This is a genomic window from Ruminococcus sp. Marseille-P328 (assembly GCF_964249465.1).
GTDB classification, from domain to species: Bacteria; Bacillota; Clostridia; order Lachnospirales; family Lachnospiraceae; genus Blautia_A; species Blautia_A faecis.
In genome coordinates this window covers 86516-144186 of the sequence record NZ_CAXUBQ010000004.1, presented here as the reverse complement: position 1 = coordinate 144186, position 57671 = coordinate 86516, and the positions used below count along the sequence as shown (strand labels likewise).

General features: G+C 42.6%; 51 protein-coding genes, 1 tRNA gene and 1 pseudogene (2 of these 53 running past the window's edge). 43 read left to right on the top strand and 10 right to left on the bottom strand.

What is annotated here, in order from left to right; translation table 11 throughout:
• A protein-coding gene (locus tag ACESTK_RS04570) for an ATP-binding protein (protein ID WP_173735102.1) crosses the window boundary here: on the top strand, nucleotides 1-898 show its 3' portion. It extends 440 nt beyond the left edge of the window; 898 of the gene's 1338 nt are visible here — the last part of the coding sequence; its start codon lies beyond the left edge, outside the window; the stop codon is at nucleotides 896-898.
• 59 nt (nucleotides 899-957) lie between these two features.
• On the opposite strand, the gene nagB is transcribed toward ACESTK_RS04570, so the two are convergent.
• Nucleotides 958-1683 carry a glucosamine-6-phosphate deaminase gene (gene nagB, locus ACESTK_RS04565; protein ID WP_173718210.1) on the bottom strand — a complete coding sequence of 242 codons (726 nt, stop codon included), beginning with the start codon at nucleotides 1681-1683 and terminating at the stop codon, nucleotides 958-960.
• Nucleotides 1684-1942: 259 nt separating this feature from the next.
• On the opposite strand from nagB, the gene ACESTK_RS04560 reads away from it, so the two are divergent.
• The 13 genes from ACESTK_RS04560 to ACESTK_RS04500 all read left to right on the top strand — a co-directional run bounded on the left by ACESTK_RS04560 (nucleotide 1943) and on the right by ACESTK_RS04500 (nucleotide 16529).
• Nucleotides 1943-3685: a sensor histidine kinase gene (locus tag ACESTK_RS04560; protein ID WP_195589122.1), complete on the top strand. Its 1743-nt coding sequence runs from the start codon at nucleotides 1943-1945 to the stop codon at nucleotides 3683-3685.
• A complete protein-coding gene (locus ACESTK_RS04555; RefSeq protein ID WP_118582288.1) occupies nucleotides 3660-4415 on the top strand; it encodes a response regulator in 756 nt (251 codons plus the stop codon). Before ACESTK_RS04560 ends, ACESTK_RS04555 begins: the two co-directional genes overlap by 26 nt.
• On the top strand, nucleotides 4399-5658 hold the full coding sequence (locus ACESTK_RS04550; RefSeq protein ID WP_173773689.1) for an ABC transporter substrate-binding protein: 1260 nt from the start codon (nucleotides 4399-4401) through the stop codon (nucleotides 5656-5658). The genes ACESTK_RS04555 and ACESTK_RS04550 overlap by 17 nt, the downstream gene beginning before the upstream one ends.
• 178 nt (nucleotides 5659-5836) lie before the next feature.
• Nucleotides 5837-7114, top strand: a complete 1278-nt coding sequence (locus tag ACESTK_RS04545; RefSeq protein WP_173771747.1) for an ABC transporter substrate-binding protein — start codon at nucleotides 5837-5839, stop codon at nucleotides 7112-7114.
• Nucleotides 7115-7197: 83 nt separating this feature from the next.
• Nucleotides 7198-8133 carry a carbohydrate ABC transporter permease gene (locus ACESTK_RS04540; RefSeq protein WP_226815371.1) on the top strand — a complete coding sequence of 312 codons (936 nt, stop codon included), beginning with the start codon at nucleotides 7198-7200 and terminating at the stop codon, nucleotides 8131-8133.
• 19 nt (nucleotides 8134-8152) lie between these two features.
• Nucleotides 8153-9007, top strand: a complete 855-nt coding sequence (locus ACESTK_RS04535) for a carbohydrate ABC transporter permease (RefSeq protein WP_148461675.1) — start codon at nucleotides 8153-8155, stop codon at nucleotides 9005-9007.
• Nucleotides 9008-9089: 82 nt separating this feature from the next.
• Nucleotides 9090-10400, top strand: coding sequence for an alpha-L-fucosidase (locus tag ACESTK_RS04530; protein WP_118582300.1), 1311 nt, complete (start codon nucleotides 9090-9092; stop codon nucleotides 10398-10400).
• A gap of 6 nt (nucleotides 10401-10406) precedes the next feature.
• The gene (locus ACESTK_RS04525) at nucleotides 10407-11657 is read left to right on the top strand and encodes a Gfo/Idh/MocA family protein (RefSeq protein WP_226854294.1); all 1251 of its coding nucleotides are present in this window, start codon (nucleotides 10407-10409) and stop codon (nucleotides 11655-11657) included.
• A complete protein-coding gene (locus tag ACESTK_RS04520) occupies nucleotides 11644-12471 on the top strand; it encodes an acyltransferase domain-containing protein (protein WP_226854295.1) in 828 nt (275 codons plus the stop codon). Before ACESTK_RS04525 ends, ACESTK_RS04520 begins: the two co-directional genes overlap by 14 nt.
• 147 nt (nucleotides 12472-12618) lie before the next feature.
• Nucleotides 12619-13548: a sugar phosphate nucleotidyltransferase gene (locus ACESTK_RS04515; protein ID WP_173771753.1), complete on the top strand. Its 930-nt coding sequence runs from the start codon at nucleotides 12619-12621 to the stop codon at nucleotides 13546-13548.
• A 36-nt stretch (nucleotides 13549-13584) separates the two neighbouring features.
• Nucleotides 13585-14667 (top strand): phosphotransferase enzyme family protein, encoded by a 1083-nt coding sequence (locus tag ACESTK_RS04510; protein WP_173716919.1) that lies wholly within the window; start codon nucleotides 13585-13587, stop codon nucleotides 14665-14667.
• 237 nt (nucleotides 14668-14904) lie between these two features.
• On the top strand, nucleotides 14905-15921 hold the full coding sequence (galE, locus tag ACESTK_RS04505; protein WP_118582312.1) for a UDP-glucose 4-epimerase GalE: 1017 nt from the start codon (nucleotides 14905-14907) through the stop codon (nucleotides 15919-15921).
• The gene (locus tag ACESTK_RS04500) at nucleotides 15921-16529 is read left to right on the top strand and encodes an HAD family phosphatase (protein ID WP_226854296.1); all 609 of its coding nucleotides are present in this window, start codon (nucleotides 15921-15923) and stop codon (nucleotides 16527-16529) included. Before galE ends, ACESTK_RS04500 begins: the two co-directional genes overlap by 1 nt.
• Nucleotides 16530-16585: 56 nt before the next feature.
• On the opposite strand, the gene ACESTK_RS04495 is transcribed toward ACESTK_RS04500, so the two are convergent.
• Nucleotides 16586-16658: transfer RNA gene (locus ACESTK_RS04495), tRNA-Phe, on the bottom strand.
• A 175-nt stretch (nucleotides 16659-16833) separates the two neighbouring features.
• Between ACESTK_RS04495 and ACESTK_RS04490 the strand changes: the two genes are divergently transcribed.
• The 6 genes from ACESTK_RS04490 (at nucleotide 16834) to ACESTK_RS04465 (ending at nucleotide 23301) form a co-directional block, all read left to right on the top strand.
• Entirely contained in the window at nucleotides 16834-18690 is a 1857-nt protein-coding gene (locus ACESTK_RS04490; RefSeq protein WP_118582318.1) for a DUF6020 family protein, read from the top strand.
• A 166-nt stretch (nucleotides 18691-18856) separates the two neighbouring features.
• Nucleotides 18857-19855, top strand: coding sequence for an NAD(P)/FAD-dependent oxidoreductase (locus ACESTK_RS04485; protein ID WP_173716894.1), 999 nt, complete (start codon nucleotides 18857-18859; stop codon nucleotides 19853-19855).
• 55 nt (nucleotides 19856-19910) lie between these two features.
• The gene (trxA, locus tag ACESTK_RS04480; RefSeq protein WP_118582321.1) at nucleotides 19911-20213 is read left to right on the top strand and encodes a thioredoxin; all 303 of its coding nucleotides are present in this window, start codon (nucleotides 19911-19913) and stop codon (nucleotides 20211-20213) included.
• A gap of 5 nt (nucleotides 20214-20218) precedes the next feature.
• Complete coding sequence (locus tag ACESTK_RS04475; RefSeq protein ID WP_294423509.1) at nucleotides 20219-21958, top strand: B12-binding domain-containing radical SAM protein; 1740 nt, start codon at nucleotides 20219-20221, stop codon at nucleotides 21956-21958.
• Nucleotides 21959-22169: 211 nt separating this feature from the next.
• The gene (locus ACESTK_RS04470; RefSeq protein WP_173735093.1) at nucleotides 22170-22757 is read left to right on the top strand and encodes an AIR synthase-related protein; all 588 of its coding nucleotides are present in this window, start codon (nucleotides 22170-22172) and stop codon (nucleotides 22755-22757) included.
• Nucleotides 22758-22800: 43 nt separating this feature from the next.
• Nucleotides 22801-23301, top strand: coding sequence for a tRNA (cytidine(34)-2'-O)-methyltransferase (locus ACESTK_RS04465; protein WP_173718216.1), 501 nt, complete (start codon nucleotides 22801-22803; stop codon nucleotides 23299-23301).
• A gap of 67 nt (nucleotides 23302-23368) precedes the next feature.
• Here the strand turns inward: ACESTK_RS04465 and ACESTK_RS04460 are convergent, their stop codons facing one another.
• The 3 genes from ACESTK_RS04460 to ACESTK_RS04450 are packed head-to-tail and all read right to left on the bottom strand — an operon-like array spanning nucleotide 23369 to nucleotide 27976.
• Entirely contained in the window at nucleotides 23369-24874 is a 1506-nt protein-coding gene (locus tag ACESTK_RS04460; protein ID WP_173771763.1) for a HAMP domain-containing sensor histidine kinase, read from the bottom strand.
• On the bottom strand, nucleotides 24871-25572 hold the full coding sequence (locus tag ACESTK_RS04455) for a response regulator transcription factor (RefSeq protein ID WP_118582333.1): 702 nt from the start codon (nucleotides 25570-25572) through the stop codon (nucleotides 24871-24873). Before ACESTK_RS04455 ends, ACESTK_RS04460 begins: the two co-directional genes overlap by 4 nt.
• A 22-nt stretch (nucleotides 25573-25594) precedes the next feature.
• Complete coding sequence (locus tag ACESTK_RS04450) at nucleotides 25595-27976, bottom strand: endonuclease MutS2 (RefSeq protein ID WP_173716889.1); 2382 nt, start codon at nucleotides 27974-27976, stop codon at nucleotides 25595-25597.
• A gap of 800 nt (nucleotides 27977-28776) precedes the next feature.
• On the opposite strand from ACESTK_RS04450, the gene ACESTK_RS04445 reads away from it, so the two are divergent.
• From ACESTK_RS04445 to ACESTK_RS04405, 9 genes are all read left to right on the top strand, one after another.
• On the top strand, nucleotides 28777-29724 hold the full coding sequence (locus ACESTK_RS04445; protein ID WP_118581317.1) for a 3'-5' exoribonuclease YhaM family protein: 948 nt from the start codon (nucleotides 28777-28779) through the stop codon (nucleotides 29722-29724).
• 5 nt (nucleotides 29725-29729) lie between these two features.
• Nucleotides 29730-31109, top strand: a complete 1380-nt coding sequence (rlmD, locus tag ACESTK_RS04440; RefSeq protein WP_227201157.1) for a 23S rRNA (uracil(1939)-C(5))-methyltransferase RlmD — start codon at nucleotides 29730-29732, stop codon at nucleotides 31107-31109.
• Nucleotides 31110-31189: 80 nt separating this feature from the next.
• The gene (locus tag ACESTK_RS04435) at nucleotides 31190-31378 is read left to right on the top strand and encodes a tRNA (uracil-5-)-methyltransferase (RefSeq protein ID WP_202030777.1); all 189 of its coding nucleotides are present in this window, start codon (nucleotides 31190-31192) and stop codon (nucleotides 31376-31378) included.
• 20 nt (nucleotides 31379-31398) lie between these two features.
• Nucleotides 31399-32088, top strand: coding sequence for a response regulator transcription factor (locus ACESTK_RS04430; RefSeq protein WP_117494501.1), 690 nt, complete (start codon nucleotides 31399-31401; stop codon nucleotides 32086-32088).
• On the top strand, nucleotides 32064-33329 hold the full coding sequence (locus ACESTK_RS04425) for a sensor histidine kinase (protein WP_373118875.1): 1266 nt from the start codon (nucleotides 32064-32066) through the stop codon (nucleotides 33327-33329). Before ACESTK_RS04430 ends, ACESTK_RS04425 begins: the two co-directional genes overlap by 25 nt.
• A gap of 113 nt (nucleotides 33330-33442) precedes the next feature.
• The gene (locus tag ACESTK_RS04420; protein ID WP_006426335.1) at nucleotides 33443-34117 is read left to right on the top strand and encodes an ABC transporter ATP-binding protein; all 675 of its coding nucleotides are present in this window, start codon (nucleotides 33443-33445) and stop codon (nucleotides 34115-34117) included.
• Complete coding sequence (locus tag ACESTK_RS04415) at nucleotides 34114-36543, top strand: ABC transporter permease (protein ID WP_373118873.1); 2430 nt, start codon at nucleotides 34114-34116, stop codon at nucleotides 36541-36543. Before ACESTK_RS04420 ends, ACESTK_RS04415 begins: the two co-directional genes overlap by 4 nt.
• A gap of 133 nt (nucleotides 36544-36676) precedes the next feature.
• A complete protein-coding gene (locus ACESTK_RS04410; protein ID WP_173735086.1) occupies nucleotides 36677-37048 on the top strand; it encodes a TnpV protein in 372 nt (123 codons plus the stop codon).
• Between the two features lie 318 nt (nucleotides 37049-37366).
• A complete protein-coding gene (locus tag ACESTK_RS04405) occupies nucleotides 37367-38128 on the top strand; it encodes a helix-turn-helix domain-containing protein (RefSeq protein WP_118581329.1) in 762 nt (253 codons plus the stop codon).
• Nucleotides 38129-38199: 71 nt separating this feature from the next.
• On the opposite strand, the pseudogene ACESTK_RS04400 reads toward ACESTK_RS04405, so the two are convergent.
• Nucleotides 38200-38316 (bottom strand): annotated as a pseudogene (locus tag ACESTK_RS04400) (plasmid segregation actin-type ATPase ParM); the annotation flags it as partial.
• A 176-nt stretch (nucleotides 38317-38492) separates the two neighbouring features.
• On the opposite strand from ACESTK_RS04400, the gene ACESTK_RS04395 reads away from it, so the two are divergent.
• From ACESTK_RS04395 to ACESTK_RS04370, 6 genes are all read left to right on the top strand, one after another.
• Nucleotides 38493-39626, top strand: a complete 1134-nt coding sequence (locus ACESTK_RS04395; protein WP_373118939.1) for an ROK family transcriptional regulator — start codon at nucleotides 38493-38495, stop codon at nucleotides 39624-39626.
• 634 nt (nucleotides 39627-40260) lie between these two features.
• Nucleotides 40261-41655 (top strand): group II intron reverse transcriptase/maturase, encoded by a 1395-nt coding sequence (ltrA, locus tag ACESTK_RS04390; protein WP_373118870.1) that lies wholly within the window; start codon nucleotides 40261-40263, stop codon nucleotides 41653-41655.
• Nucleotides 41656-41891: 236 nt separating this feature from the next.
• Complete coding sequence (locus tag ACESTK_RS04385) at nucleotides 41892-42920, top strand: zinc-binding dehydrogenase (protein WP_118581284.1); 1029 nt, start codon at nucleotides 41892-41894, stop codon at nucleotides 42918-42920.
• 9 nt (nucleotides 42921-42929) lie between these two features.
• Nucleotides 42930-43322 carry a VOC family protein gene (locus ACESTK_RS04380; protein ID WP_373118868.1) on the top strand — a complete coding sequence of 131 codons (393 nt, stop codon included), beginning with the start codon at nucleotides 42930-42932 and terminating at the stop codon, nucleotides 43320-43322.
• 18 nt (nucleotides 43323-43340) lie between these two features.
• Nucleotides 43341-44705, top strand: a complete 1365-nt coding sequence (locus tag ACESTK_RS04375; RefSeq protein WP_226854317.1) for an MFS transporter — start codon at nucleotides 43341-43343, stop codon at nucleotides 44703-44705.
• Nucleotides 44689-44883: a hypothetical protein gene (locus ACESTK_RS04370; protein WP_330386341.1), complete on the top strand. Its 195-nt coding sequence runs from the start codon at nucleotides 44689-44691 to the stop codon at nucleotides 44881-44883. The genes ACESTK_RS04375 and ACESTK_RS04370 overlap by 17 nt, the downstream gene beginning before the upstream one ends.
• On the opposite strand, the gene ACESTK_RS04365 is transcribed toward ACESTK_RS04370, so the two are convergent.
• Nucleotides 44851-45171 carry a hypothetical protein gene (locus tag ACESTK_RS04365; protein ID WP_226854318.1) on the bottom strand — a complete coding sequence of 107 codons (321 nt, stop codon included), beginning with the start codon at nucleotides 45169-45171 and terminating at the stop codon, nucleotides 44851-44853. The two genes, ACESTK_RS04370 and ACESTK_RS04365, sit on opposite strands and share 33 nt — an antisense overlap.
• A gap of 424 nt (nucleotides 45172-45595) precedes the next feature.
• Here ACESTK_RS04365 and ACESTK_RS04360 point away from each other — a divergent pair, with 424 nt between their 5' ends.
• From ACESTK_RS04360 to ACESTK_RS04325, 8 genes are all read left to right on the top strand, one after another.
• On the top strand, nucleotides 45596-46099 hold the full coding sequence (locus ACESTK_RS04360; protein ID WP_373118866.1) for a GNAT family N-acetyltransferase: 504 nt from the start codon (nucleotides 45596-45598) through the stop codon (nucleotides 46097-46099).
• Complete coding sequence (locus ACESTK_RS04355; RefSeq protein ID WP_118581269.1) at nucleotides 46096-47103, top strand: LacI family DNA-binding transcriptional regulator; 1008 nt, start codon at nucleotides 46096-46098, stop codon at nucleotides 47101-47103. The genes ACESTK_RS04360 and ACESTK_RS04355 overlap by 4 nt, the downstream gene beginning before the upstream one ends.
• 19 nt (nucleotides 47104-47122) lie before the next feature.
• Nucleotides 47123-47317, top strand: a complete 195-nt coding sequence (locus tag ACESTK_RS04350) for a DUF6783 domain-containing protein (protein WP_373118863.1) — start codon at nucleotides 47123-47125, stop codon at nucleotides 47315-47317.
• 332 nt (nucleotides 47318-47649) lie between these two features.
• Nucleotides 47650-48915 carry an ABC transporter substrate-binding protein gene (locus tag ACESTK_RS04345; RefSeq protein ID WP_373118860.1) on the top strand — a complete coding sequence of 422 codons (1266 nt, stop codon included), beginning with the start codon at nucleotides 47650-47652 and terminating at the stop codon, nucleotides 48913-48915.
• Between the two features lie 130 nt (nucleotides 48916-49045).
• A complete protein-coding gene (locus tag ACESTK_RS04340; RefSeq protein ID WP_226836902.1) occupies nucleotides 49046-49933 on the top strand; it encodes a carbohydrate ABC transporter permease in 888 nt (295 codons plus the stop codon).
• Nucleotides 49930-50772: an ABC transporter permease subunit gene (locus ACESTK_RS04335; RefSeq protein WP_178728443.1), complete on the top strand. Its 843-nt coding sequence runs from the start codon at nucleotides 49930-49932 to the stop codon at nucleotides 50770-50772. Before ACESTK_RS04340 ends, ACESTK_RS04335 begins: the two co-directional genes overlap by 4 nt.
• A gap of 103 nt (nucleotides 50773-50875) precedes the next feature.
• Nucleotides 50876-52549, top strand: coding sequence for an alpha-glucosidase (locus ACESTK_RS04330; RefSeq protein ID WP_195409470.1), 1674 nt, complete (start codon nucleotides 50876-50878; stop codon nucleotides 52547-52549).
• 91 nt (nucleotides 52550-52640) lie between these two features.
• Nucleotides 52641-54632 carry a TIM-barrel domain-containing protein gene (locus ACESTK_RS04325; RefSeq protein ID WP_226854321.1) on the top strand — a complete coding sequence of 664 codons (1992 nt, stop codon included), beginning with the start codon at nucleotides 52641-52643 and terminating at the stop codon, nucleotides 54630-54632.
• Nucleotides 54633-54731: 99 nt separating this feature from the next.
• Here ACESTK_RS04325 and phnE read toward each other — a convergent pair whose 3' ends face one another.
• The 3 genes from phnE to ACESTK_RS04310 all read right to left on the bottom strand — a co-directional run.
• On the bottom strand, nucleotides 54732-56282 hold the full coding sequence (gene phnE / locus ACESTK_RS04320) for a phosphonate ABC transporter, permease protein PhnE (RefSeq protein WP_226854322.1): 1551 nt from the start codon (nucleotides 56280-56282) through the stop codon (nucleotides 54732-54734).
• A complete protein-coding gene (gene phnC, locus ACESTK_RS04315; protein WP_373118856.1) occupies nucleotides 56275-57054 on the bottom strand; it encodes a phosphonate ABC transporter ATP-binding protein in 780 nt (259 codons plus the stop codon). The genes phnE and phnC overlap by 8 nt, the downstream gene beginning before the upstream one ends.
• Before the next feature lie 93 nt (nucleotides 57055-57147).
• Nucleotides 57148-57671, bottom strand: the 3' portion of a protein-coding gene (locus ACESTK_RS04310; RefSeq protein ID WP_373118854.1) for a phosphate/phosphite/phosphonate ABC transporter substrate-binding protein. The gene runs 508 nt beyond the window's last position; only the last 524 of its 1032 coding nucleotides appear in the window; its start codon lies off the right edge, out of view; the stop codon is at nucleotides 57148-57150.

Below are 57671 nucleotides of genomic sequence, written 5' to 3'. Positions count from 1 at the left end.
ATTAATGGGCAGTCTTATCTGGCTTGGACTTTTGATGATCGTAATCATCCTGATAGAAATCATTTTGGTACAGAGGCAGACAAAAAAGCTGATCAAACCCATAAACAGCCTGGATCTGGAGCATCCTCTTGATAATGTGTGTTATGAGGAACTTAAGCCCCTTCTTACCCGTGTAGACCAGCAGAACCTGCAGATTGCATGTCAGCTTGAAGAACTGAAAAAAACGGAGGCTGTGCGAAGAGAGTTTTCTGCAAATGTTTCCCATGAGCTGAAAACCCCGCTGATGTCGATTTCCGGTTATGCAGAGCTGATGATGAATGGAATGGTGCGTCCGGAAAATATTGCGGATTTTTCAGGGAGAATTTACAAAGAAGCCAATCGTCTTGGTAATCTGGTGGCAGATATTATCCAGCTGTCCCGGCTGGATGAACAGCAGGATGAAGTGGTTTCCATGGAAAGTGTGGAACTGAATGAGCTTGCAGAAGATGTAGTAAACAATCTCCAGGATCAGGCCCAGAAGAAGAATATTTCCCTGAGATATTACGGTCATCCGGTTACAATTCAGGGAGTGCGTCATGTGCTTTATGAAATGCTGTACAATATAGCGGACAATGCGGTTCGTTATACGAATCCAGGTGGACATATTTATATTTACGTAGGAAAAAACAGAGAGGGAAAAGCTTATTACCGTGTGGAGGATGACGGAATCGGAATACCGAAATCTGAACAAAAAAGAATATTCGAAAGATTTTACCGTGTTGACAAAAGTCATTCACGTCAGACCGGAGGCACCGGTCTTGGACTGTCCATTGTAAAACATGGGGCGACCTTGCATCATGCTCAGATTCACGTGGACAGTGATCTTGGAAAAGGTACAAAAATGGAGCTGCGTTTCTAAGCAGCTCCATTTTTGTATAAACATAAATTTAACCGAATCAAGTAAGTCCTCTTGACAAATTACAGCTCACTCAGTGCATCCTCATCTGCCACAATAATTGCATTGGGATGGAACTGAAGGATGGAAGCCGGGCACTGTGGGGTAACAGGTCCTTTGATCGCAGCAGCGAGAGCCTTGGCTTTATTCTTGCCGTTAGCTACAAGAAGAATGGTCTTTGCGCTCATAATATTGCCGGTTCCCATAGAAATAGCCTTGCGCGGTACATCCTCCTCGCTTGCAAAAAAACGCTTATTCGCCTGGATGGTAGCCTCTGTAAGATCTACACAGTGAGTGCCAGCCTGGAAATGGTCGTCTGGTTCATTAAATCCGATGTGGCCATTAGGTCCTATTCCAAGAAGCTGAAGGTCTGCAGCTCCCATATTCTTAAGCAGTGTATTGTAAGCTTCGCAGCAGGCCTCTGTATCCGGATTGGTTCCGTCCGGAACATAGGTATTCTTAATATCTATATTGACTCTGCTGAACAGGTTCTTGTTCATGAAGTAACGGTAGCTCTGGTCATTGGATCCGTCCAGTCCTACATATTCGTCCAGGTTCACAGACTTTACATGGGAAAAATCCAGTATTCCCTCTTCATACATAGCAGCCAGCTGATCGTAGGTACCTACCGGGGAAGAACCGGTAGCAAGACCAAGGATACAATCCGGTTTGGACAAAATAACACCGGCGATAATGGTAGCTGCAGTACGGCTCAGCTCTTCATAATTCTTAACTTTAATTACTTTCATTTTACCTCTCCTTCTTTGTCAATAAGTGAGTATGATCACTTTAACAAGGTGCAAAAAAATAACGGCATTATCAGAATGCTGTCATATAAAAACCCTGCCCTTGTTCTTTCAGACAATAACAGTATACCCTATATTTAGGTGAAATGCTATAAATATTTCTGCTTTTTATTGCTTTTTTTGGTGAAAACTGATTGCAAGTTTCGAAAGCTTTTCCTATAATGAATTTATAATATAGAAATTTACCCTGGGGATAAATAAAATGAAAAAAAACTACACTCTGAAAAGGGAACTTACATTTCTGATGATACTGACCTCTGTATGTACTTTACTGTCTGTATGTGCAGCTGTTTTCTATGTCTTTTTCTCTTTCTTCTTTCAGAAAACACAGGAAGATATTGAATATGTACTTCGATATACCAGTCAGCAGTATGAGGCTCATATGCAGTTTATTGAGGATAGTGTGATCGCCATACGTCATAATACGGTACTGGATGACTTTTTTCAGAAAGAAGAATACGACCTGGAGGAAATAGAACCACAGCTTTCTTACAGCATGGAGCTTTTTTCAGAGCGGAATATGGTGGAACGTCAGCTTCCTTTTGTTACTGGAATTTATCTGTTTAATAATGGGAATGAATGTATTTATGAGCACTATTATGCCACCACACTGGCTGCCGGGAGAGAACAGAAGCGAAAATACGAAAACATGCAGCAGGAATTTAAAAGTACCAGTGACCAGTACGCCTGTTTGTCTGATAAAGATGAATTAAATATTTTTTTTAGAATTTATGATGAAAATATGAGGGAAAAAGGAATCGGAGTCGTGCAGATCAGTCAGAGTGCGGTAGCGAAAGTTCTGGAAACGGTACAGCTGTATCATAATGGAGGATGGGCTGTCCTGGATAAAAACGATCAGCTGCTTGCCTCAGAAGGAGCTCAGGAGCTGGTGAAAAAGCTGCAGACCTCTGAGAATTCATGGAATGGAACAAAAGACCTGGCGGGTACGAAGGTGATTGGTTATGGAAATTCCTGTGGATTTGGAGTACGTACAGTGATCTCAGTAGGGTATGGGAATATTTTTTCTATTTTGAAGCCCACTCTTTTTATCGTTCTTGTGGGCCTTATTGTGGTACTGGGAATTGCATTTCTGGTTGCATATGCTATCAGCTACCGTTTCACCAAACCGGTTACCAGGATGATCCAAAGTATACAGGCTTTTGGAAAACCGGATCTGAATGCCAGAATGGAAGATTCCTCTATTCAGGAATTTCATGACATGGGAATCGTGTTTAATGAGATGGCAGACAGGATTGAATATCTGATCACTCAGGTTTACGAAAAAGAAATTGTGGCAGCCAGGTCTCAGGTAAAATATCTGCAGTCCCAGATAAATCCGCATTTCCAGTTTAATATTCTGGCCATGCTGAGTCTGAAAGCGAAAATGGCTGGAAACGAAGAAGTTTACGATGGACTGAATGCTTTTTCCAGACTGATGCAGGGTAAGATATTCCGGGAAAAAGAGATTAAGATAAAGGTAAAAGAGGAACTAGAAATAGTTCAGTTTTATTTATATCTGCAGAAAAGCCGTTACCAGGATAAACTGTCTTATGAGGTGAAGCTTGAAGATGAAAAAATCGGCGAAGATCTGATTCCCCGTCTTCTTATTGAGCCACTGGTGGAAAATGCAGTTTCACATGGTTTGGAACCAAAGCGTGAAAAAGGAAATCTGCAGGTCCTTTTATATGAAAGGGAAATGCTCTACATCTGGGTAAAAGATGATGGAGTAGGCGTTTGTCGGAATCAGACGAAGGCAGAGGAAAATAAAGAAAAAACTCCTCATACCCATGTGGGCTGGGAAAATACAAAGAAAATGCTCCGGATCCTGTATGGAGATCATTACAAGTTTCAGGTCTGGAGTGAACCGGGAAAGGGAACGGAAATAGAAATTGCAGTTCCAATTGAAAGAGGTGGAAATTATGTGGAAAGTGATAGCAGCCGATGATGAAGGATACATCAGAGAGGCTTTGCAGAAACTGATAAATTGGGAAAAAATGGACTGTTCTTTGGAGAGCGTAGTCAGTGATGGACAGGAACTATTGGAGAAGATCCGGGGAGAAATGCCGGACATTGTGATCACAGATATACAGATGCCTGGTGTTGACGGATTAGAAGTATGTAAATATGTATACGAAACCTGCCCGGAAACCCAGGTGATCATCCTTACCGCATATTCAGATTTTGAGTATGCCAAACGTGCCATTAAATACAGTGTATGTGAGTATGTGCTTAAGATTTCCATTATAGACGAACTTCCACTGGCAGTGGAAAAAGCAATTGGAAAGCTATCCAGACTGAAAAAGGAGATCGAAATCCAGGAGCATACGAAGGCAGAAGAACCGGAATCACTGCTTGATCAGATTGAACAGTATCTGGAAGAAAATTTTCGCAAAAAGATCACGCTGGATGATATTGCAGATACCCTGCATGTGAACCGCAGCTATCTCAGCCGTTATTATAAGAATAAAACAGGTGTGAATCTGTTTGATGAGATTTTAATGAAAAGGGTGGAAAAGGCAAAAGAATATCTGCAGAATACAGAGATGAAGACTTATGAGATTTCAGAAGCGGTAGGAGTGGAAGATGCTGGTTATTTCTCAAAAATGTTTAAAAAGATAACCGGGGTATCACCAAAAGAATTCAGGAAAAGAGAACAACATGAAGAGAAAAATTAGAGGCCTTTTCTTTAGTATCGGAATAGCAGGGAGTCTGATCCTTGGAGGCTGCGGGAAAGAAGAAAAAGAGCCTGTAACTATCACAATGATTCATGCATGGGGTGGAACAGGTGAAGATCATGTAGCTATGAGGGATATTTACGATGGATTTCAGAAGGAGAATCCGGACATTGAGGTGCAGCTGATCTCCATGCCAGGAAGAAAGGAAATGCTGCGTAAGGTGGAGGACATGATCATGGTGGGAGATATGCCGGATGTGATTACCTTCAGCGGTATGGGACAGAATACAACCTATGATTTTATTGTAGAAAATGATATGGCGCTGGATATTATGCCCTATGTGAAAAAAGATGAAGAGTTTGCCTCCAATATTTCCCAGACCAATCTGAACTATTGGACCACAGAAGAAGGGGAGCTGTTTACAGTGTCAGATGTTTTGTCCTTAAGTGGTGGTTATTGGTATAATGAAGATATTCTGCACGCAGCTGGCGTAAAGGAAATTCCCAGGACCTGGGATGCTTTTCGCGGTATGTGCTACAAAATCTGGAAATGGTCGGAGCGTGAGAATAATGAAATTGCTTCGCTTCAGACATCTCCGGAGGGCTATCTTTATTTTATGGATCATATGCTTCTGGAAGAAGGTACAGAAAAGGACAGAAACGATATCGGTACAATTTCAGAGGTGTTGAAACGGCTGCAGGAAATTTATGTATATTCCACCTCCGAAAATGCAGAATACAGTTATTTGGATGAGACCAGATTGTTCAATGAAGGAAAGCTTGCCATATATGTGAATGGCGTATGGGGCGCTTCCCTGATTTCCGAAAACATTAATGCCAAGTATGCACTGCTTCCAACTACATCCGGGAAGAATCTGTCTTGCGAATCTGCCTGTTTTGGTTATGTGCTTGGAAAAAGTGGAAACGAACAGAAAGAGGAGGCTTCCATCCGGTTCCTGAAATATATGCTAAGCAAGAAGGTGCAGACGCGGATTTTGGAGGAAACAGAGCAGATTCCGGCGAATAAGCAGGTAGTTCTGGATTCTTACGAGAAGGAAATGCCGCGGCTGTTTCAGGCTGCTTCCCTGGTGTTAAGTGCAGAGGATAAAATTGAAGTTCCGGATAATCTGTGGACTTATGAACAGAAAGCCTATTTTACAGAAAACATTTTCAGAGAGCTTACCGGTAAAATTTCACCGGAAGCTTTTACCCGGCAGCTGGGTGAAATGAAAATAGATAAATAGGGAAAATAAAGATAAGGAAAATATTGCCGTCAGGTAAATATTTTCCTTATTTTTATTGTGAAAATGTCAATAAATACCTGTAAATTGCAAATGGGATTCATTCAAAAATACCAAAAACAAGGGTAAAATAAGGACAGTTAAAGCAAAGACGTATAATTTATGAAGGAGGATTTTTGTAATGAAGAAAAAAATGGTAAGTGTTTTACTGGCAGCAGCAATGGGGACTACTGCATTGGTTGGATTTGGAACGACTGCTTATGCAGATGATGATGTTCTGGAATTTTACCATGGATATTACCAGGATGAGAGCGAGTGGGCTGCAGCTCAGGTTATGAGGGATATCTATGATGAGTTCGCAAAGGAACATGCTGATGGATCAGTTACATTCAAACCAATCGCTGTAGAAAACAGAGATGACATTGTAAGTGCACAGGTTGCTGGCGGTTCCTTCCCGGATTTGGTAGATGTAGGCGGGGGCGGAGTTCCGCAGGCAGCACTTTCCCAGGATCTGGTATACGATCTGAAACCGTATATCGATGAAAATGGTCTGCAGGATGCAGTTGGTCTTAACTATACACAGCATGATATGGATGGTCATATTTATGCAGTGCATGATCAGATTGAGAGCCGTGGCTTATGGTATAATTCCGATATTTTTGAAAAAGCCGGAATTACAGAGGAGGCGTTTGCAGACTGGGATTCTTTTGGAGAAGCAATGGAAAAAATCCGTGCTCTGGACGAGGATGTGTACGGATACATTGCAGGACAGGGCTCCAGCTATATTGTAAACACAGTTATGGCTTCTACAGATGAAGGAAAGAAAATGCTGGAATCTGAGCTGACAGAGGACACCATCAATTCAGAGGAATTTGCAGCTGCATTTAAGACTGCTGCAAATCTGGATCAGGCAAATGGTTCTGAGCATACTACAGATGATAACGGAAATCTTATGGCAGAATTTAATACAAATGGTAAGGCTGGTGTTCTTTTCAATGGTGTATGGAATGCAAGTGGAATTGATGCGTCTTTAACAGATGCTATTGAGCCTGCTTTATTCCCTGGAAATATTGCAATCGCTTCTGCAGGCGGCGGACTTGCTGTGGCAAATAACATGAGTGATGAGAAAACAGAGCTGGCACTTGAATTTATCAAATATATGACAAGTGCTGAGGTTCAAGAAAAAATCTTCACTGGCGTACAGGCAAATCCATGTAACACAACAGTTGATTTGAACGCACTTGCAGAAGAGAGTGATGACGCAGCTACAAGAAAGCTTGCACAGGCTTGCTCTCAGGTAAATGAAGCTGATACTGTAGTGATTGACATGAACTATACCTGGGGATCTGACGTGGACAAAGCTATCATCAATGCATTGATGGAGTGTGCGGTATCAGGAACAGATATTGATGCAAGATTTGCAGCACTTCAGACAGAGCTGATCGCGTTGGTGGCTTAAAGCACACAGCTGTGATGAACAGAAACTATGAATGAAATAGAAGAGGGAGGGGAGAAATCTCTTCCCTTTTTGGAGGTATGAATTTGGAAAATCAGAATGCTGCGAAAAAAAGAAAGAATAAGCTGGGTACGCGGAGAAAAGGATTTATTATAGCGTTTCTTGCGCCTACCCTGATCGCATTTTGCGTATTTTATCTGTATCCCATTATTACGGTGTTTATCACTTCTTTCTGCAAATGGGATTATACAAATATTACTAGTCCGGAGTTTTTCGGCTGGAGCAATTTGTGGGATAATTATGATTATATTTTTAACAAGTATCCATTTTTCTGGGAAGCACTGAAAAATTCAACTACCTGGGCCATTCTTGGAGCAGTGGTACAGATTCCCATTGCTGCTTTGATCGCTCTGGCCCTGTCCAGAAAGGTAAAAGGTATTAAATTTGTACGAAATGTTTATATTATTCCGAATATGATCTCAACTGCCGCTATGGGCATTGTATTTTTACAGTTGTACAACCCTTCTTATGGAATTATCAACCCGATCATTCGTCTTTTCAACAAAGAGTTCAGGGATAATATCCTACTTCTGAAAGGACCGGCTTTTGTGGCCATGACCTGTGCCTATATTTTCTTTACAGGAACTACAACTTTAATGATTTTGGGGAATATTATGGCAGTGCCGGAAGAGGTAAGAGAAGCAGCTATGCTGGATGGGGCAAGCGGTCTGAGACAGGACTGGTATATTACAATCCCTATGATCAAAGGAACTTTAAAAACAGTATCCGTTCTTGCTGCAACCTCCGGCTTCCTTCTTTATAACGAGGTTTATTTCCTGACAAAAGGAGCTGCAGGAACCTACAGTATCAGTTACATTATCCGCGAGCTTGCCATTACCAGTCCGAGAACCCAGTTTGGACGTGCCAATGCAGTGGCAATGATCCAGATCCTGGCTGGGATGGTGATCATTCTGGTGATTAATTTTGTATACAGCATTTCTTTCAGGAAAGAGAAAGAATAAGAAGGAAAAGAGGATGAATATGAAAAAAACAAATACCCTGAAAGGTGTAAATAGTATGCCGGCGGGAACCAGGATCGTGACTTACATTTGTCTTGCGTGGGCGCTGATCGTGTCGTTGCTTCCCATTGGCTGGCTGGTTTTATCCAGCCTGAAAAAAGATCCTATGGCGAGACCTGGCTTTCAGCTTCCGGAATCCATTTGTCTGGATGGTTATATTTCCACATTTAAAGATTTACATGTGATGAGATATTTTGGAAACAGTCTTTTTGTCGCAGGTGTTTCCGTGGTGATCAGTGTGGTGATGATTTCCATGTCTGCATATGTGGTAGCGCGAATGGAATTCAAAGGAAAAGCACTGGTAAATGTACTTTTGTATTCCACCATGTTTATCCCAGCCACAGCCCTTACTTATCCGGTATATAATCTGGTAAACCGCCTGCATTTATATGATACAAGATCTGCGCTGATCCTGATTTATTCCTGCAGTGGAATTGCAGTGAGTTTTTTTGTGATCAAAAACTATTACGACAATATCCCAAGAGAGCTGGAAGAGGCGGCGAGAATTGATGGATGTGGGTATGTACAGACCTGGATGAAAGTAATTTTTCCAATTGCACGTCCGGGAATTATGACAGCAGCTGTGCTTGCGTTTTTGAATAATTGGAATGAGTATTACTGGGCCTCTCTTGTGCTGATCACAAGGGAAAAGCTGACAGTACCGGCGCTTTTGTCTACTTTCACAACAGCCTTTAACACCAATTATAACGGACTTTTTTCCGCTATGGTGATTATCATTCTTCCGCCTGTGCTTCTGTACTGTATTTTCAGCAGATTCTTTATTGAGGCACTGTCTGGCGGAGCCGTGAAAGGTTGACAGGTGAAATGAAAGTTTTTTGATAAAAATGCTGAATATACAAAATTTTCTGATATAATGAAGAAGACAGGAGAATAGAAACATGAATGAGGAAATAAGACAGCGCACCAAATGGTTTATGGAAGACAGATTCGGTATGTTTATCCATTGGGGATTATACTCCATTCCGGCATGCGGTGAATGGATGATGTCACAGAAAGAAATGACAATTGAGGAATACAGTAAGTATTTTGATCAGTTTGATCCTGTGGATTATGATCCGAAGAAATGGGTTCGTCTGGCAAAAAAAGCAGGCATGAAGTACGTGGTACTTACAGCAAAGCACCATGACGGATTTTGTCTGTTTGACTCTAAACTGACAGACTACAAGTCAACAAACACAAAAGCAGGCAGAGACCTGGTAAGAGAATTTGTAGATGCATGCCGGGAGGAAGGATTAAAGGTTGGTCTTTATTTTTCCATTATCGACTGGCATCATCCGGATTTTCCTAAATATGGAGACAGGCAGCATCCTATGCGAAACAATCCGGCATATAAAGATGAAAAAATTGATTTTGACAGATATCTTGCGTATATGCATGGCCAGATAAAGGAACTTGTAACAGGGTATGGCAAGCTGGATCTTCTATGGTTCGATTTTTCCTATGACGATATGACCGGAGAAAAATGGAAAGCCACAGAGCTGATCAAAATGGTTCGAAAGTATCAGCCGGATGTGATCATTGACAACCGTCTGGAAGGTGCGGGGGATAACCATGGCAGCATTACAACAGAGGAACCACTGATTTACAGCGGTGATTTTGCAAGTCCGGAGCAGATCATTCCGCCAAAAGGAGTATGTGATGACAAGGGAGAACCCATTCCATGGGAACTTTGTGCCACTATGAATAATCATTGGGGATATTGCAATTTCGACCATCAGTATAAGACCCCTCAGATGCTTGTAAGAAAGCTGGTGGAATGTGCCAGCAAGGGTGGAAATATGATCCTGAACGTGGGACCAGATGCCCGTGGAAATATTCCGGAGGAGAGTGTTCAGATTCTCACAGAAGTTGGAAAATGGATGAAAAAAAATGGGGAGAGCATTTACGGATGCGGAATTTCCAAATTGGAAAAGCCGGATTGGGGAAGATATACCCAGAAAGGTGACATCATTTATGCTCATGTTTATGAGACACCGCTTGGAGCACTTCCGCTGTATGGAATCGGCCCGGATAAGCTGGAATCTGTTACATATCTTGCTGACGGCAGTGAGGTGAACAGAGGGGAAGCATGGAATACGGTGCTGTATCCGGATGTGGCCTTTGTTTCCTTCGGAGATGATCCGGTATTTACCTATCCATTGCCAGATGAAAAAGATACGGTTTTAAAAATACGTTTGCGACAGGAGTAAAAGAGTATGAAAAAGGTAACGAGTATTGTAATTGGAGCAGGCCTTAGAGGAGGTCATGTTTATTCTCAGTATGCACTGGACCATCCGGATGAATTTCAGGTGGTGGCAGTTGCAGAGCCGGATAAAGAGCGCAGAGAGAGCTTTGCAAAAAGACACAATATTCCGGAAGAGCTTTGCTTCGAAAGCTATGAAGAGCTTCTTGGAAAAGAAAAGCTGGCAGATTGTGCCATGATCTGCACCATGGACAGGATGCATTATGAGCCTACGATCATGGCTCTGAAAAAGGGATATCATGTACTTTGTGAAAAGCCCATGTCTCCCGACAAGAAAGAAATCATTGAAATGGGAGAGATGGCGAAGAAATACGACCGTATTCTGTCCGTGTGCCACGTACTTCGGTATTCTCCGTTCTTTTCCAAATTAAAAGAACTTCTGGAAGAAGGCAAAATAGGAAGACTTATGACTATCCAGCATATGGAAGAGGTAGGTTACTGGCATCAGGCACATAGCTTTGTAAGAGGAAACTGGAGAAATGCAGAGGAATCCAGTCCTATGATCCTGCAGAAATGCTGTCATGATATGGATATCATGCTGTGGCTGGCAGACAGTAAATGCGAAAGCCTCAGTTCCTTTGGTGAACTGACTTATTTTACAGAGGAAAATGCACCGGAAGGAGCTCCTGCTTATTGTCTGGATGGATGCCCACATAGAGATGAATGTGCTTTCTATGCACCACGCTTTTATCTGGAGAATTTAGATGGCTATCTGGTACGTGCAGTGACCGATCAGACAGATCCGGAGCATGTATTGGAGGCTTTGAAAAAAGGACCTTACGGAAGATGTGTATTCCACTGTGACAATACAGTAGTAGATCACCAATCCGTTGACATAAAGTTTGAAAATCAGGTAACAGCGTCCTTCCTTATGACAGCCTTTACAGACCAGTGTGCTAGACGGATCCGTCTTATGGGAACAAAAGGTGAGATCAAAGGCGATATGGATGCAGGTACTATTGAAATCAGAGATTTCGTCAGTGGGAATCTGGAGACAATAGAGCTTCACACACCTGCAAACGGACATAACGGAAGTGATATGAGTATGATGCATGATTTTGTCCGTATGGTAGGAGAAGGAAGAAAAGGTAAAACAGATGCTGCTGTTTCCGTGGAGAGTCATCTGATGGCACTGGCAGCAGAGGAAGCAAGAATAACGGGACAGGTTGTAAATCTCAGAGGATTTGCCAATGAAAATAAATGAATTTTTAGCTGAAATCAACATGCTGCAGGAGGCCGTGCATCTGCTTAATGAGCTTCAGGAATCCGGACGCATTGGGGAAGAAGAATATCAGGAAAATAAGCTTTTGTATGAGAAAGACAGAGCTTTGTTTAATGAAAAAATTCTTTTGGAAAAGGATTATCGGTTAGTGTTTCTGTATTATTTATGCCGCATGGGCGCTGAAACCTATGATGCTTATGAAAAGCGGGGAATCAGCCGGGAAATTTTCAGGGACACTTTTTACGATCTGACCTTTTGGTGTGAAAACTGTTTTCTGGAATATGGAGAGTATGGAATTGATGAATACGACTGGTTTTTCCGCCATATGAAGCTTACCATCTTCAGGCTTGGAAGAATGCAATTTGAAATCATGGATTCCCGCTGGAATTTTACAGCAGGAGAAAGAATGGTAAAAAAAGGAGATCCGATCATCAGTATTCATATTCCACAGGGCGAAAAGCTCACACTGGAGAGTGTGAGGGAATCCATTATTCAGGGAATGGCTTTCTGGGGAAAAGAGATGCCGTATCTGTGTCATTCCTGGCTGCTCTATCCGGGGCTTAAAGACATTTTGCCGGAGAAAAGCAATATCATTATGTTTCAGAATCAATTTCAGATCGTAGAAACAGATTGGGACGAGCGTGAGGCTGAATGGCGTATTTGGGGGAAAGTACAGCGAAATCTGAATGTATATTCTGAGAATACTTCGCTTCAGAGGGCTGCAAAGAAATATCTGAAATCCGGAAAAGTGCTTGGGAGTGGTCTGGGAATATTAAAACCGGAGTATTTCCTGTGAAATAATTGATAAAAATTGACAAGAAGAGATTTGTCTGTTACCATCGAACCAGGGGCAATTGTTTGTCCCTGGTATCGTTATGAATAAGCAACAAAGCGGATCAGGAATCTCCGCTTTGACAAATAAAAAATGGGAGGCAGCAATAACATGAAAAAGCCGGTATTGGTAGTAATGGCAGCAGGTATGGGAAGCAGATATGGTGGCCTGAAGCAGATCGATCCTATTGATAAGGATGGGGACATTATCATTGATTTTTCTATCTATGATGCTATTCAGGCAGGGTTTGAAAAAATTGTATTTATTATAAAGAAGGAGAATGAGGCTGATTTCCGTGCTGCTATCGGAGATCGTATGAGTAAGCATATCCAGGTGGAATTTGTATTCCAGGATCTGCATAATCTTCCGGAAGGCTTTACAGTTCCGGAAGGACGTGTGAAGCCATGGGGAACCGGACATGCGATCATGAGCTGTATCGATGTGATTGATGGACCTTTTGCCGTTATTAATGCGGATGATTATTATGGACGTCATGCATTTAAGATGGCATATGATTTCCTTACAGAGAATCAGGATAAAGACGGCATTTATCAGTACATGATGGTAGGCTACAAGCTTGAGAACACATTGACAGATAATGGACATGTGGCTCGTGGTGTTTGTGTGACAGACGAAGAGGGATTTCTGAAGGATATTAATGAGCGCACCCATATTGAGAAGAGAGATGGCGGTGCTGCTTATACCGAGGATGATGGTGCTACATGGACAGAGCTTCCTATGGATGCTACGGTGTCTATGAATATGTGGGGATTTTCTGCAAGCATTCTGAAAGAACTGAAGGACAGATTCCCATTATTCCTGAAAGAAAATGTGGAAAAGAATCCTCTGAAATGCGAATATTTCCTTCCATTTGTTGTAGATGAGCTTCTTGGCGAGAAGAAAGCAACTGTCAAAGTTCTGAAATCTATGGACAAATGGTACGGAGTTACCTATAAAGAAGATAAGCCGGTAGTAGTTGCTGCAATTCAGAAGCTGAAAGATGACGGTCTTTATCCTCAGAAGCTTTGGGAGGAAAAATAAGTGGGAAAAACAAAAGATGTAAGCCATCAGGAACTGATGGAAGTAATCAACAGCTTTGATTTTGGCGGTAAACTTGAAGAGGTTGGCATATTCGGAAATGGCCACATTAATGAGACTTACTGTGCTGTATTTTCCACAGAAGCCGGACAGAAGCGCTATATTCTCCAGAAAATGAACAAGCAGATTTTCAAAGATCCTGTTGGTCTTATGGAGAATATCAGTGGTGTCACCTCCTGGCTGAAGAAGAAAATCCTGGAAAATGGCGGGGATGCAGAGCGCGAAACCCTGAATATCGTAAATGACCGTGCTGGAGCTCCTTATTTTGTAGATAAAGAGGGAGAATACTGGAGAGCGTATCTGTTTATAGAAGATGCAACCTGCTTTGATCAGGTGGAAAATGACGAGGATTTTTACCAGAGTGCTCTTGCATTTGGTAATTTCCAGCGCCTTCTTGCTGATTATCCGGCAGATACTCTTCATGAGACAATCCCGGATTTTCATAATACAGTGAAGCGATTTGCCAATTTTAAAAAGGCTGTGGAAGAGGATGCATGCGGACGGGCGGCTGATGTTCAGAAGGAGATACAGTTTGTCCTGGAAAGAGAGCAGCTGGCCCATACACTTGTGGATTTACAGGATGCAGGTAAGCTGCCTCTTCGTGTAACGCACAATGACACAAAGCTGAATAATATCATGATCGATAATGCTACACATAAGGGAATCTGTGTGATCGATCTGGACACGGTAATGCCGGGACTTTCTCTGAATGATTTTGGCGATTCCATCCGTTTCGGCGCAAGCACGGCAGCAGAGGATGAGCAGGATATTTCCAAAGTGTCCTGTGACCTTCATCTGTTTGAGGTGTATGTAAAAGGATTTCTGGAAGGCTGCGGCGGTGCCCTCACAGATCTGGAGGTGGAAATGCTTCCGATGGGTGCAATCCTGATGACCTTTGAGTGTGGAATGCGTTTCCTGGCAGACCATCTGGAGGGAGATCATTACTTCCGCATTCATCGAGAAAATCAGAATCTGGATCGTGCAAGAACCCAGTTCAAGCTGGTGTGGGATATGGAACAGAAATTATCTGAGATGAAATCTATTGTAGAAAAATATAAATAGTGGTATTCTAAAACTGGCAGGCATAAAACAGTTACTGTTCACTCCGTTCACGGTAACATAAAACATGTCTTCCAGGTTACGAATAAAGATTGCAAAGAATGGACATAAACCATCACAGTTGCTGTTTGCAGATAACATTCCGTGTAGTGCTGTGAAAAGAGAAAACAGCAGAAGGTTATTTGTTTATTGATTGTGATGAGTGGTGGGAACTTTGCAGCAAACGAGGAGGAAAATATCATGGCAATTTTAGTAACAGGCGGTGCAGGATACATTGGAAGCCATACAGTTGTAGAACTTCAGAATTCCGGTTATGACGTAGTAGTTCTGGATAATCTGTCTAATTCCAGCGAGAAGGCCCTTGACAGAGTTTCCAAGATCACAGGCAAGCCGGTTAAATTTTATAAAGCAGATATCCTGGACAGGGAAGCCCTTGACCAGATTTTTGACAAAGAAGACATTGACTCCTGTATTCATTTTGCCGGACTGAAGGCTGTTGGAGAGTCCGTTGTAAAGCCTTGGGAATATTATGAGAATAATATTGCAGGAACCCTGACTCTTGTAGATGTAATGAGAAAACATGGTGTTAAGAATATTATTTTCTCTTCCTCTGCAACTGTATATGGAGATCCGGCACAGATCCCGATCACAGAAGAATGTCCGAAAGGACAGTGTACCAATCCATATGGCTGGACCAAATCCATGCTGGAGCAGGTTCTTACAGACATCCAGAAAGCAGATCCGGAGTGGAACGTAATGCTGCTTCGTTATTTTAATCCGATCGGTGCTCACAAGAGCGGAACCATCGGCGAGAACCCAAATGGTATCCCGAACAACCTTATGCCATACATCACACAGGTTGCTGTTGGCAAGCTGAAAGAGCTTGGCGTATTCGGTAATGACTATGACACTCCGGATGGAACCGGCGTGAGAGATTATATCCATGTAGTAGATCTTGCCAAAGGTCATGTAAAAGCGCTTAAAAAGATCGAGGAGAATCCTGGACTTGCAATCTATAACCTTGGCACAGGAAAAGGCTACAGTGTTCTTGATATTGTGAAGAATTTCGAAGCTGCAACAGGCGTTAAGATCCCATATGCGATCAAACCACGTCGTGCAGGCGATATTGCTACCTGCTACTGCGATGCTTCCAAGGCAGCGAAAGAGCTTGGCTGGACAGCTGAGAATGGCATCCGTGAGATGTGCGAGGATTCCTGGAGATGGCAGAGCAATAACCCGAATGGTTATGAAGACTAATGATTCGGAATTTAATTTTTGATGTTGGAGATGTACTGGTGGAGTATCGCTGGTTTGAGATGCTGACCAGGGACTACGGCCTTTCTGAAGCTGAGGCGAAGAGAATTGGCGAGGAAATGTTTGACAATGAGATCTGGGTACAGGGACTTGACGGAGGAAGGCTGAGCCTTGAGGAAGCCATTCATCAGTATGAACTGAAGTACCCGGACGATGTGGATGTGATGGGCTGGTTCCTTCGAAACGGAGAGCAGATGGCTGTAAAGCGCCCGGAGGTCTGGGACAAGGTTGCAGCGCTGAAGGAAAAGGGTTATAAGATTTACCTGCTTTCCAATTACTCAGAAGAGCTGTTCCATGTGCACACCAAGGGAGCGAAATTCCTGAATGTACTTGATGGGGGAGTTGTTTCCTATCAGGTTCATGCCCTGAAGCCAGACAGGAAAATTTATGAAATCCTTCTGGAGAAATATAGCCTGAAAGCAGAAGAGTGTCTGTTTTTCGATGACCGCATGGATAATGTGGAAGGTGCGAAGAAGGTAGGAATTCAGGCGATACAGGTGACATCCAGAGAGATGCTGAACGAAACATTAGATAAAATGCTTACAAAATAAATGAGGCCGCCCCTTCGGGGGCGGCTTTTTCCAGAGCGTGTTTGAAAAATAAAAAATGCCCAGAGCCGGAATCGAACCAGCGACACGAGGATTTTCAGTCCTCTGCTCTACCAACTGAGCTATCTGGGCATTTATAAGTTCTCTGAACTTACAGTGCATATAATAGCATAGAAACTGCTTTGACGCAACAAAAATTTCAAAAAATCTGTAAATTCCAAAAATTTACCTTGTAAAAACCACGCCTTGCTTTTCATATATAGTAATGTTAGAATGGCAGTGTGATAAAAGTCGGGAGGATTTATTGGTGGAAAAAAAATTAAAAAAATATACTTTGCCGTTTATTGCCGCCATTTTAACAGTGTTTGCTCTTTCCATGACGGGCTTGTATGCTGGTTCGGCAGATAATCCGGGAGAAACATTTCTTTCTTTATGCAAGAAAGAGATGACAGGAATCGGAATCGACAAACTGGTGGTTCTCATTGCAATCATTGCATTGTACATGAAATGCTGGAAGAATTTTTGCAGAAGCTGTAAATGGATCACGCATCTGATCGCCGCCATGTTTTCTGTTTTTATGCTGATCGGAATGTCCTTTTCCGTGCAGGGAAACTGGACCTTCTTTACAGCTGGGAGAAATCAGATTCTGATCGCATTGCTTACATGGGCAGGATTCTTTTTTCTGTTTGATATAGTGATCAGTCTTTTATATGCATATGGAGAGAAGCATCCTTTTCTGCACAGCAGGAATATAAAGAAATTTCCGGAATTTATGGAAAAACACTACCTTCTGGTAGCATTTTTGCTGATTTTGGCAGGATGGCTTCCCTATATCCTGATCTTCTGGCCAGGAAGTGTTCCCTATGATGGCTTCCGGCAGCTGAATATGTTTGCCGGAAATCAGAGATTTACAAACAAGCATCCATGGGAATTAAGCCTTATAATGGGAGCCTTGATGACAATTGGAAATGTGATCAGTGATAACTGGGGCATTTTCATGGTGGTTGGCGTGCTGGCACTGATTTATGCGGTATGTTATGCCACTGTTTGTTATAAACTGAAATCATGGGGAGCACCAAGATGGTTCAATATCTGCTGTATTGCATTTTTCAGTCTTGTGCCTGTATTTGGAGCTTATTCCCAGACGATCATTAAGGATGGAAGTTTCAGCGCTCTGTTTTCCCTTTTCATGGTAATCTATGTGGAATGCTGCATTCCCACCCTTCGGGAAAAAAGCGGTCAGTCTTTAAGACAGCAGCTGACAGTGCTGTTTCTGGTTGGCTTTGGCATGTGCATTACCAGAAATAATGGACTTTACATGGTGCTTCCTGCATTTATCCTGTTATTCTTTTTCCTTGGAAAAAAACGCAGACTGTATGCAGTTGGAATGGTGATCCTTGTGACAGTGGGCTACATGGGGCTTCAGAAAGAAGTGGCACCGAGACTATACATTGGTAATTTCCCATCCAGAGTATTTTTCTCAATTCCAATGCAGCAGACAGCCAGATATCTGAAGGAATATCCGGATGATGTGACAAAGGAAGAAGCTAAAGCAATTGACGGGGTGATGAAGTATGATGAGATTGCGGATTTGTATAATCCGGAACTGTCTGATCCGGTAAAGGCAACTTATCGCGGCGGACATATTACCATGGCGAAGCTGAAACGCTACTTTAATGCCTGGTTCAGCATGTTTCTGAGGCATCCGGGGGTGTATATAGAAGCCACACTTCATAACAGCTATGGATATTATTACCCATTTCATAATTGCACCGCGCAGAGCTCCTACCGCTTCTATACAGTAAATGAGCCGCTGATTGAAGAGTCAGATTATCATCAGATCTTTTCCGCAGAGACAAGGAATCAGTTGAAACGTTATGCCGATCTGTGGAGTCAGATTCCAGGTCTTGCGCAGATCTGCAATGCGGGAACCTACACATGGATCGTGATTCTGCTCCTTGGATATCTGATCTACAGGAAGCGATGGAAAGGAATCCTGGTATTGGCTGCCCCGGCGCTGAATGTGGCAATCTGTATAGCTTCTCCGGTAAACGGTCTTCTGCGTTATGCGTTTCCGTTGATGGCGTGTATGCCAGCTGTGATATTCTGGGGACTGGCTTATGCAGAGAAGGCTATAGACGAAAAAAGAACCGACGAAAAATGAAAAGTCTGAATTTCTTTTATGGAAAGTATATTGTCAGGTAACTATTTAACAGGTACTATTCCGGGAAGGGTATAACTGTGAAGATACTGAACCGTGAAATTGTAAGAAAAATAACAATATATGGGAAAGATTGGAATCATGAGAAAGGCAGGTGATTCTGAAGTATATGGAAAAAATAATCATTATCGGTGCCGGACCGGCAGGAATTTCCGCAGCTTTGTATGCTGCCCGGGCAAATATGAATCCACTGGTGATCAATAACGGCATTGGTGCTTTGGAAAAAGCAGAAAAAATAGAGAATTATTATGGTATGGAACATCCTGTTTCCGGGAAAGAATTATTTGAGACAGGACTTGCACAGGCAAAAGCATTAGGCGTGCGGATCCTGGAGGCACAGGTGCTGGGGATTGGCGGGTTTGATACTTTTACAGTAAAGACAACAGCAGGTGATTTTGACACCATCAGCGTGATCCTTGCCACAGGAAGCAAACGAAAGGCTCCTGCAATTCCGGGGATTAAGGAACTTGAGGGAAGAGGTGTCAGCTACTGTGCTGTGTGCGACGCATTTTTCTACAGGGGAAAGGATGTTGCAGTGCTTGGAAACAGCGACTTCGCTCTTCATGAGGCAGAAGAACTGGCACCTATGGCTGGTTCTGTTACCATTTACACAGATGGGAAAGAACCGGAGTTTTCCAGGAAATCTTCTTTTGCGGTGAATACAATGAAAATCCAGTCTGTAGAGGGAGACGAGAAGGTGTCCGGACTGCGTCTGATCTCTCAGTCTGAGACGGATGCAAAATCAGATACTGACGGAGAGAAGAACTTTCAGCTTTTGCCAGAAGGAAAGGAAGCTGAAATGGAAGCTTCAGAGCTCCATAACCCGGAGAGTCCGGTAAGGGATTCCACGGAGACATTTGTCCCGGCAGACGGCGTTTTTGTAGCTCTTGGAACTGCAGGAAGTGCAGAGATGGCAAGACAGATGGGCGCGGCACTTACTGAGAAAGGTAACATCAAGGTAAACGAAAAGATGGAGAGCACCATTCCGGGGCTTTTTGCAGCAGGTGACTGTACCGGCGGTCTTTTGCAGGTGGCAAAGGCAGTTTACGATGGTGCCCAGGCAGGACTCAGTGCAAACCAGTATGTGAGAAACAGACAAAAAAAGTAGAATTTCGGCATGAAATCAGAGAGAAGAATAGACCGATAGAAAGGATGGATCAATTATGGCAAAAGTAATCACAACACAGAATTTTGAAGAGGAAGTATTAAAATCCGAGAAACCGTTTCTTCTTGATTTCTGGGCAACCTGGTGCGGACCATGCATGCGTCAGGGGCCAATCGTGGAGGAACTGGGAGAGGAAGGTTATGCAGTAGGAAAGCTTGATGTGGATCAGAACATGGAGCTTGCACAGCAGTTCCGGGTTATGAGCATTCCTACCCTGATCATTTTCAAGAACGGAGCAGAAGCACACCGTCTGGTTGGTCTTACGGATAAAGAAGAGTTAAAGAAACTTCTGGACGAGTAAGAACGATGAAGATATTACTTGCAGCATGTAATGCAAAATATATACATTCCAATCTGGCTGTCTTTAACCTGAAAGCCTGCGCAAAAGAATATGACAGTAATGTTGTACTTCGGGAATACACCATCAATCAGCAGAAGGATGACATTCTGAAGGATATTTACAGATGTCATCCGGATGTGATCTGCATATCCTGCTATATCTGGAATATTACTTTTGTGCGGGAACTGATGCAGGATCTGAGAAAGATCCTGCCGGATGTTCCTTTCTGGGCGGGAGGCCCGGAGGTATCGTATGATGCAGAGGAATTTCTGAAAAAGAACCCGGCATTTGATGGTGTAATGGTTGGAGAAGGAGAGGAGACCTTCCTGGAACTGGTGAAGCACTATATGAATGGAAGTCCTTCTCTGGAGAAAACCACCGGACTTGTGTACTGTAAACCGGACGGTACAATTCAGAATAACGGATGGCGGCAGATCATGGATTTAAGCAGGGTACCCTTTGCTTATGAAGATCTGAAGGATTTTGAAAACCGTATTATCTATTATGAGAGCAGCCGGGGCTGTCCTTTTTCATGTAGCTATTGTCTGTCATCTGTGGACAAGAAACTGCGTTTTCGCGACCTGGAACTGGTAAAGAAAGAACTTCAGTTTTTCCTGGATCATAAAGTGCCACAGGTGAAATTTGTGGACAGAACCTTTAATTGTAAGCACGATCATGCAATGACCATCTGGCAGTACATAAAAGATCATGATAATGGAATTACCAATTTCCACTTTGAGATTTCCGCAGATCTGTTGAGGGAAAATGAACTGGAACTGATGAGCACCATGCGTCCGGGGCTGATCCAGCTGGAAATCGGTGTACAGTCCACAAATCCGGACACTATTCGTGCTATCCACAGGACTATGGATTTTCCGAAGCTGGCAGGGATTGTAAACCGCATCCATAGTTTTAAGAATATTCACCAGCATCTGGATCTGATCGCTGGTCTTCCTTATGAGGATTATGACAGCTTTCACCGGTCCTTCAATGATGTTTATGCACTTCGTCCCCAGCAGCTTCAGCTTGGATTTCTGAAGGTTCTGAAGGGCTCTCATATGAAAGAGATGACAGAAGAATATGGTATTGTGCATAAAGAACTGGAGCCATATGAAGTACTGGGAACCAGGTGGCTGCCATATGAAGACATTTTGAAGCTGAAAATGGTGGAAAGTATGGTGGAACTGTACTATAATAGTGGACAGTTTCAGAATACCATCGCCTGTGTGGAGCCTTTGTTTGAGGATGCTTTCACATTGTATGAGAAGCTGGGACAGTTTTATGAGAAAAAAGGTTATTCAGAGATTTCCCATTCCAGAATGCGCAGATATGAGATCCTGCTGGAGTTTGTGAAGGAAGAACTGGAAGAACAATCCGCAGGAAAATCTGGAAATCAGGATCCTGAGGTGGAGAATCCTGCGGGAAAAGCTGCGGAAGATTGCAGAGGAATGGAAACTGCGACCTGGGAAAAGGTGGCAGACAGCATGATCTACGACCTGTATCTTCGCGAAAACCTGAAAAGCCATCCATCCTTTGAGTACGACCAGAAGCCCTATGAGAAAGCAGTCTGGGAGTACAGGCGCCAGGAAAAGGTGCCAAGGACAGCACATATTGAGGTGTTCCGGGATGGAAAAATATTGCTGTTTGACTATGAAAACCGGGATCCACTGCTTCATAATGCGGCAGTGAAGGAAATTCAGATATAATAAAGAAAGGGTGTAACTGTTCGGCTGGCCGTATTGACATGGCGTATATTTGTAGTCTGTAAAGTGCCGGATGGTTATGAGAGGTTAAAAAATTATGGGAATGTTTGATCCAAAGAAAAGAAAACTTGTAACTGCGATCATTGCTGTTATTCTTGTTCTGGCAATGGTAGTTCCTGCTGTCCTCTCTCTTCTTCTGTAGGGAAAAGAGAAAATGAGGCTTGGAAAAGCGGCTATGGAAGCACTGCAGGCTGAAATCAGCGGGCTTCTTACGCCTGGAAACGAACTGGTGGTGGCTGGAGCCATTGCTCTTTACGGCACAGCGCAGATTGCAAGGGAAAAACATGAGATTTTAAGAGAGCATTTTTCAGAAGGTTTTTTACGGGAGGCAGAGAATCTGAGAACCCTTTACGGGACTGCGGATGAGATAAATGTAAAAGAGGCTGGCGCTACCGCTTTTTATGCAATGGGGGAGGGCGGTTTTCTGAGTGCTCTGTGGAAGATGGCGGAGGCTTCCCAGGTGGGACTGGAAATGGATTTTTCCAAGGTACCCATACGCCAGGAGACAATTGAAATTTGTGAAATCTTTGACATTAATCCTTATAAGCTGAATTCGGAAGGGGCTGTTCTGATCGGTATTCCGGCAGGAGAAGCATTGGTGCAGGAGCTTCGCAGAATGGGCATGATGGCTGCTGTGATTGGACAGACGAATGCTGGAAATGACAGAATGCTTTACTACAATGGGAATGGCAGGTATCTGGAGCGGCCGGCTAAAGACGAGATATATAAGATATTGCCTTAAAATCGAAATAAAACTGCTGTAATTACAGGAGAGTATAAAAACTATGGGAACATTAAACATTGTACTTCATGAGCCGGAGATTCCGGCGAACACAGGAAATATAGGACGTACCTGCGTGGCTACAGGAACCAGGCTCCATCTGATCGAGCCGTTGGGATTTTCATTAAGTGAGAAAGCACTGAAACGTGCCGGAATGGACTACTGGAAAGATCTGGATGTAACTACTTATCTGGATTATGAAGATTTTCTGGAGAGAAATCCTGGAGCGAAGATTTATTATGCGACTACGAAAGCACCTCAGACTTATGCGGATGTGAAGTATGAGGACGACTGCTTTATCATGTTTGGCAAGGAGAGCGCTGGAATCCCGGAAGAGATTCTCCGTGACAATCAGGAGACCTGCGTAAGGATTCCCATGCTGGGAGAAACAAGATCCCTGAATCTGAGTAATTCGGTTGCCATTATTCTTTATGAAGCCTTTCGTCAGCATGACTTTGCCCATTTGAAACTGGATGGGCATCTGCGCAAATATGACTGGAAATAGTAAAAGACCTGGAGCTTTTTTCAAACACGCTCCAGGTCTTCGTTTATAAAAAGAATTGCTGAATAATTTATTTTGCTTTCTTTAAAGTAAAAATGAATTCTGTTCCAACACCTTCCGTGCTGATCACATTAATATTCTGATTATGAGCTTTGATGATCTCTTTCACAATAGAAAGCCCAAGTCCTGTACCTTTCCGGTCTTTTCCGCGGGAGGTATCTGTCTTGTAAAATCTGTCCCACACCTTGGACAGGCTGTCCTTTGGGATTCCTACTCCATGATCCTTCACAGAAACGAAAACCTTATCATTTTTTACGGATGTTTCAATGTTGATCGAGGAATTGTCATTACTGAATTTGATTGCATTGTCCAATAAATTGTACAGTACCTGCTGGATCTGTTCCATATCTGCCTCTACGAACAGCTCTCTTCCGGAAAGCAGCAGTTCCAGGTCAATATTCTTTTTGGAACAGATTACCTCAAACGTATTGGCAGTATTTTTGATCACATCATTAATATCAAATTTGCGGATATTCATCATCCGTTTCCGTTCATCCAGATCATTCAGCACCAGAAGGCTCCGCGTCAGTTTTTCCAGACGGTCAGCTTCATGGGAAATGATATTTAAATATTTGTCCTGCAATTCCGGGGGGATGGTGCCATCCAGAATTGCCTCCACATATCCTTTGATGGAAGTCAGAGGAGAGCGGAAATCGTGGGAAACATTGGCAATAAAGGTGCGCTGGTATTCTCCGTTCTGGTTGATCCTGTCTGCCATGTAGTTCAGGGTTTTGGCAAGATAGCCCATTTCGTCCTCGGATTTCACTGGAATGCGATAACTCAGATCTCCGTTGGCATATTCGGAAGCCCCCTTGATGATCTGTTGCATTGGAGTATGGATCCATTTCTGATAGCAGAGAAGGAGCAGTCCGCACAAGGCATACACGGCAAAAAAAACCATCTGAAGAATTCCAAGAAGACCGCTTCGTTTCTGATAAAGCTGCTGCATGTCATAATGGTAGGTAACATAGCCTTCTGTTACACCGGAATTTTCCACCGATATCATCACATTAAGATGGGGACTGGAAAAATAGCCATAAAAATTACTGATCTGATATTGGGTATTAAGCCAGAAGTCCAGATCAGAATAGGGGATGGAAATTGTGTTTGCAGCAGAGAATTTTTCAGAGGATGTTCCATTCTCTGGGATTTTATCTGTTTCTGAAGTCTGAACTTCAGAATCGGCAGTGGATTTCGCAGAACTGACGTTATATTCCAGATTTGAGGACTGCACGATCACATGGAAATTTTTATCCAGGATTAGTATCCCGGCTTCCTCTCCGGAAGCCAGAATATCCATAATCTTTTCCAGTCCTTTGCTATCATTGTCTGCAACCTGCTGTACAGTGACAGCATCAGAAGCAAATCGTACAGCACTGTCATACAGCCTTGCGCCAACTTCTTCTTCCAGATAGGTTTCCACGAAATGAGAGCCACCTGCTGTAGCGAAAAGGAAGCCTACAATTCCAATGAAAATATAACTGCAGATCAGTTTGCTGTGAACCGTTTTTCTCATTCGCTTTTTACCTCAAACTTGTATCCGATTCCCCAGACTGTAGAAATAGACCAGTTCGGATGATCTTTGATTTTTTCGCGCAGACGTTTAATGTGAACGTCTACAGTTCTGGTATCGCCAATATATTCGTAGCCCCAGATGTGGTCCAGAAGCTGCTCTCTGGTGAATACCTGATTGGGTGAGGAAGCAAGGAAATAGAGAAGCTCCAGCTCCTTAGGCGGCATGTCTACCTGTTTTCCCATATAAGTAACGGAATAGTTGGTAAGGTTGACAATAAGATCCGGATAAGTGGCACATTTCTCATCGCTTACAACTGCAGCCTGTTTGGGCTGGAAACGTCGTAGAACTGCACGGACACGGGCAACCAGTTCTTTTGAATCAAAAGGCTTGATAATGTAGTCGTCGGCGCCAAGCTCCAGGCCAAGTACCTTGTCAAAGGTTTCTCCTTTTGCGGAAAGCATAATGATCGGCACGTCTGAGGTGTGGCGGATCTCACGGCAGACCTGATAGCCGTCAATACCTGGAAGCATCAGATCCAGAAGAATCAGGTTCGGGCGAAAAGTCTGAAATTCTTTTAAAGCCAGCTCGCCATCGTTTACAATTTTTGTTTCGAAACATTCTTTGGTAAGATACAGAGAAATCAGCTCTGCAATATTGTTGTCATCATCGACAATGAGGATTTTCTGTTTAGCAACCATAGTTTCTCCTTATAAAATATAGTTATTTCTTAAATTCTACAATGGTAACACCAGCATCTCCTTCGCCAAATTCAGCCAGGTGGAAATCTGCCACATGCTTCTGGCGGCGGAGATAATTGTGTACCCCTTTTCGAAGGGCACCGGTACCTTTACCATGTACGATACGCACGCTCTTTAAGTGTGCCAGATAAGCGTCATCCAGATATTTATCCAGTTCTGCCACAGCCTCATCTACAGTTTTTCCAAGAAGATTAATTTCAGTGGAAACACTAGTAGACTTGGACATGCGGATCTTGCCTGCTCCTGTTCTGGAAAGTCCAGGAGTGTTGATAACTGGTTCGTCAACAAGCTCCAGGTCAGAAATATGAACCTTGGAACGGATGATACCCATCTGTACAAAAAGAAAGCCTTTGGAATCGGGATGACTGCTGACAGTTCCTTTCAGATTCATGCTCAGTACCTGAACGGTATCTCCAAGGGAAAGATCCTTAGGCTTCAGCTCTTTTTTCGGTTTCTTTACGGTGGTGTTCATGGACATGCCCTTTTCGGCTTTGTTCATGCGGTTTCTAAGATTCTGGCGTTCTTTTTCAATGGCAGCAGTGTCCACGTGATCTTTCTGGAATTTGTGGAACATTTTCATGGTCTGATCTGCGTATTCCTTAGCATCTGCAAGAATCTTACGGGCTTCTTCGTTGGCTTCACGCAAGATCCGCTCTTTACGTTCGTCCAGCTTCTCCTGCTTGGACTCTAACTCCTGTTTCAGGGAAGCAATCTGGGTTTTATAACGCTCTGCTTCCTGACGCTCGTTTTCGATGATCACGCGGCTGTTTTCCAGGGAGGTAAGTACATCCTCGAAGGACTCGTCCTTCTGGCTGATCTGATCTTTGGCGCGCTCAATGATAAAGTCCGGAAGTCCAAGTTTGGAAGAAATTGCAAAGGCATTACTCTTTCCAGGAACACCGATGAGCAGGCGGTAAGTAGGACGCAGGGTTTCCACATTAAACTCACAGCAGGCATTTTCAACGCCGTCAGTGGACAGGGCGTAAACTTTCAGTTCACTGTAATGGGTGGTTGCCATAGTGCGGATGCCTTGTTCATGCAGGAAAGACAAAATGGAGATGGCAAGTGCCGCTCCTTCTGTCGGGTCGGTACCAGCGCCAAGCTCATCAAAAAGCACCAGAGAGTCCTGATCTGCTTTTTTCAGGAAAGACACTACGTTGGTCATATGTGAGGAAAAGGTACTGAGAGACTGCTCGATGCTCTGCTCGTCCCCGATATCTGCGTAAACCTCACGGAAAACAGAAAGCTCGGAGCGGTCCAGGGCTGGAATGTGAAGTCCCGCCTGTCCCATCAGGGTCAGAAGCCCAACTGTTTTAAGGGAAACGGTTTTACCACCAGTATTTGGTCCGGTTACAACAAGGAGGTCGAAGTCTTCTCCAAGACGGATGTCAATGGGAACGGCTTTTTTTCTGGGAATGAGCGGGTGGCGTGCCTGTTTCAGGTGAATGCGTTTCTCTGTATTGAAAATGGGTTCTGTGGCATTCATATCCAGTGCAAGTCCTGCTCTGGCAAAAATGAAATCCAGCTGGATCATAATGTCAAGGTCTGCGCGAATGGCGTCCACATTCTGGGCGGTCTGTTCACTTAGGGTAGCGAGAACTGCCTCGATCTCTTTCTGTTCCTGAAGCTCCAGCTCGCGGATGTCGTTGTTTAGTTTGACAATCGCCAGAGGCTCAATGAATAAGGTGGAGCCTGTGGAAGACTGGTCGTGGATCATACCTGGAACCTGGCCTTTGTATTCGGCTTTTACCGGGATACAGTAGCGGCCATTTCGCATGGTGATAACGGAGTCCTGAAGGTAATTACGGGCGCTTCCGTTTACCAGGGAGGCCAGCTGGGTGTGGATGCGGTCATTGGCAACTTTCATGCTGCGGCGTACATGCATCAGACCGGCACTGGCGTCGTCACTGATTTCGTCCTGGGAAATGATGCAGCGGCGGATTTCGGCTGAGAGGGGAGTCAATGGCTCCAAACTCTCAAACATGCCGTCCAGAGAGTCTTCTCTTGCATCTCCGCGCTCATTTCGGGAGTAGGCTTTGACACGGTTGGTATTTTCCAGAAGTCCGGCAATGGCAAGGAGTTCGGAAATTCCAAGGGAACTTCCGATTTCCAGACGTTTCAGTGAGCCGCGCACGTCTTTTACGCTTCCAAAGGAGATGTTTCCTTTCTGGAAAAGGCGTGTGAGGGCGTCTCTGGTCTGGGTCTGCATATGACGGATTTCGTAAACATCTTCAGAGGGCAGGAGGTGCCTGCACAGGTCTTTCCCCATCTGGGAAGAAGCCTTCTCTGTCAGTTGGTCGATGATCTTGTAGTATTCAAGTGATTTTAAAGCTTTTGGATTCATAATATCTCCTGTAAATCAATTGCTATTTAATGTGTTGGTCGTTATTCCGGACGCGATTTCACAATGTATATTCACCGCCGCGCGTCGCAACGTTCCGGCAAGCTAATGACTAACTACGACTAAGACGCTCAGGAGAGCCTTCGCGCCTAAGTCTCCGTAAGTCATGGATCTCGCCTCCACTAAAACCGCTCCTGAAATGCGCGGCTTGCGAATATACATTGCAAAATCGCTGGTTACTGGAAAGGGAAGAAAGAAACAGTAACGACAACAACGGGGGATGGGGGGAAGTAGTTGGTATCCCGCAACTTTATTGTTTTTTGCAAATCTATCGTTGCCAAGAAAGTGTAGGGAAGCCAGTCACTCACCCTCACCCCTGTTGAAAGTTCCTATGTACAAATAAGTCCCAGCCAGTACACAGCATTCGGGCAATGGTTATTGCTCTAGCGAGCCATTTCAGGCGCGGTTTTAGCGTAGGCGAAATCCACTGCTTACGGAGACTTAATCGTGAAGGCTCTCCTGAACGATTTAGTCGCAGTTAGCAGTTAGTTCGCTGGAGCGTTGCGCCGGCGAGTGAGCAATAACCATTGTCCGAGTGCGTCCGCCTTGAACAACTTTCAACACACTAAATAGCAAATTTGTAAACAATAATTACTGCACACCTTATTGTACATGATTTTCAAGGACTTGAAAAGGAAAAAGTGGGGAGAAATTCATAAAATGTTCATAAATATTTGTTATGATACAAAAGATTGTAATGTCTGGGAAAACGGACGTGTCTTTTTTAGAAAGGGAAGGAAATTATGCGTTTTTTAAATGAGTTGCATGAAGGCGACCGGATCAGTGGCATTTATCTGTGTAAGCAGAAGCAGCCGGCTGTGACCAAGAACGGAAAGCCTTATGAGAATATTATACTCCAGGATAAGACTGGAATGATGGATGGAAAGATCTGGGATCCGAATTCTCTTGGAATTGATGATTTTGACGCACTGGATTACATTGAAGTCATGGGAGACGTGACCAGCTTTGCAGGAGCTATGCAGCTGAATATCAAGCGTGTGCGCAAAGCAGGCGAGGGTGAGTACAATCCGGCAGATTATCTTCCGGTAAGTGAGAACAGCACGGATGATATGTATACCCAGCTGGTTGCCATGATCGGCACTGTGAAGAATACCTATCTGAATACACTTTTGAAGAAACTGTTTATAGAGGATAAAGAATTTTTGAAATCTTTCGAGGAGCATTCCGCAGCCAAAACCGTACATCATGGCTTTATAGGCGGGCTGATGGAGCATACTTTAAGTGTTGCCAGGCTTTGTGATTATATGGCATCTGCTTATCCGGTGATCAAGCGAGATATGCTGATCACAGCAGCACTTCTTCATGATGTAGGAAAGACAAGAGAACTTTCTTCTTTTCCACTGAATGATTATACAGATGAGGGACAGCTTCTGGGCCATATTATAATCGGAGCACAGATGATTCATGATCTGATTAAGGAGATACCGGACTTTCCATTGGATCTGGAGAACCAACTGGTACATTGTATTCTGGCACATCATGGCGAACTTGAGTACGGTTCCCCTAAGAAACCTGCTATGGTAGAGGCAGTTGCTTTGAATCTTGCAGATAATACAGATGCCCGCATGGAGACTCTTACCGAGATTTTTGCAGCAGATAAGAGCAAGAAAGAATGGCTTGGATTTAACAGAATATTTGAATCTAACTTAAGAAAGACAGGAGAATGGTAATCTTTATGGAGTATCGTAAGAATGATATTGTTACGTTAAAGATTGAAGATTGCGGAATTGACGGTGAAGGTATCGGAAAGGCTGATGGCTTCACCGTTTTTGTCAAAGATGCAGTAATCGGAGACACAGTCCGCGCAAAGATCATGAAAGCGAAGAAAAATTACGGTTACGGAAGATTGGAGGAGATTATCACCCCATCTCCTGACCGTGTGGAGCCGAAGTGTCAGTTCGCAAGACAATGCGGAGGTTGCCAGCTGCAGGCCCTTTCTTATGAGAAGCAGCTGGAATTTAAGACTTCCAAAGTCAGGGGACATTTGGAGCGGATTGGCGGCTTTACAGATATTCCTATGGAGAAAATCCTGGGAATGGACCGGCCTTTCCACTATAGAAATAAAGCGCAGTTTCCAGTTGGAAAGTCAAAAGACGGCAGAATTATTACCGGATTTTATGCCGGCCGTACCCACAGTATTATTGAGAACCGGGATTGTGCTCTTGGGGTAACACGGAATAAGGAGGTTTTGGATCGTGTGATCGCTCATATGGAGAAGTTCCACATCCAGCCGTATGATGAGAATACTGGCAAGGGCTTAGTGCGCCATGTGCTGATTCGATATGGCTTTTTTACGGACGAGATGATGGTCTGTCTGATCATTAACGGGGAGAATCTTCCTGGCGAAGAGGCTCTGGTGAAATCCCTTCGTCAGATTCCGGAGGCTGTCAGTGTGATGGTAAATGTGAATAAGAAGCGAAATAATGTGATCCTTGGGGAAAAGGTGCGGCTGCTCTGGGGACAGCCATACATTACAGACAAGATCGGAGAGATTTCCTATCAGATTTCGCCGCTGTCCTTTTTTCAGGTAAATCCTTACCAGACAGGGCGTCTTTATGGAAAAGCACTGGAATATGCACAACTTTCCGGAAATGAGACTGTGTGGGATCTTTACTGCGGAATTGGAACAATTTCTCTGTTTCTTGCACAGAAGGCAAAGATGGTAAGGGGCGTGGAGATCATTCCTGCTGCCATTGAGAATGCTAAAGAGAATGCGCGCCTGAACGGATTTGATAATACGGAATTTTTTGTGGGAAAAGCAGAGGAAGTGCTTCCAGAGCAGTTTGCCCGCACTGGTGAGCGTGCTGACGTGATTGTAGTAGACCCGCCGAGAAAAGGCTGCGACGAGACCTTGCTTTCTACCATTATCAAAATGCAGCCCGACCGGGTAGTTTACGTAAGCTGCGACAGCGCAACTCTGGCACGGGATTTGAAGTATCTTTGTGAAAGAGGCTACGAATTGAAGAAAGTCTGCCCGGTTGATATGTTCCCGAATACGGTGTCGGTGGAGACGGTTGTTCTTTTGTCCCAACTGAAACAAAAGCCGGATGATTAGATTAATGTCACGATTGAACTTGATGATATGATATAACATCTGCAGAGACTAAGGCTACATATGATGAGATAAAGAAATATGTGGCTGAACATAATGCCGGCATGAAGGTTTCCAATCTGTATATCTCACAGGTAAAGAGAAAATGCGGAATTGAGGTTGGAAAGAATTATAATTTACCTAAAAATGAAGATAGCAGGCAACCGCAGTGTCCAGAAGATAAAGAGAGTGCAATTGTGGAGGCATTGAAGCATTTTAAGATGAATAGTTAATAAAGAGAGGTGCAGATGCTATGCCAGGTATACTCGTGGTTGAAGATGATGAAAATTTAAATCGTGGAATTACATTCTCACTGAAAAAATCCGGATATGAGGTTTTTTCAGCAGAATCAGTGAAAAAAGCGAAAAGAATTGCAAGTGATAATAATGTGGATGTTACCATTTGTGATGTGAATCTTCCGGATGGGAATGGACTGGAATTTGTAAGGTGGATGAGATGCAATTATAATACATACATTATTTGTCTTACAGCACTAGATCAGGAGATGGATCAGGTCATGGGATATGAAGCAGGGGCAGATGATTATATTACAAAGCCGTTTAGTCTTTCGGTACTTCTTTTGAAAATAGAAGCATATTTCCGTCGCAGACAGGAGAAAACGGAAGCTGGAAAGATGATTTCGGGAGATATCGTATTTATCGCAGGAGAAATGAAAGTCCTGATAAAGAGTCGTGAAATCAGTCTGACAAAAACGGAGTTGAAAATGCTGACTTTTTTTCTTCAGAATCCGAAACAGATTCTTTCAAAAACACAAATATTGGAAAATGTGTTTGATCTGGAAGGGGATTTTGTGGATGAAAATACAATTGCTGTCAATATCAGAAGACTCCGTGAGAAAATCGAAGACAATCCGGCTGCACCGGTCTATATAAAGAATATCAGAGGTCTTGGGTATATATGGAATCAGGAGGTAAGGCAGTGACAAAGAGATATTGCAAGAAGATTACAGTAGTGCTCTCCTTGGTATTACCTGTCATATTATTGTTTGCAATATTAAATTGCTTTACCACGTATGTGTTTTATGAAGATTATAAATATAAAATGAATCTTATGACAGAGATTGCTGCAAAGGAAGAATTTTCCGGGCTGGATGCTGTTTCGGAATTGCTTAAGGATAAGGATATTGAAACTAACGAACAGGGAAGGCGATTATTGGAGCAATATGGATACTGGGGGAATAAAGGGAATGCATTTTATTCGCAATTCCGACATCAGGTTATGGTGACCAGTGCTGTAAGCACTGTGATATGCGTGCTTCTTTTGACTTTTTTATTTTATTGGAAGAAAAAAGAAGATGCGTATCATCAGAAAATTTTAGACCAGTTGGAAGAAATTCTGATCAGATTCCGTGAAAATAAATTTGATGATTTACTGAAAACGGAAAATCATGCAGAACTGGAAAAATTGAATGACCAGCTTGAAGCAATCGGACATCATATTCAGTTGATAAAGGAAGAAGCAAGGGCAGAAAAGGAGAACACGAAAGAAATGGTTTCTGATATTTCTCACCAGTTAAAGACACCGGTTGCAGCTTTGGATACATGTTTTAGTGTGCTGATGCAGAATGACTTAAGTGCCACAGAACAGGAGGAGTTTCGTATCCGTTGTCGGAGTGCTCTGGATGGACTGGAGACATTATTGCAGTCGCTTCTTGAAATATCCAAGATGGAAACTGGACTGATTCAGATTAATAAGAAAAAACTTCCGCTTATGGATACTGTCATATCTGCTGTGAATCGCACTTATCCCAAAGCGGATGAGAAAGAAATTGAATTCGTTTTTGACTATGAAAAAGAGCTGGAAATATGCACGATTATGCAGGATAAAAGGTGGCTTGGTGAAGCTGTGATCAACGTTTTGGATAATGCAATCAAGTACAGTCCGTGTGGTTCAAAAATATTTATCCGGTTACAAAAAAGAAACGATCTTGTAAGAATGGAAATTGAGGATCAGGGAATTGGTATTCCGCAGAATGAGTATCACAAAATTTTTCAACGATTTTACAGAGGAAGTTCCAAGGAGGTCATGGAAAAGAGTGGTACAGGAATCGGACTTTTTCTATCGAGAGAAATTATCGAAAAACACGCAGGTACGATTACGGTAACCTCCGGCAAAAAGAAAAAAGGAAGCACGTTTGTGATTCAATTACCATATGTTGGTTAAATTTTAAGTGAGCAGAAATCTTACAATTCTGTAAGACTTCTGCTCGTTTTTTGAAAGTGAAATGAAAGATTGCCCTGATACAATTTGGATGTAGGATGAAAAGGAGGCAAAACATGAGTGTGATATTAGAAACCAAGCAGCTTTGTAAGTTTTATGGCGCAGGTGAGAATCAGGTCAAAGCGGTCAATCAGGTGGACATTCAGATTGAGCAGGGAGAATTTGTCGCAATTGTTGGAAAGTCAGGTTCCGGTAAAAGTACATTACTTCATATGCTTGGAGGGCTAGACACCCCGACAAAAGGCAGTGTTACTTTAGCAGGGAAAGATTTATACAGGATGAAGGAAGATGCCCTTGCTGTTTTCCGCAGAAGAAAAATCGGATTTGTTTTTCAGGCATTTAATCTGGTTTCATCTGTTAATGTCTGGGAAAATATTGTACTGCCACTGGGGCTGGATGGAAGAAAAGTGGATGAAGCGTATGTAAATGATATTATTGCAACTCTGGGGATTGAAAACCGGATTTATAATCTGCCAAATCAGTTATCCGGAGGACAGCAGCAGAGAGTAGCAATTGCAAGAGCACTGGTGAATCGTCCGGAAATTATATTTGCAGATGAGCCGACAGGAAATCTTGATTCTAAGACCAGTGATGAGGTAATCGCTCTGCTTAAGATGACAGCAAAAAAATATGGACAGACAATTGTAATGATTACCCATGATGACGAAATTGCACAGGTCGCTGACCGTATTCTGGTGATTGAGGACGGACAGGTGGTGGATTTCAGATGAAGACAATAAGCAGGATTGCATATAGCAATGACAAAAAGAACAAGACAAGAAGTATACTGATTATGATGTCCATATGTCTGACTACGATGCTGCTTGTGATTATCAGTACTGTGGGAAATGGAATGATCCGTTTGCAGAAAAGTCAGGCGGCAAGCTCATATGGAAGCAATTATGGCCTGTTTATCGCCGCAGATGGTACGCAATTAAAAGAAGTGGAACGCAGAGCTGAGATATCTGATATCGGCATCATGTGTACGGAGGGCATCCTGAAAGGAAATGAAAATGGCGGCTTTGTCAGTGCGGATGAAACGGTCAGGAAAATGCTTCCCTATAATCAGGAATATGTGTTGAAGGAAGGTACCTATCCGGAAAAGGCGCAGGAAATTGCCGCAGGACGCGCTTTCTTTGATGCAGTGGGATACCATGATGTAAAGGTCGGAGACATCGTAACATTGGAGTACCGTTCCGGCATGCAGTCGGAATACGCACCGGTGGAATTTACTGTCAGCGGGATTTTATATGACCGGGATGAATATACCATCGAGGCTTCCTATGTTGTATTCGGTTCGCAGGATTTTTATAATGAGCGTGTTGCGGAGGGTGACAGGCAATATAATATCTATTTTACCTTGAGCGATTCTGCAAATGTATCTATGAATAATGTTGCGCCTGTTATAAAAGAAATCGCGGATTCCTGCGGCATTGACCAGAAAAACGTGATCATCAATGACCTCTACCTGCAGTGGGTATTGCAGCCGAGCTATGAAATGATTGTGGTTTGTGGAACCCTGATCCTCGGAATCGTGCTGTTTTCCGTTGTGGTCATTTATAATATCTTCCAGGTCGGGATCGCCCAGAAGGTTCAGGAGTACGGAAAAATCAAGGCGCTGGGTGCAACCAGAAAGCAGATGAAGCAGTTGATCTTTCGTGAGGGCATTCTTCTGGCGGTTCCTTCGATACCGCTGGGGCTGCTGTTTGGTTTCCTGATTGCAAAAGTCAGCTTCAACTGGCTGGTGGAGCAGGGAAATCTGGTATCGTCCGGAATCAAGAACCATCAGGTGCCTCTGTTTTCACTAACAATTATGCTCATCTGCATTTTTGTATCGTTTCTTACGGTCGTTTTGGCTCTGCGCAAACCCATGAAAATTGTTTCCCGGATTTCACCAATCGAAGCGACACGGTATCTTGACGGCTCCAAAACGCAAAAACAGGGTAGACGAAAAGGCAGAAAAGATGTCACCGTTTTCTCCATGGCAATGGCAAATGTGACAGGCAATCCGAAAAGAACCATTGCTACGATTCTTACCATGGGGATTTCCTGTGTATTGTTTGTAATTATCTCTAATTATGTTGGGAATATTGACCCGGAGTACGAGGCGCGGATTGCAATCAACCATGGACAATTTGAGTTGCAGCTGGATTATTCCCAGAATTATGATGAAGCCTATTCGGAGAATAATCTGGACACAATCCTACAGAACAACCCACTGAATGATTCATTGATTAAAGAAATCAAATCCATCCCCGGTGTAACGAATGTACTGACGAGAGAAATCGTCTCTGCAGATCTGAACGGAACAAAATTTCCGGTTGCAATCGTAAATCAAGAGGATTTTGAAATGATGCGCGGGGATGGCGATATCGGTTCCATGGACTATGCACAGGCTGTCAAAAACGGGGATGTTTTCTTTGGCTGGTCCATGTGGATGGAAGCTGACGGGTATTCTGCGGGTGCACCGATTACATTCAACTTTGATAACGGAAGCGGAACCTATACCTATCATGGAAAAATCGCAGGCTCCTTTGTAAGCGCGGACACTTATCTGGTCATTCCGGAAGAAGTATACCGCTCTGTAAATCCGAAAGGGACATCTTATGGATACCTGTGGGTGGATTGTGCTAAAAAAGATGTGGCATCTGTAGAGCAAAGCCTGAATGACCTGCTCTCCGATACTTCTCATATCAAGCTGAACACCTATCACGCAGAATTGCAAACCGCAGAATACGCAAGCCGTATGATGAAGCTTGGCTGCTATCTGTTCATGGCAATTGTCGGTCTCATTGGGTTTATGAATCTGGCAAACACCATGATCATCAATATCACCACGAAGAAGCAGGAATATGGTGTATTACAGGCTGTGGGTATGACAAATAAACAATTAAATTTATGCCTGCAGTTACAGGGACTGATTTTTACGGTTGGCACCATATGTGTAGCACTTATCGTTGGTCTGCCACTTGGCTATGCGCTCTTTGCCTATGCAAAGCATAATGGAATATTTGGAATGAATGTCTATCATGTTCCAATTACACCAATTCTTGCTATGATTTTGCTGGTCAGTCTTTTGCAGATTGTGCTTTCCCTTGTTTTAAGCAGTAATCTGAAAAAGGAAACGCTGGTAGAAAGAATAAGGTATCAGGGATAGCAAGTAATATGTAATGAACTAGGTCTTAACGAAGAGGAGAAATAGATAACTTCCATTTTGTATGCTATCAAGGCTGTCCTGAAATATTTTGCGATGATCTAAGAATATCGCTGATTTCAAGGAGGAATAACACATGAAAAGCACATTTGAAAAAATAGGTGGAACCTACACACTGGGAGCAGACGGAATTTACTATCCGAATCTTGTCAGTACAGATGAAGAACCGCATTATGGGAAATATGGAATGATTCGGAAAACGTATCTGAAAGAGCATCGTCCGGCAATGTATTCTCTGTATATGTTGGAAGACAGATTAACAGAACATCTGAATGCTGTGGACGATGAAGCACAGGAGAGGATGGATATTCTGGTGCGTCAGATGATGGAGAAGCAAGGCGTTACGGAAGAATTGAAAGCTCGTGATCAGATGGTGTGGGTTGGAGCTGTAAATAATATCCGGAATGCAGCAGAAGAGATTGTGTTAAAAGAACTGATTTACAGGTAAACAAAGAGCTGAACAAGTAGGACGAAAAATCCTGTTTGTTCAGCTTTTGTGTTTATAAGGGGCCAAAGAAGCAAATTACAATTCTATAGAAAGTGATCTTTTCTAAGTTTCGGAAGGCTGGTTTTTTCCGTCATAGTTATAAGTTGCCGATTTAATTATTCCATAGTATGGCTTAAAAAATATTCGAATATAACTTTATAGAAATAATCATAATGGGGAGATTATTTGATGAATTATGTGCTAATATTCTGCAATTCTACTGCTGGTCGATTGATTTATGCACACTCTCATTATAATATGTGTGCAGGAGGTGGATATATGTATCAGATTAGTAATGAAAAATTCGGTTTATTTGTAACCGAATTAAGAAAGGAAAAGAATTTAACTCAAAAGGATTTGGCTGAAAAATTATATGTATCAGATAAAACAGTTAGCAAATGGGAACGTGGTCTTAGTATGCCCAATGTCGTATTACTCATACCAATAGCTGATATATTAGATGTTACCGTTACAGAATTGTTACGTGGAGAAAAAATAGATACACAGAAAAATATTGAAAAAAAAGAAATCGAGGAATTGGTGGTAGGCTCTCTCGATATGGCTGTTAGGGATTCTATTCACCAGCATAGAAAAAACTGGATATTAGCATATTTGTTATGTTTTTTTATATCTATTACAGAAATTATTATGTTAGTTGTATCTGAAAGTTCGTTAGCTGAGATGAAAGGGGATATATTGCTGGTTACAGGGGGAATGCTTTTATTTGGTGCATGGTTTTGTTTCTTTGCAAAAGACATATTACCAACATATTATGATGCCAATAAGATAAATTATGTTTCACAAGGAATTTTTAGAATACATCTAGTTGGTTTATCTTTTAACAATGGAAATTGGATATACATCTGCACAACTTTAAAAATATGGACACTTGCAACGGTTGTTCTATATCCTCTTGCAGGTATTATAATAATCAATTGTTTCAATATAGCTTTATGGGATATTTTGAATAAAATTTTCTTAATTATGATATTAGGTGGTATGGTAGTTTCGATTTACATTATTGGGAAAAAATACGAATAATTAAATTACCTGTTATCGTTGTGGATAGTACTAATTTACAACATTCTTCATGGGAAATATGGAATGATGCAGAAGAGTGGTTCTGTTTCATAGGCTTTGATTCCGGTTGGCGTGACGGTGTTTGCTGTTTTCATATTGCCATAGCCATGATCTACAGCGATGATTTTTGTGTTTCTGAGTTCTCGCATAAAAAATACCTCCGTTTTCGTATTGATTGATTCAGCAGGCTGTACCGGTGTGGTACTGCTTTGCTGTGAGATAAGCATACGAAAATCGGAGGGAACAGTAACTATTTCTGAATGCAGCAAATTTTTATTATAGAACATTACTTTACAAGAAGAATAAAAAAGCATATAATTCTTTTATAATATATTTAATAAAAGAGGGTAAGAAAACGGAAAATAAAGATAAAAAAAATATAACAAGAAAAAAAATAATTAATTATGTTCTAAACAATCATGTTACATCCAAGGCAGAAATCGCAAAAGAGTTAAACTTGAGTATGCCGACTGTGTTAGCAAATGTGAATGACTTGTTAGAAAAAAGGGTGTTGGAAGAAACTGGGGAATATGCTTCAACCGGTGGAAGGAAGGCAAAAAGTATAGGGATTAATAAGTCATACTGTCATGCAATGGGAATTTTGATTACAGCGAATCATATAGAAATGGTATTAGTAAATCTTGGAGATGAGATTATAAAAAAAGATCGCATCCGTTTAAAATTTACGGCTGAATTATCTTATTGTACAGAGGTGGCACAAAAGGTCAAAACTTTTCTGGAAGGCGAAGTAGCGAAGGACACGCTACTTGGGATTGGAGTGGCGATTCCAGGAATTATTGATCAGAAAGAACGGATTGTTTTAAAATCCCATGCTTTAGGTATAGAGAATTATAGTCTGCGCTTTTTAGAGCAGGCTCTGGAAATTCCAGCATATTTTGAAAACGATGCTAATGCTGCAATGCTTGCAGAAAAAAAGCAAAAGTATCCAAATGCGATATATCTGTCTTTGAACCACACATTAGGAGGTGCATTCTGCATAGATGGAAAGCTGTTTCGAGGGCAGAACCAGAAAGCAGGGGAGTTTGGTCACATGATACTCGTTCCCGGTGGAAGAAAGTGTTATTGTGGTAAATCAGGATGTGCAGATGCATATTGTGCTGCAAGTGTACTGACAAAAGATAACAGGCAGTCACTGGATGCATTTATGGAAAAAATTGAAAGTGGTAATGTAAAAATTTTGCAGAAATGGAATGAGTATCTGGATCATCTTGCTGTTTTGATATCAAATCTGCGGATGGCATATGATATGGATATCATACTAGGAGGTGATGTGGGAGGTGTATTGTCAGATTATATGATACCACTGGGAGAAAAAGTGATGGCATATAATGGCTTTGAGCACGATGTTTCATACTTGAAAAATTGTTCGTATAAGAAAGAAGCGTCAGCTGTTGGAGCCGCGAAATACTTTTTCACAAAACATATGGTAGAATTGTAGTAACTGTTCACAGGTAGGAATTTTCTGAACTGAAAATTCCGTACGGTACAGCTCCCACTGACAGGTTGCAAAGCGAATGCGGATGTCCGCTTTATATGTGTGAAAAACGAGAAGTTGTGTAAAATTAAAAAAAGAAATTATAGTAAAAAACGGAAAGAAAACAGTAACTACGGTTTCCTTTCCGTTTTTTTGCGTGGTGCGCCTGGCGGCGCACGTTTCTAACGGGTTAAAGTCCCGAATCCGCCCGGTAATGGGAAGGATATAGCCGAAGGCAAGGGTGTCCATCGTGAGGTGGAATCTGAAGGAAGCCGGATGTGGGAACAGACTAACCACGGGCAAATCTCTGGTCTGACGAACAGAAATCTCATATAAGGTTATGCATGAGGGTAAGACTGCCACCCAAGTCAAAGCCCAATAACTACACGGAATCCTGCGTGATAAATGAGGCAGATGGATGGAGAGGAAGAAACGTGTGGTACCCAGGGAGGTCTGTGCGGTACGCCTTGAAAGAGGTAACCATTGCATAAAGCAATGCTGAACGCACAGAAGTCAGCAGAGGTCATAGTAGCCGAGAGGTGAAGGACCGAATCAGTAGGAGTCTTAAGTATGACCGAGAAAGGAGGAATGACCGTCTATGGCAGAAAACATTGAAAACAATGGCTGTTCGCAGAGAGATAGTGCGGAACACGAAGGGTATGCAAAAGCGTCTAGGTCATTCAATCGGATATGGAAAGAAAGAGACAGTGCACAGCCGAGACTTTTGGAAGCGATACTGTATAAAGACAACTTTAACAGAGCGTATAAGAGAGTCAAGGCAAACAAGGGAGCGCCAGGAATTGATGGCATGACCATTGAGGAGGCTCTTCCATATCTAAAGGAACATCAACAAGAGATAACCGACCGCATTTATCGTGGAAAGTATACTCCGTCTCCAGTAAGACGAGTTGAGATTCCCAAACCAGATGGTGGTGTGCGAAAGCTTGGCATACCAACAGTGGTAGACCGTACACTTCAACAGGCAATAACCCAACAGTTAGTGCCAATCTATGAACCGCTGTTTGCAGAGGGTAGCTATGGCTATCGTCCGAACAGAAGTGCAAAAGACGCAATACTTAAGGTTAAGGAGTATGCCGAACAAGGCTATACATTTGCTGTAGTCCTTGACTTGTCAAAGTACTTCGATACTCTTAATCACGAAATTCTCATCAATCTTCTCCGAAAGAATGTAAAAGATGAACGTGTAGTACAGCTGATAAAGCGCTATCTGAAGAGCGGTGTAATGGAAAACGGAGTAGTCATTGACACAGAGGAAGGCTCGCCACAAGGTGGAAATCTATCACCGTTGCTGGCAAATGTCTACCTCAATGAGTTCGACCAAGAATTCTTGAAAAGAGGTGTTCCATGCATAAGATATGCAGATGACATCGTGCTTCTTGCAAAGAGCAGGCGGGCATCAGAGAGACTCTTGGAAAGCAGTAAAAAATATCTTGAGGAGAGGCTGAAACTTACAGTCAACCGAGAAAAGAGCCGTACTGTCAGCGTGTTTGCAATCCGAAATTTTAAATTCCTTGGCTTTGCATTGGGAAGGAACGGAAAAGGCATTTATGTCCGAGTTCATACGAAGTCATGGAAGAAGTTCAAGTCCAGACTGAAGGAGTTATCTTCCCGTAAGCGATGTCAGTCAATCAAGCCAAGCCTTGGGAAAATCAAGGTATATGCGAGGGGATGGCTTAACTATTACGGAATTGCAAGTATGAAGAACAACATAGATGACGTCAACGGATGGCTCTATCACAGAATACGTATGTGTATATGGAAACAATGGAAATTGCCCAGAACAAAGAAGAGAAATCTGATAAAAATGGGAATCCATGAATATTATGCGAACATGGCGGCAAACTGTCGAAGGGGACACTGGTATTGTGCCAATCTGACGACAGTTAAGAAAGCCATGACAAAAGAAAGACTGATAAACAGTGGCTTCTATGATTTAGCCACAGCCTATCAGTCTGTGCACGTCAACTATTGAAACCGCCGTGTACCGAACGGTACGCACGGTGATGTGAGAGGACGGCGGTTAGTCACCGCCTCCTACTCGATTTAATTGTGAAAAATATACAAAAAATGTATTTTAAAATTATGAAATGTATAAAAATATGAAAAAACATATTGACAAATTGTGTTTACATTGTAATAATGTAATTACTTTAATAAAACATTTTATAAAACATAAAATAAAACGACATGAAAAAGGAGGAAACAATTATGTTACAACAGGTAATGACAAATCCAGGAGAAATTATTTTCAGAGAGGTTCCGGTTCCGGAGGTAAAGGAAAATCAGGTTTTGGTAAAGATTATGAATATTGGTGTTTGTGGATCAGATATTCATGTTTATCATGGAAAACATCCGTTTACAAAATATCCGGTAACACAAGGACATGAGGTTTCCGGTGAGATTACAGAATTTGGAAAAAATGTCACAGAGTTTCATGTGGGACAGAAGGTGACGATAGAGCCTCAGGTATATTGTGGACATTGCTATCCATGTCGTCATGGAAAGTATAATCTCTGTGAGGAATTAAAAGTAATGGGATTTCAGACGACAGGAACAGCATCTGAGTATTTTGCAGTGGATGCATCTAAAGTAACACCTATTCCAGAAGATATGTCCTATGAAGAAGGCGCTATGATTGAACCTCTTGCTGTGGCAGTTCATGGTGTAAAACAGATAGGTGATGTGGCTGGCATGAATATTGCAGTTCTTGGAGCAGGACCGATTGGAAATCTCGTGGCACAGGCAGCAAAAGGAATGGGGGCAGCGAAAGTAATGATCACAGATATCAGTGATCTTAGACTGGCAAAGGCAAAAGAATGTGGAATTGATGTGTGTGTGAATACCAAAAATAAAGACTTCAGTGCGGCAATGCTCGAAGCATTTGGACCGGACAAGGCGGATGTAATCTACGACTGTGCCGGAAACAATATCACAATGGGACAGGCAATTAAATATGCAAGAAAAGGAAGCACGATCGTACTGGTGGCTGTTTTTGCAGGAATGGCAGAAGTAGATCTTGCAGTGGCAAATGACCACGAACTTGACATTAAGAGCACGATGATGTACCGCCATGATGATTATATAGATGGAATCAGACTGGTAAATGAGGGCAAAGTTCATTTGAAACCGCTCATCTCAAAGACATTTGCTTTTAAAGATTATCTGAAGGCATACCAGTATATTGATGATAACCGCGAGACAACGATGAAAGTAATTATCAACGTCAGTGAAAAGTAAGGAGTTCATATGAAAAATAAATATGGAATTGTCGGAGTTGCCCATGTCGGGCTTCCGACAAATGATTTACAGAAAACAGTTGAGTTTTATAAGAGTCTTGGATTTGAAGTGATTATGCAGTCTTATAATGAAAAAGCAGGGGAAAAAGTGGCATTTTTACAGATAAAAAATTACTGTATAGAGACTTTTGAAAATGGGCAGGCGGCAATGTCAGACGGTGCATACCAACATGTTGCACTTGATGTGGAAGACATTGAAAGTATGTATCAGAAAATCTGCAATGAAAAATACACAATTATTACAGACGGAATCGAAGAACTACCATTTTGGGAAAATGGTGTGAAGTATTTTATGATTAAGGGACCAAATGAGGAAAGAATAGAGTTCTGTCAGAAACTCTGATAAAAATAGGAGAGACATATGGGAAGCGAAAACAAAAATGGAAAAGTACCGCTGATCAGTAAGATTGCATATGGGTTTGGTGATGTTGGATGTAATTTCAGCTGGATGTTCGTCAGTAATTTTCTGATGATATTTTATACAGACGTGTTCGGAATCAGTATGGCGGCTGTGTCAGCACTTATGCTTTTTTCAAGATTCTGGGATGCAATCAATGATCCAATCGTCGGGGGACTTACAGATAAAACAAAATCGAGATGGGGACGGTACCGTCCATGGCTGTTAGTAGCGGCACCAATCACAGCGATTCTTCTTGTTATGACATTCTGGGCAAGACCCGACTGGCCGCAGAATGGAAAGATCATTTATATGGTAATTACATATTGTCTGCTGGTTTTGGGGTATACCTGTGTGAATATTCCATATGGAACCTTGTGTGGTGCTATGACACAGGATATTGATGAACGTGCAAAAATAAATACATCCCGTTCGGTTGCAGCGATGATTGCAATTGGTGTGATAAATATTATCACAGTTCCACTGCTCAGAAAATTCGGCAGTCATAGTGCAAAGACAGGATATCTGACGGTTGCGGTCATATATGGATGTATTTTTACAGCCTGTCATTTCTTCTGCTTTGCGAAGACGAAAGAGGCAGTGCTTACTCCGGAAAAAGAAAAAATTTCTGTAAAGATACAATTGAAAGCAGTCATGCAGAACAGACCATATCTTCTTGCATTGGCAGGACAGATATTATTTGGATTTACACTGTATGGTAGAAACGCAGATATTCTGTATTACTTTACATATGTGGAAGGGAATGCCTCCTACTACACAACTTATTCGATGTGCATCATTATTCCTTCTATCATCGGGGCAGCCTGTTTTCAACCATTATTCCGCAAGTTAAATAACAAAGGAAGAACAGCATCTCTCTTTGCTTTATTTACAGGAATTTTCATGTTGACTATGTTTTTCTTCAATGCCAAAGAATCACCGGCTATTTTTTATGCATTATCTGGTCTCACACAGTTTTTTTTCTCTGGATTTAATACCGCAATCTATGCAATTATTCCAGACTGTGTGGAATATGGGGAGTGGAAAACCGGACTTAGAAATGATGGTTTTCAGTATGCATTTATTTCACTTGGAAATAAAGTCGGAATGGCAGTTGGAACAGCACTTTTAGCAGGATTACTTGGAAAATATGGTTATATTGCAAATCAGACACAAAATGCAATTGTACTTTCAATTATGAAACATGCATTTACGACGATTCCAGGTGCACTGTGGATTGTGACTGCGGTTGTATTATTTTTCTACCGGTTAAATAAAAAACGTTATAACGAGATTGTGGAAGAACTGAAAAATGGAAGAAAAAGTTGATATCGTGGCATTGGGAGAATTGCTGATTGATTTTACGGAAGCAGGACACAGTCAGGATGGGAGAAAATTGTTCGAACAGAATCCCGGCGGTGCTCCGGCAAATCTTCTAACCGTTGCAAGCCACTTTGGGTATCGCACATCTTTTTCAATCAGATCTAAGATATTTCCTATTGTTTGAAATAGCTTTTTGTAATAATCTACTTCCATTCCATGCATTAAACATATGGGCTAATTTTCTCTGGTTGGATGGCTTGGAATAGTAAGCGGATATTTTAGGACTGATTTTAGTCTGACCAGTCATCCAGCGGCAAACCAGACCGTTGTCCATTGAAAAATCCTGATTTGCCGGATCATCCATAAAATCTTCAAATAATTCGTATAAAAAATCAGGCTGACTCATTTGATTACTTTCGCTGATATGGTTTTTTAAACAAGTGCTAATAGAAGAAAAATCGCATCGATTCAATAGAAATTCCCCTTTCGTAGTTAGGATTGAGTATATCTATCATAACACGAACGTATATTCGATTCAAGAAAATGCGGATATTTTTAAAGTGATTGTGTCAATTTACAATCAATTTCTATTCAATGTGGTTTTCCGGCAGGTTCTGTAAAATAAGCTCAGATCAAAACAATGACTGAAGGAGCTTATGCAACAGAATATTGAATTTGAGCGGTGCATTGATTTTCTGGTACGGATGATCGATAAGTACGGTAATGAAGTCCTCCGGGATACTTCAAGGGATATTTCAAGGGGATACTTCAAGGTATGCATTTTGCTGTTCTTACATTGACGGAAAAAAGACGCAGAGGTATAATAAAAAGGAGTTTACGGTCTTTTCCCTATTAAAGTGGAGAGAGCGCATGAAATATAAAAGGATGAGGAAAAAATGAAAACCAAATACGAATTTAGAGACATTCTTCCAGAGGAGTTAGATCAGGTGATTCAGATCGAGCAGATCTGTTTTCCGCCAAATGAGGCCTGCTCTGCCAAGAGTATGAGAGAACGAGTGGCAAATGCACCAGAGACATTTATGGTTGCAGTGGATAAAGAAACAGGTAAAGTTGCCGGCTTTCTCAATGGGGTGGCAACAGACGAAGCAGTTTTTCGTGATGAATTTTTTACGGATAGTACTCTTCACAACCCGGAAGGAAAGAACGTTATGCTCCTTGGGCTTGATGTTCTTCCGGAGTATCGCCACCAGGGGCTTGCCCGTGAAATCATGACACGATATGTGGAAAGAGAGCAAAAAAGAGGACGCGAATGCCTGTACCTGACCTGTCTGGATAACAAAGTAGAGATGTACAAAAAAATGGACTACACCGACAACGGAATTTCCGGTTCCGCTTGGGGCGGGGAAGAATGGCATGATATGAGCAGGAAAATCAGATGATCCGGCTTCAGGATATTGCGGATATGGCGGGAGTGAGCAGGACTACCGTATCAAATGTAATAAATGGCAATACGAAAAGAGTTTCCCAGGAAACCATTGATAAAATAACGGCAATCCTGAAAGAACAGAATTATGTTCCGCATATGGGTTCCGTTATGCTGTCCGGACATGGTTCCAGGATCATAGGCGTGGTACTTGGTTTTGCCCAGGCTCATGGAATGTACTCCCTGCAGGACTCCTTTGTAGGAGAACTGGTAGGAACCATTCAGATGGAAGCTGAAATGAAAGGATACTATGTCATGCTGATCGGAGGGGAGAATATCCAGAACGTGGTGGATATTGCTTCCAGATGGAATGTAGAAGGACTGATCATTCTGGGATATAATGATGAAAAATATCGGAAATTGTCCAGAAAGCTGAATAAGAAAATGGTTCTCATAGATGCCTATCCCGCAGGAGAATATTTTTTCCAGAATGTGGGAGTGGATGATTATTCAGGCGGCTATCAGATTGGAAGTTACCTCTGTTCCTGCGGTTTTGACAAAGCTTTGTTTCTTGCAGAAACAGATATTGACAGTGATTACAGCCGTTGGATGGGCTTTAAGCAGGCTATGGAAAAAGAAGGAAAATTCTGTAGCCGCACTCGTCTGATCGTGATCCCGGGGGAAAGAAATCGCCGTATCCAGAAATATAAAGAACTTCTTCCGCGTTTTCTGCAGGTAAAAGCAGTGGCATTTTCCTCAGATTATGCAGCAATTGAGGCCATGAACTTTTTGTCAGATCATGGGATTAAGGTTCCAGAACAGGTATCTGTTACCGGCTTCGACGACAGTATCTATGCCAGAATGGTCCGTCCAAGACTTACAACAGTTCATCAGGATGTAGGTCAGAAGGCACATTTGGCGTTCAGCCGCCTGCTTCGGATGGTTGCCGGGGAGCAGTTAAAAGAGTTTAATATAAAAAGTCCGGTGTACCTTGTAAAAAGAGATTCTGTGAAAATATGAACAGATCGTTCAAAAGAATTTGAAGAGAAGACAGTCAGGCTATAGAGCCTGTTTGAAAAATCATTCCTGCAATCTGCACGCCCCACTTTGCGGTATATTTCACCCGAATTCGGTTGCCGTAGCCCGCTACGGCGCCCTCATCCGGGCGAAATCTCCCACAAATTGTGACGCACATCTTGCAGAAAGCCTTTTTCAAACACGCTCTGGAGCCTGACTGTTTTTTTCGTAACAGAAGCTTACGTTTGGATTCCTGTTACATAAAGAAAACAATTTGCATGAAATCCCTGCTATCAGGGGAAATTATAAGACAGGGGGGACAATCTGAGAACTCATGAATCTTCATGATATAAAACTATACAATATGCACAAAATACAAAATAAAAGTTTGTCTACAATTTAAGTTTCTCGAGAAACCTATTGATTTTGCTGGAAAGTTACGATATTATGAAGCCACCGAAAGGAAAGCAGGACAGACGTGTCCAGGAAAGCTTTCAATAAACAAGTGCTGCGCAGCCTTCATTGAGTAAAATAATGGAGGAAAGAAAGATGAACAAGAAACTTATTTGCACATTAATGGCAGGTACATTGCTGGTTGGTACAGTTACCGGCTGCGGCAGTTCCTCTGAGGGAGATTCTTCTGCAAAAGGAACAGAACTGGAGCTTTTTTCCAGCAAGGCAGAGAACAAGGATATTCTTCAGAAGCTGGTAGACAAATTTAATGAGACACATGAGGACGTGACAATCAAGATCACAGCTCCGGCAGATGCAGGAACTGTATTAAAGACCAGAATGGCGAAGAATGATATGCCGGATATCGTTGCAATGGGCGGTGACAATAACTACACAGAGGTAGAAAGTGCCGGAATGCTGGTGGACTTAAGCAGCGAGGACTACATTTCCAATATTCAGGAATCCTACCTTCAGATGGTATATGATGTAAATAAGGATAAAGAAGAGAAAGCATATGGCGTTCCGTATGCAACAAACACTTCCGGTGTCATTTATAACGTTGACAAATTCAAAGAATATGGCATTGAGATTCCAAAAACATGGGATGAATTCATTGATGTGCTCGAGAAACTTCAGGATGCAGGTGAACAGCCACTTCTTATGACATACAAAGATGCTTGGACAAGTAACTGCCCATGGAACAGTATTGCATCTGACCTTGCTCCGGAGAGCTTCAATGATGACCGTAAAGCCGGCAAGACCACATTCGTTGGAACACACGAGGAAATTGCAGAAAAATATATGAAGCTTCTTGACTATGCTCAGGATGATTTTATGGGACTTACCTATGATGATGGAAATAAAGCTTTTGCAAATGGCGAAGCAGCCATGATCATCAATGGAAACTGGGCAATCAACCAGTACAAAAATGCAAATGCAGATATCAATGTGGATATGTTTGCACTCCCGGCTTCCAATGAGAAATCCCAGAACTATGTAACCTCTGGTGTAGATGTACTTCTTGGTGTATGCAAAGACAGTGCAAATGAAGAAGTGGCAAAAGAATTTGTATCCTTTATGCTTGAGCCGGAAAATGCAAAAATGTACATTGATGATCAGTTTGCTTTCTCAGCTGTAAAAGGTGTAGAGCAGGAGAATGAGACAGTGGCAGGTGTGAAAGAAGATATTGCAGCTGGAAAGGTTGCAAACTTCCCAGATCATTACTATCCATCCGGATTTGATATGTCCGCACTTCTGACCGAAATGTGCCTGAACTACACAAACGGAATGGACAACGAGGAGAACATAAATCAGTTCCTTGCACAGTGCGATGAGAAATATGACATTGCAAATGTAGACTGATCTATATGACTGATGGAAAATACAGGCGAAAGGTGAAGAACGTGAACTGTCACCTTTTGATCCGTATGAATTGTAAGGCTGCTGGCCACTGAGTGAACAGCAGCCTTGTAAGAAAATAAGGGAGGATTCCATGAAGAATAAAGCCCCACGGAAAAAACCTGCTGTTAACCGGGTTTACTACATTTATGTAGGAATTCTTGCAGTTCTGTTTTTCACTTTCCACACCATTCCATTCTTAAAAGGTGTTATGTACAGTTTTACAGACTGGAGAGGATATGGAGAGTGGAATTTTGTAGGACTTCGAAATTATATCCATATGTTTTCTGATGTGGATACAGGAAATGCATATTTGTTTACATTCAAATTTGCGGTGATCACTACTATTCTGGTAAACGTGATCAGTCTGATCCTGGCCTGTGCATTAAATGCAAAGATCAAGTTTAAAAACACAATCAAAGCTTTTTATTTCCTTCCATATATGCTGGGAAGTCTGATTGTAGGATTTATTTTCAACTATATTTTTGCGAACCTGATTCCACAGCTGGGAAAAGGCCTTGGAATCAAAGCTTTAAGTGTAAATATTCTTGGAACCAATCATGCTATCTGGGGAATTGTTGCGGTATCCTTATGGATCGGATGCGCTTTTAACACCTTGATCTACATTGCAGGACTTCAGTCCATTGACACAGATGTATATGAGGCTGCTGACCTGGATGGAGCGACCGGCTTCAAAAGATTCAGCAAAATCACGTTCCCTCTGCTGGCACCATCTTTTACCATCAATATGGTACTTTCCGCAAAGGGTTATCTGATGGTTTACGATCAGATCATGGCTATGACAGATGGCGGTCCTGGAACCAGCACAACATCTATTGCAGTATTGATCTACAAAAAGGGCTTCGGAGGCGGACAGTTCGCTTATCAGTCAGCCAATGCGGTTATGCTTTTTGTTGTAGTAGTACTGATTTCCGTATTCCAGCTGCGTGTACTTGAGAAGAGGGAGGAAAAATTAGGATGAAACAGAATACAGTGAAAGTAAAAGAGCGTTACAACTGGCCTGTTACGATCCTTCTGATCATTGGAATCGTACTTGTCATCCTGCTGCCTCTTTATATGGCACTGATGATCGCCATCAAGGATCCCACAGATATGAACAATATTCTGGCACTGCCAAAGAAAATCAGACTTCAGAACTTTGCAGATGCCTGGGTAATGACTAATTTTCCGAGAAAGTTTTTAAACACAGCGTTTATCACAGTTGTGAATCTTGTTTTCACACTGATCACAAACTCTTTTGCTGCTTATGCCATCACAAGGAACCGTAAAAAGAGTAAATTCTTTTCACTCATGTATTATTACTTTATCAGTGCCATGTTTATACCATTCCAGGTAATCATGCTTCCGCTGGTTGTGCAGGCAAATACTTTTCATCTGGATAACATTTTCGGAATTACATTCCTGTACATTATTTTTGGTCTGCCTATGAATACGTTCCTTTACACAGGTGCGGTAAAGGCAATCCCGGAGGCACTTGACGAAGCAGCCATGATTGACGGGGCAAATCCGATTCAGATTTTTTCCAGGATCATTTTCCCGGTTCTGAAGCCTACCACAGCTACAGTAGCAATTCTTTCCTTCATGTGGACATGGAATGACTTTACCATGCCATTGGTACTGTTAAGTGATGAAAGCCAACAGACACTGCAGCTTGCCCAGTATGTATTTAAAAAACAGTTTTCTGTTGATTATAATCTGGCATTTGCTTCTTATCTGCTTGTTCTGCTTCCAGTGCTGATCGTGTATATTTTCTGTCAGAAATGGATCATGAATGGTGTAGTAGCCGGTGCAGTAAAATAGAGAAAACAAATACGCGCCATGGGGATATTTCACTGCGGTCATGTACCGGGGAAGAATATTCTGTGGGAAAATAAATATAGAATATCAGGAGGACAGCCAGGAAATGAAGAAGAACTGGTGGAAAGAAAGTATTGTATACCAAATCTATCCAAAAAGCTTCAATGACAGCAATGGGGATGGAATTGGTGATATCAGAGGAATTATAGAGAAACTTGATTATCTGAAGGAACTTGGGGTAAATGTTCTGTGGATCTCACCTATGCTGGAGTCCCCACAGGATGACAATGGCTATGATATTTCAGATTATCGCAGAATTTACAAAGATTACGGAACCATGCAGGATTACGAGGAGCTACTTTTTCAGGCGCATGAGCGTGGAATCAAGGTGCTGATGGACCTGGTTGTAAATCATACTTCAGACGAACATCAGTGGTTCCTGGAGAGCAAAAAGTCCAAGGATAATCCGTACCGTGACTATTACATCTGGAAAAATCCGGTAAACGGAAAAGAGCCAAATAACTGGGGCGGTGCATTCGGCGGTTCTGCATGGGAATACGACAATGAGACACAGATGTATTACCTGCACCTGTTTTCCAAAAAACAGCCGGATCTGAACTGGGAAAATGAGAAAGTGCGCCAGGAAGTTTACGATATGATGAAATTCTGGTGTGACAAGGGAATCGACGGCTTCCGTATGGATGTGATCAGTATGATTTCAAAGGATCAGGCTTTCCCGGATGGAGAAGTGAAAAGCGGCCTGTATGGAGATTTCGGTCCATACAGCGTTCACGGTCCGCGGGTCCATGAATTTTTACAGGAAATGAACCGTGAGGTATTGTCCAAATATGATATCATGACAGTTGGGGAAACTTCTGGTGTTACCATTGAAGAGGCACAGAAATATGCCGGGGAAGACAGTGGCGAGCTGAATATGGTGTTCCAGTTTGAACATGTAGAAGATGCTTCCCCGCATGCGGAGTTTGGCAAATGGACCACTGACAGATATGACTTTAAGGCTTTCAAAAAGACGATGATCAAATGGCAGGAGGAACTTCAGGGAAAAGCATGGAACAGTCTTTTCCTGGGAAATCATGATCAGCCAAGAAGCGTTTCCAGATTTGGAAATGACAATCCGGCATACAGAGAGACTTCTGCAAAAATGCTGGCAACCTGTCTTCATATGATGCAGGGAACCCCTTATGTATATCAGGGGGAAGAGCTTGGCATGACAAACGCATATTTTAATAAGCTGGAAGATTATAAGGATATTGAGAGCATTCAGTATTATACGGAGCTGACAGATGCAGGGCTGATGGAGCCGGATTATATGATGAAATGTCTGATGCTCAGAAGCCGTGACAATGCAAGAACACCTATGCAGTGGGATGATTCAGAAAAAGCAGGCTTTACAGATGGAGAGCCGTGGATTAAAATAAATCCGAACTGTAAAGAAATCAATGCAGCCAGTCAGTTGGATGATCTGGATTCCATTTTCCATTATTATCAGAAACTGATCGCTCTTCGCAAGGAGAAAGATATTATTGTGTACGGTGAGTTTGAACCGCTTTGCCGTGAGGATGACCAGATTTTTGCATATATGAGAAAGCTGGATGAGGAAAGACTTCTTACAGTCTGCAATTTCAGTGAGCAGTCAGCAGAATTTGAAGTTCCTGCAGAATTTGAAGGTTCCCGGTGCCTGATTACAAACCTTGACCGAAAAGTATTTAAGGGTAAAATCGTGCTGAAACCATATGAGGCATTTGTGTTATATAAATAAACAGGTTACTGGACGAGAAACGGACAGCAGATAACCAGACTTAAAGGGGCAAAATTTTTTGCCTCTTTTTTGAAAGACGAGGAAGATTGTTATGATCAGAAAATACAGATACGGAGCTCCTTTTGATACGGAGGCAGTAACAGAGAAGATTGAAACAGCGAATGGCGCTTTTCCTTATGGAAAAATCAGCCTGGAAAAGGGCTTTGATTTTACATATGTGATGGATGAGGATGATATTGTTTATGGGCTTGGGGAAGCCAACCGCGGCATCAATAAAAGAGGATACTGCTATATCAGCAATTGTACCGATGATCCAAACCATACGGAAGACAAGCGTTCTTTGTATGGTGCCCACAACTTTATCATTGTAAGCGGAAAGACAACATTTGGACTGTTTTTCGATTACCCTTCTGAACTGACTTTTGATATTGGATATACCAGAATGGACACTCTGAAAGTGACATGCGCAGATGCAGACCTGAATGTGTATGTGATTGAAGGTGAATCTGCCTATGATATTGTAAAGCAGTTCCGCCATGTGATTGGACGCAGCTATATTCCCCCGAAATTTGCATTTGGTTTCGGACAGAGCAGATGGGGATATACCACCAAGGAGGATTTTCGCAAGGTGGCAGCAGGATACCGTGAGAATCACATTCCTCTGGACATGATCTACATGGATATTGATTATATGGATTCCTACAAGGACTTTACGTTGAATCCGGAGAATTTCCCTGATTTCCCGGATTTTGTAAAAGAGATGAAAGACCAGGAGCTACGCCTGATCCCTATTATTGATGCTGGTGTAAAAGTGGAAAGCGGCTATGAGGTTTACGAGGAAGGTGTGGAAAAAAGATACTTCTGCCAGCGGGAGGATGGAAGTGATTTCGTGGCAGCCGTATGGCCTGGGGATACTCATTTCCCGGATTTTCTGAACAAGGATGCCAGAAAGTGGTTTGGAGACAAATATAGCTTCCTTATTAGCCAGGGGATTGAAGGCTTCTGGAACGATATGAATGAGCCTGCTATTTTCTATTCCTCAGAGGGAATGGAAGCGGCGAAGAAACTTGCCGGAGAGTTTTACCAGGATAAAGAAGGTAAGATCCACATTTGGAAAATGCAGGGCGAGCTAAACGGACTCGCAAACAACCCAAAAGATTACCGCAGATTTTATCATAATGTGGATGGCAAAAAGATCCGTCACGACAAGGTACATAACCTGTTTGGCTACAATATGACAAGAGCAGCAGGCGAAGCATTCGACCGCATTGATCCGGAGAAGCGTTTCCTGATGTTTTCCCGTTCCTCCTATATTGGAATGCACCGTTACGGCGGAATCTGGATGGGAGACAATAAATCCTGGTGGTCACACATTCTTCTGAACCTGAAAATGCTGCCGTCTCTGAATATGTGCGGATTCCTTTACACAGGAGCAGATCTTGGCGGATTTGGTGCGGATGCAACAAGAGACCTGGTGCTTCGCCATATGGCACTTGGGGTATTTACTCCGCTTATGCGTAACCATTCCGCAATCGGAACAAGAGAGCAAGAGTGCTATCAGTTTGAGAATGTTGAGGATTTCCGAAATGTGGTAAATACGAGATACCGCCTTGTTCCGTATCTGTACAGCGAATACATGAAGGCCGCTTTAAACGATGATATGTATTTCAAACCACTTGGCTTTGTTTATCCGGATGATAAGATGGCAATCCGGGTGGAAGACCAGCTGATCCTTGGAAATGAGATTATGATCGCACCGGTTTACGAGCAGAACGCAAGAGGGCGTTATGTTTACCTTCCGGAAGAAATGAAGTTTGTGAAATTTCTGACAGACGGAAGTATTTCTGAGGAGATTCTGGAAAAGGGCGTTCATTATGTGGAGGTTGCCTTAAATGAAGTGCATCTGTTTATCCGTAGTGGTAAGTGTATTCCGGTTGCAGAGGCTGCGGAGTGTGTGAAGGATATTGATACTTCCAAACTCACTATGCTGGGATATGAAGGCAGCAGTTATACTTTGTACGAGGATGATGGCGTGCATAAGGAGTACGATAAGGCTGAGAATTATAGAAAATTAGAAAAATAACAGAATGAAAAGATCCCTTGAAAGTCTTTGGAAATTTCACGACGAGGTTTAAAAGATTTTTTAAACAGGATCCAGAAGACAGAAAATCGGAGCTAGCCATCAATTGCCAGCTCCGATTTTTTCAGATACCATATCGATAAACCACACCAACAGAATCAATCCCAGCATGATTGCACCAGCTTTTTCCCAGGCATATTGATTCATGGAAAAAATAAGGGGCGCTCCGATTCCGCCTGCGCCTACCAGACCGAGAACGGAAGCTTCACGGATGTTTACATCAAACCGGTAGAGGATGATAGAGGTGAAAACAGGCTTCAGCTGCGGCAGGACACTGTGGCAGATGGCGGGAAGAGGACGGACCCCCATGGCCAGCAGCGCATGATAGGGACGAGGGTCCAGGGCATCTAGTGCTTCTGTAAATCTTTTGGTGAGAAGTCCGATACTGCATACGGCCAATGTCAGCACTCCTGTGAAAGCTCCTGGCCCGGATACCCGGATGAAAATCAGTCCATACACCAGAAAAGGCACCGAACGGATTACCATGATCACCAGGTTAAAAAGAAAGGACACAGGAGCAGGTACGAAACGTTTGGTATTTAGAAAAGCCAGCGGTGCAGATACAATGGCTCCGATTACCGTTCCAATAAAAGCAATGCACACTGTTTCCAGTAAAAGATACCCAAGCCCATCTTTTTCAGCCGAGAAAAAGAAGCTCCAGTCTGGCTGCAGAAAGCCAGCAAACATATTTCGCAAAGTCTGTGGACTGGTTCTGGAAAAATCCGGCAGGGAAAGGGTAAACGTGCAGATCAGAAACAGGGCAGCCAGAAACAGAAGCAGCAGTCTGGCCTGCTCTTTTTTTATTGTGCGCTCTTTTCGTATCAAGGCGGCCAGATACCGACTGAAATATTCAATCACACACACTGTTAGAAACAGCATCAGCAGAATGGTCCCCACTTTGTCATACTCCAACCAGGAAATCTTCTCATTGAGAAGCAGTCCGATACCGCCAGCTCCCACATATCCTAAAATGGAGCTGTGCCGTACATTGGTTTCCAACAGGTAAAGTGCATTGGTGAGAAATCCAGGAATGATCTCTGGTAGAATTCCATGGATATAAGCCACATACTTTGAAACACCCATAGCCCGAAGTGCCTGGTAAGCTTTTACATCGGCGGCATTTGCATCCTCGTAGGTAAGTTTTGTCATAATGGCAAAGGTGTACAAGGTAATGGCAAAAGTACCTGCAAAGGTTCCAAGCCCGAAAAGAAAGGTAGCAGTAAGCGCCAGAATCAAGGCTGGAAAAGAACGGAGAATCTGGATTACAATTCTAAGTATCCGTCGTATTACAGCTGGAAATCCTAAGTTTGCAGCGCCAAAAGGCGAGAGTACAAGGGCAAAAAAGGTGCCAAGTACCGTTCCGGTAACAGACATCTGAATGGTGTAGAAAAGTGGCAGCAGGATCTTCTGAATATAGGAAAAATCTGGCGGGATCATATCCACGACCAGGTCGGTGAGGTGGTTCCTTCGTTTCCAGAAAGTTACAAGGTCACAGTCTGTGAAATTTGCTGCAAGGAAAAACAAAATCAGAAAAGAAATTGGAACAGCAAATTTTGCCACAATGGAATTTTTGCTTGTTTTGTTATCATTCATAAGCGACACCTCGCTTATTCTCTATCTGAGTATCATTTTTGTTATAAATCTGTGTAGTGATAGAATCAGTCAGATCAGCAGTCTTACCGTCAAATACAACCTTGCCATCTTTCAGACCAATAAGTCGGTCGGAGAACTCCTGGGAGAATTCCAGATTATGGCTGTTCATTAAAATGGTGACACCATCAGTCTCATGAATACTCTTCAGCAACCCTAGAATCTGTCTCCCGGTAACTGGATCAAGAGACGCCACCGGTTCATCTGCCAGCAGGATCGCCGGATGCCGCATAAGTGCTCTTGCAATTGCCACCCTTTGCTTTTGTCCGCCAGACAGGTTCTTAATCGGTTCCTCTGCCTTTTCCAGAAGTCCAACCCGATCCAGCAGTTTCAGAGCTTCTTCTTTACGTGTTTTTCCATAAAGTCCAAACACGCCCTGGAAAAATCCCATATCCGGAAGTCCGGCAGTCAGCACATTCTTCAGACAGGTAGAATTCTCCACCAGACAAAAGTCCTGATAAATGGTTGCGATGGATTTTTGCAGTTCACGTTTTTTCCTTCCTTTTAGAGAATTAAAGCGCTTATCATCCAGAAGCACCTGTCCGCCAGTGCACTCCATCATTCCATTGAGAATGCGAAAGAGCGTTGTCTTCCCCGCCCCCGAAGGCCCGATCACCGAGACAAATTCCCCCTGTGAGACGGAGAAATCCACATCTGCCAGGGCTTTTGTGCCATTATGAAATTTTTTTGCGATATGCTGAATCTGTAAATTCATAGATAAAATTGACCTCGTTTAAAACTACTGCCGAGGCAAATAACTTGCCCCGGCAGTTTAAAATATTTTGTAACTATTCAGAAAAGTTGAAGTCTATTCCATAGACTTCAGCAGCTCCTGCGCCTCTCGTTCGCCATCGTAATTGGAGTCATCGCCCCATTCATATCCAACCTGGCTGAACACACTGATAATATCTTTTCCTTCGTCCGTATTCGCGATCTCAATAAAGGAATCTCCCAGCGCCTGGCGGAAATCTTCATCCTGCATAACTTCAGAAGTCTTGCTGTAGGCAATCATATCATTGTAAATCTTATCTGTAACTCCGATCACACCAGTCTGATTTACCATATCATCTGTACCTCCGAAGGTCTCTTTCCATTCCGGTGCGTATTTGGTACGGATGTGGCCATAAGAAACCATCACATCAGCCTGTCCGGAAGCCAGACGTGCAAGAGAGGTTGTATAAGAATCAGATTCTACCGCATTTGCCAGATCACTGATTCCCTTTCCATATTTTTCGTTCAGCCATAAGCTTGGATAAATATAACCGGAAGCTGAAGTTGGTCCCATAACAGCCCAGGTAGCATCGTTCAGATCATCCCAGGTAAGCTCTTCGC

Coding starts and splice junctions, on each gene's coding strand:
- nagB (WP_173718210.1), bottom strand. CDS start 1,683: ATGAAAGTAATTAAAGTTAAGAATTATGAAGAGCTGAGCCGTACTGCA.
- ACESTK_RS04560 (WP_195589122.1), top strand. CDS start 1,943: ATGAAAAAAAACTACACTCTGAAAAGGGAACTTACATTTCTGATGATA.
- ACESTK_RS04555 (WP_118582288.1), top strand. CDS start 3,660: ATGTGGAAAGTGATAGCAGCCGATGATGAAGGATACATCAGAGAGGCT.
- ACESTK_RS04550 (WP_173773689.1), top strand. CDS start 4,399: ATGAAGAGAAAAATTAGAGGCCTTTTCTTTAGTATCGGAATAGCAGGG.
- ACESTK_RS04545 (WP_173771747.1), top strand. CDS start 5,837: ATGAAGAAAAAAATGGTAAGTGTTTTACTGGCAGCAGCAATGGGGACT.
- ACESTK_RS04535 (WP_148461675.1), top strand. CDS start 8,153: ATGAAAAAAACAAATACCCTGAAAGGTGTAAATAGTATGCCGGCGGGA.
- ACESTK_RS04530 (WP_118582300.1), top strand. CDS start 9,090: ATGAATGAGGAAATAAGACAGCGCACCAAATGGTTTATGGAAGACAGA.
- ACESTK_RS04525 (WP_226854294.1), top strand. CDS start 10,407: ATGAAAAAGGTAACGAGTATTGTAATTGGAGCAGGCCTTAGAGGAGGT.
- ACESTK_RS04520 (WP_226854295.1), top strand. CDS start 11,644: ATGAAAATAAATGAATTTTTAGCTGAAATCAACATGCTGCAGGAGGCC.
- ACESTK_RS04515 (WP_173771753.1), top strand. CDS start 12,619: ATGAAAAAGCCGGTATTGGTAGTAATGGCAGCAGGTATGGGAAGCAGA.
- ACESTK_RS04510 (WP_173716919.1), top strand. CDS start 13,585: ATGGAAGTAATCAACAGCTTTGATTTTGGCGGTAAACTTGAAGAGGTT.
- galE (WP_118582312.1), top strand. CDS start 14,905: ATGGCAATTTTAGTAACAGGCGGTGCAGGATACATTGGAAGCCATACA.
- ACESTK_RS04500 (WP_226854296.1), top strand. CDS start 15,921: ATGATTCGGAATTTAATTTTTGATGTTGGAGATGTACTGGTGGAGTAT.
- ACESTK_RS04485 (WP_173716894.1), top strand. CDS start 18,857: ATGGAAAAAATAATCATTATCGGTGCCGGACCGGCAGGAATTTCCGCA.
- trxA (WP_118582321.1), top strand. CDS start 19,911: ATGGCAAAAGTAATCACAACACAGAATTTTGAAGAGGAAGTATTAAAA.
- ACESTK_RS04475 (WP_294423509.1), top strand. CDS start 20,219: ATGAAGATATTACTTGCAGCATGTAATGCAAAATATATACATTCCAAT.
- ACESTK_RS04470 (WP_173735093.1), top strand. CDS start 22,170: ATGAGGCTTGGAAAAGCGGCTATGGAAGCACTGCAGGCTGAAATCAGC.
- ACESTK_RS04465 (WP_173718216.1), top strand. CDS start 22,801: ATGGGAACATTAAACATTGTACTTCATGAGCCGGAGATTCCGGCGAAC.
- ACESTK_RS04460 (WP_173771763.1), bottom strand. CDS start 24,874: ATGAGAAAAACGGTTCACAGCAAACTGATCTGCAGTTATATTTTCATT.
- ACESTK_RS04455 (WP_118582333.1), bottom strand. CDS start 25,572: ATGGTTGCTAAACAGAAAATCCTCATTGTCGATGATGACAACAATATT.
- ACESTK_RS04450 (WP_173716889.1), bottom strand. CDS start 27,976: ATGAATCCAAAAGCTTTAAAATCACTTGAATACTACAAGATCATCGAC.
- ACESTK_RS04445 (WP_118581317.1), top strand. CDS start 28,777: ATGCGTTTTTTAAATGAGTTGCATGAAGGCGACCGGATCAGTGGCATT.
- rlmD (WP_227201157.1), top strand. CDS start 29,730: ATGGAGTATCGTAAGAATGATATTGTTACGTTAAAGATTGAAGATTGC.
- ACESTK_RS04430 (WP_117494501.1), top strand. CDS start 31,399: ATGCCAGGTATACTCGTGGTTGAAGATGATGAAAATTTAAATCGTGGA.
- ACESTK_RS04425 (WP_373118875.1), top strand. CDS start 32,064: ATGGAATCAGGAGGTAAGGCAGTGACAAAGAGATATTGCAAGAAGATT.
- ACESTK_RS04420 (WP_006426335.1), top strand. CDS start 33,443: ATGAGTGTGATATTAGAAACCAAGCAGCTTTGTAAGTTTTATGGCGCA.
- ACESTK_RS04415 (WP_373118873.1), top strand. CDS start 34,114: ATGAAGACAATAAGCAGGATTGCATATAGCAATGACAAAAAGAACAAG.
- ACESTK_RS04410 (WP_173735086.1), top strand. CDS start 36,677: ATGAAAAGCACATTTGAAAAAATAGGTGGAACCTACACACTGGGAGCA.
- ACESTK_RS04405 (WP_118581329.1), top strand. CDS start 37,367: ATGTATCAGATTAGTAATGAAAAATTCGGTTTATTTGTAACCGAATTA.
- ltrA (WP_373118870.1), top strand. CDS start 40,261: ATGGCAGAAAACATTGAAAACAATGGCTGTTCGCAGAGAGATAGTGCG.
- ACESTK_RS04385 (WP_118581284.1), top strand. CDS start 41,892: ATGTTACAACAGGTAATGACAAATCCAGGAGAAATTATTTTCAGAGAG.
- ACESTK_RS04380 (WP_373118868.1), top strand. CDS start 42,930: ATGAAAAATAAATATGGAATTGTCGGAGTTGCCCATGTCGGGCTTCCG.
- ACESTK_RS04375 (WP_226854317.1), top strand. CDS start 43,341: ATGGGAAGCGAAAACAAAAATGGAAAAGTACCGCTGATCAGTAAGATT.
- ACESTK_RS04370 (WP_330386341.1), top strand. CDS start 44,689: ATGGAAGAAAAAGTTGATATCGTGGCATTGGGAGAATTGCTGATTGAT.
- ACESTK_RS04360 (WP_373118866.1), top strand. CDS start 45,596: ATGAAAACCAAATACGAATTTAGAGACATTCTTCCAGAGGAGTTAGAT.
- ACESTK_RS04355 (WP_118581269.1), top strand. CDS start 46,096: ATGATCCGGCTTCAGGATATTGCGGATATGGCGGGAGTGAGCAGGACT.
- ACESTK_RS04345 (WP_373118860.1), top strand. CDS start 47,650: ATGAACAAGAAACTTATTTGCACATTAATGGCAGGTACATTGCTGGTT.
- ACESTK_RS04340 (WP_226836902.1), top strand. CDS start 49,046: ATGAAGAATAAAGCCCCACGGAAAAAACCTGCTGTTAACCGGGTTTAC.
- ACESTK_RS04335 (WP_178728443.1), top strand. CDS start 49,930: ATGAAACAGAATACAGTGAAAGTAAAAGAGCGTTACAACTGGCCTGTT.
- ACESTK_RS04330 (WP_195409470.1), top strand. CDS start 50,876: ATGAAGAAGAACTGGTGGAAAGAAAGTATTGTATACCAAATCTATCCA.
- ACESTK_RS04325 (WP_226854321.1), top strand. CDS start 52,641: ATGATCAGAAAATACAGATACGGAGCTCCTTTTGATACGGAGGCAGTA.
- phnE (WP_226854322.1), bottom strand. CDS start 56,282: ATGAATGATAACAAAACAAGCAAAAATTCCATTGTGGCAAAATTTGCT.
- phnC (WP_373118856.1), bottom strand. CDS start 57,054: ATGAATTTACAGATTCAGCATATCGCAAAAAAATTTCATAATGGCACA.